Source organism: Streptomyces sp. NRRL B-1140 (assembly GCF_001280065.1).
GTDB lineage: Bacteria > Actinomycetota > Actinomycetes > Streptomycetales > Streptomycetaceae > Streptomyces.
Genome location: NZ_LGEA01000112.1, coordinates 1 through 47,549 on the forward strand (window position 1 = coordinate 1; position 47,549 = coordinate 47,549).

The window sequence follows — 47,549 nt, forward strand, 5'->3', positions numbered from 1 at the left end:
CCGGTGGGAGACGGGGCGGGGGAGTCCGTGGTGGAGGCGGCGGGAGACGTGGCGGCGGAGCCGGTGGTGGAGGCCGCCGCGACCGGGGTCACCGGCCGCACGAACCCGACCTTGATCCGGTCCGCGGTGCGCATCACGACGGGTGCCAGCAGCAGCCCGGCGCCCATGACGGCAGCGCCCGCGACCGCGTCGAGGAAGTAGTGGTTGGCGGTGCCCATGACCACGATCGTCGTGATCAGGGGATAGGCGACCGCGGCCGCCTTCGTCGCACGCGTGCCGCCGTAGCGCCACAGCATCACTCCGCACCACAGGGCCCAGCCCACGTGCAGACTCGGCATCGCCGCGTACTGGTTGGTCATGTTCCCCATGCCGCGCGGCGCGCTCGCCGCGCCTCCCCACCAGCCGTAGGAGCTGTACTGGGCCATGGTGTCCACGAAACCGTGGCTCGCGTCGAGGAGCCGGGGCGGGCAGGTCGGCAGGAGTGTGAAGCCGATCAGGCCGATGAGGGTGGACGTCATCAGCCAGGTGCGTGCGGCGCGATAGCGCACGGCCCGGGAGCGGAAGAGCCACACCAGCACCGCCGGGGTGACGAGATAGTGCAGCGACGCGTACCAGAAGTCGGCGGGTATGCCTATCCAGGCCTCGCGCGTGAAGAAGCGGTTGAGCGGGTGCTCGAAGTTGAGGTACAGCGCCTTCTCGAAGCGCAGGATCGTCAGTCCGTTGTCGACGGCGCCGGAGACGTCGCCGCGGGCGAGGAGCCGGCCGGCCGAGTAGCACGCGTACACCAGAAGGATCAGCGGCAGCTCGGTCCACCAGCGCAGCCTTGGCGCGGGGGCCGCCTCGGTGCCCGGTGTCTCGGTGTGCGGCATCCGATCGTCCTCCCCCTTCTTCGTCGTCACGCGTAACCCGTTCGGCCGTGCCACTGTACGGCGTGGGCGGACGCACCGGGGTGCGCCTCCGGCCTTCGAAGACGCAGAGATCGCCCCCCGGGTTGCCCCCTGCGGACGTGCGCCATGATGGAGGAGTTCCCCTTGCGTTGTTCTTCCGGAGAGGTTTCCCATGGCCGCGCGCATCCTGCTGGCCCGCCACGGACAGACCGAGTGGTCCCTGTCCGGCAAGCACACGGGCAGGACCGACGTGCCCCTTCTGGAGGAGGGCCGGCGCGGCGCCAAGCTGCTCGGCGAGCGCCTGCACCGGGCGCCGTACGAGGGCCTCGACGGCGTCGAGGTGCGTACCAGCCCGCTGGCACGCGCGCGTGAGACCTGCGAACTGGCCGGCTTCGGTGACCGCGCCCGGACCTGGGACACGCTGCTGGAGTGGGACTACGGGGCGTACGAGGGCATGACCCCGGCGGACATCCAGGCCGTCCGGCCCGGCTGGCTGATCTGGCGCGACGGCGTCCCGGGCGGCGAGTCGCTCACCGAGGTCACGGCACGCGCCGACGAGGTGGTCTCCTGGGCCCGCTCCGAGGACCGCGACGTCCTGGTCTTCGCCCACGGGCACATCCTGCGCTCCATCGGGGCGCGGTGGCTCGGCCTCCCGATCGACTTCGCGGCCCGGATACGACTGAACCCGACGTCCCTGTCGGTGCTGGGCTGGGCCTACGGAGAGCCGGCGATCGAGAGCTGGAACGACCTGGGGCACCTCGCGTAGGTCTCAGGCCGGACACGTCCGGTTCTCAAGCCATGCGCGGCGCCGAGGCGTGCCTCTCCAGGAACGCCGTCACCCCGGTGGCCCGGCGATGCGGCCGCAGCACCCGGGCCGTCGCCGCCAGCATTATCTGGACGCGCGACGACTGGACCTCCTCCAGCAGATCCAGCACCCGCATCCCCGCCACCGCCGCCTCGTCCGGCCGGCCGCCGCGCGCGAGGTCGTCGGCCAGCTCCGCCGTGTACAGGGCGATGTTCCGGGTGAAGTGCGGATCCTGCAGCTCGGCGGCCCGGCGCGCATGCCGGGCCGCCCGGGGCCAGTCGCCCAGCGTGGACCAGCACTGCGCCTCCAGGCCCTCCAGTTCGGCCTCTCCGTAGAAGCTCATCCACTCGGGGTCTGCGTCCGAGGGGCCCCGTTCGAAGAAGGCCTGCGCCCGGGCCAGTGCCTGTTCGCAGCCGACGCGGTCGGCGAGCCCGGCCCAGCCGCCCGCCTCGCGCAGCGCGAGCAGCGACATCAGCCGGGCCGAGCCCACGGGCCGGGCGACGCGCTGTGCGGCCTGGGCCGCCCGGACCGCCTCGCGCGGCCGGCCCGCGTCGCGCGCGAGGAACGCCGTGTTGCAGAAGGCGTGCGCCTCCAGGCCGGGATCCCCGGTCATCCGGGCGGTCGCCAGGGCCTCCGCGTAGTGCGAGCGGGCGTCGTCGAAGCGCCCCGAGTCGTGCGCCAGCCAGCCCACCGAGATGGCCAGTTCACCGGCGCCCGAGTAGAGCCGGTCGGCCGTCGTCTGGCGGGTCGCCCCGGCGTCCAGCAGGGCGTAGGCGGCACGCAGCGGGGCGGCGGCGCGGCGGTAGAGACCGTCGGCGCCGTGCCGGTCGTCGAGCAGCCGGATCCGGCGGACGGCTTCTTCCAGGGCGCCCGCGTCGCTCGCCCCGGCGCGGTGCACGGGGCGGCGCACCGGGTGCTGCGCCGCCGCGGCGTCGCGGGCGAGGCCGACAGGCCCCAGTGAGGCGGCGGCCACCGTGGCGCCTCCGCCGGTCATGAACGCGCGACGTAGCACGTCGCTCTCCTCGTAGGTGTCGTGCGGGTGGTACGGGTCGTACGGGTTCCGCGTTTCATACGGATCGCACTCCCTGCTGGTCTCACTCGTGGCGTTCGCCCGGTTCGCGGAGCGCGGCAGGGGCGCGCCCTCGGTCTCGCGCGCCTGGCGTCCGCGTACCGACGAGCGGGGCGCGAACCCCAGGTCGGTGAGTGTGCGTCCCGGGAACATGTGCAGAAACACCCGTTCGTAGGCGTAGTTGGGACAGCGGATCTCGCCCGCCTCGACCCGGCCGATGTACCGAGCGTCACAGCTGACCTGCTCGCCGATCTCGAGCCCGGCCCGGCGGATCGCCGCGGCGAACTCGGCCGGCGAGCGCTGTCCGCGCAGCCGCCGGAAGGCGAGATTCGGCCGTGGCGGCCGGTTGGGTCGAGACGAGGTCACTGTTGACGACGCCATGGCCGGGTCCTCCCGTGCGAACCGTCGAACCATGCCGGACGCGGGCCGACTTGCGGTGAGTTGTCCGCGTGGTCCGCTCGTGTCCGGCGAGCAAGAACGTACCTGCTGTGATGGAGTCACCACGCTGGGTTTGGCTACAAACCGGATATCTCATGCGTGATCTGCCATGAACTGCCATCCTTTGCGGCTGACTTCCGCCGTAGCCGTTGACACCTCGCCGCGTTGAACCTCGCGGACCGGGAGGCCCCCGCTCCCGACCGCTCGTCCAAGCAGGGGTTCTCGTGGTGGAGGCCGGATGGAGACCAGCCGGATCAGCGATCCTCGTACACCGCCGGGCGCACCGGCGGCCGGCTGCGATGTGGTGACGGTGCCGGCCCGGCAGGGGCTGGAGGCGGTCGACATCCTGCGCCGGGGACCGGTGGACGCGGTGGGCCCCGTACTGCACGACGGCGGCGGCGACACCCTGGGCTTCCTGGTGCCGCCGGGGACGGCCGCCGCGTGGGACGTGCCGGGGAGCACCTGCACCGAGACCGGCGGACGCGGACCGGCCCTGACGCCCGAGCCTCCCGTCGAGGGCTCGGACTGGCTGCTGCCACCCGGCGAGGCGGACCTCGCGACCGACCCCGCGGTGCTGCGCGAGGCCCTGGGGGAGGCCGCCCGGATGATCAGAGCGGCGGACAGCTGCCGCTGAGGCCACCTCGCCGCCGTCGGGCCCCTCGCCCCCTCGCTCCCTCGACCCCGGGCGGCCGGAGCGTACCTCCCGCTCGACGGCCCACCCCGATAATGGCCCCATGGGAAAGTCCAAGGGCGGCCGGCGCAGACAGGCCGGTGCCGAGGCCGTCGTCGTCAGCGTCGACGGCGGGCTCGCCGAGCTCATCCCCGACCGCGAGCGGGCCCGGGCCTGGACGCTGGTGATCGACGGGGCTCCGCAGTCGCACGTCGACCTGGACGACCCGGCGTACCTGTCCTTCGAGTACCAGCGCCGCCTCGGCCATGTGATCGACCTGGTCGCCCCGCCCGGACGGCCCCTGCACGCCGTGCACCTCGGCGGTGGCGCTCTCACCCTCGCGCGCTACGTCGCCGCCACCCGGCCCCGCTCCACCCAGCAGGTCGTCGAACGCGACGGCACTCTCGTCCAACTGGTCCGCCGCGAACTGCCCTTGGATCCCAACGCGCGCATACGGGTGCGCTCCACCGACGCCCGCGCGGGCCTCGCCAAGGTGCCGGACGGCTGGGCCGACCTCGTCATCACCGATGTGTTCGACGGGGCCCGGACCCCGGCCCACCTGACCTCGACCGAGTTCCTCGACGACGTGCGCAGGGCGCTCCGGCCCGGCGGTGTCTACGCCGCCAACCTCGCCGACGGGCCGCCGCTCGCCCACCTGCGCGGCCAGATCGCCACGGCCGCCGCCCGCTTCGAGCAGCTCGCGCTGATCGCGGATCCGGCGGTGCTGCGCGGCAAGCGCTTCGGAAACGCCGTGCTGGTCGCCTCCGACCACCCGCTGCCCGTGGCCGAGCTGACCCGCCTCGCCGCCTCCGATCCGCACCCCGCCCGTGTCGAACACGGCAGGACCCTCACCGACTTCACCGGCGGGGCCGCACCCGTCACGGACCTCGCGGCGGTGGCGTCACCGGCACCGCCGCCGTCGGTGTTCAGCTGACCGGCCACGGCGCTCAGCGCGTGCCGACGGCCGCCCACCGCGCTCAGTAGGTCCCGATCTCCACCCGCGGCGGCCCGTCGTGCCAGGTGCAGAACACCGACACCCGGTCCGCGCCCGAGGAGAACTCCACGCGGATCCACGACTCCGTCTTCCACACCTGCATCGACCAGCCCGCCCCGGGCGTCGCAGAGACCAGCGAGGCGGACGTCCTCCCGAGGTCGAAGACCGCCCGGCCGCCGTCGGTGTCGTAGCTCCTGACCCGGCCGGAGGCGGCGGGGGCGGCGGTGCCGGCCGACGGCGTGGGGGAGGGGCTCGGGCCGGCGGACGCCGGAGGCGTGCTCGGCTGCCGCCGCTTGGGCGCGGGGGTGCGTTCCGGCGGGGTCGGCGGCGCCTTCGGCTCCCGTGTGGACGACGTGTCGGCGGCCTTGATGGGCAGCGCGCGCGGCGGGTCGTAGGCCGTGCCCGCCATCACCGTGTGGACACCCCACCACGACAGCGTGACCGCCGCGCCCGTGGCGAGCAGCCAGGCCAGTACGTGTACGAGTCCTCTGCGCATCGCGGGCCATACTGCCTCACGCGCCCCACGCGTGGCCCGCAAACGGCGTCCCGCGGGGGCCCGTTGTCCCCAGCCGGACAGTTGTCCACAGCCCCCCACCCGGCTGTTCGAGATGGCGTACGGTGCGGCGCATGGCAAGTGTGCTCGTGGTCGAGGACGACCAGTTCGTACGCTCGGCGCTGATCCGCCACCTGACCGACGCCTCGCACACCGTGCGCAGCGTCGGGACGGCACTGGAGGCGCTGCGCGAGGTCGCCCACGTCTGCTTCGACGTGGTGATCCTGGACCTCGGACTGCCCGATCTCGACGGGTCCGAGGCCCTGAAGATGCTGCGCGGGATTACGGACGTACCGGTGATCGTCGCCACCGCCCGGGACGACGAGACGGAGATCGTCCGGCTGCTGAACGCCGGGGCGGACGACTACCTGACCAAGCCCTTCTCGGTGGAGCACCTCTCGGCCCGCATGGCGGCCGTGCTGCGCCGTGCCCGCTCCGGGGCCGCGGAAGCGGAGCCGTCCCCCGCGATCCGGGTCGGCGGCCTGACCGTCGACCCGCTGCGCCGTCAGGCCGAGCTGGACGGTGCGCGACTCGACCTCACCCGCCGCGAGTTCGACCTGCTCGCCTTCCTGGCCCGCCGGCCCGGCGTCGTCGTCCCCCGCAGGGAGCTGCTCGCCGAGGTGTGGCAGCAGTCCTACGGCGACGACCAGACCATCGACGTCCATCTGTCCTGGCTGCGGAGGAAGTTGGGCGAGACGGCGGCCAGCCCGCGCTATCTGCACACCCTTCGGGGCGTCGGTGTGAAGCTCGAACCACCGGGCGCGCCGCGATGAGGTGGGCCCTGGTCAAGGTGTCGCTGGCCGTGACCACCATGGTCGTGGTCGCCTTCGCGGTACCGCTCGGACTCGTCATCCGCGAGATGGCCCGCGACCGCGCCTTCTCGAACGCCGAGCGGGAGGCCGCCGCCGTCGCCCCGGCCCTGTCCATCACCACCGACCGCGACCAGCTCGAACGGGTCGTCGCCGCCGCCGGTTCCGACGCCGGGATGGCCGTGCATCTCCCCGCGGGGGGCGGCAAGGAAGCCCTCGAACTGGGGCGGCGGCGCGCCGCCGACCAGGACATCGCGGCCGTGCGCAGGCTGGGCCGCGCCTCCACCACGGGCGTCCCCGGTGGCTCGACGCTGCTCCAGCCGGTCGCGCTCAGCACCGGCAAGATCGCGGTCGTCGAGGTGTACGTGCCGGAGTCCGACGTCACCAACGGCGTGGGCACGGCCTGGGCCGTGCTCGCCGCGGTCGGGGTGGCGCTGATCCTCGGCTCGGTCGCGGTCGCCGACCGGCTGGGCGTGCGCATGGTCCGGCCCGCGCAGCGCCTGGTCGAGGGGGCGCACGACCTGGGAGAGGGCCGGCTCGGCGCCCGCGTGCCCGAGGAAGGCCCGAGCGAGCTGCGGCTCGCGGCGGTCGCGTTCAACTCGATGGCCGACCAGGTCGTCCAGCTCCTGGCGAACGAGCGGGAGCTGGCGGCCGACCTGTCCCACCGGCTGCGCACGCCCCTGACCGTGCTGCGGCTCAACACCGCCTCGCTCGGCGAGGGGCCGGCCGCCGACCAGACCCGGACCGCGGTCGAGCAGCTGGAGCGTGAGGTCGACACCATCATCCGTACGGCCCGGGAGGCCAAGCCGCAGACGGCCGCGGCCGGTCCGGGCGCCGGGTGCGACGCGGCCGAGGTGGTCCGGGAGCGGATGGCGTTCTGGTCGGCGCTAGCGGAGGACGAGGGCCGCAAGTGGCGGGTGGCCGGGGCCGACCGGCCGGTGCGCATACCCGTGGCCCGCGCCGACCTGGCAGCCGCGCTCGACGCGCTGCTCGGGAACGTCTTCCGGCACACCGCGGAGGGCACCGCCTTCGCGGTCGACGTGCACAACGGCGAGGACGCGGTGATCGTCCTCGTCTCCGACGCGGGTCCGGGCATACCCGACCCCGAGACGGCGATGGCGCGCGGCCGCGGCTCCGGGAGCGACGGCTCCACCGGACTCGGCCTGGACATCGTGCGCCGGCTCGCGGAGTCCACCGGCGGGGACGTACGGATCGGCTCCTCGGTGCTCGGCGGGGCCGAGGTGCGGATCTGGATCCAGCCGGCCGGCCGCGCCCCGGCCGGCGGCGGGCACCGGCAGATGCGGCGGCGCCGCCCCGGCAGGCTCGCTGCCGTGTACAACCGCTCCCGGTCCCGCTGAGCATTCCCGAAACCGCGTCTTCACGGGACGGTCACGTTTCGACAAATGAAGGCGACGGCTCTTGACGTGTGACCGGACATCCGGCTGTCATTGCGCCACCGTGTTCGGTCAAGTTGGTTTCTGGTCGATTGCGACTGGATTTCACGCCACACCCTCATGGCCGGACCCTGCCTTCAGGAGCAGTTCATGCACGACCTCTCTCCCTCCGGTCTTTCCCTCTCCGCTCCCAGCCGCCGCACCCTGCTGCGCGGCGTGGGCGGCGCGGCCCTGCTGGGCGCCGGGATACCCCTGCTGAGCGCCTGCGGCGGCAGCGGTTCGTCCGCCGACCCGAAGACGGTCAGCCTCGGCTCCAACTCGTCCGACGCCGTGCCGAAGAAGGCGTTCGCCGAGATCTACGCCGCCTTCACCAAGAAGTCCGGCATCAAGGTCGACGTGAACACCAAGGACCACAACACGTTCCAGGAGCAGATCAACTCCTACCTGCAGGGCACCCCCGACGACGTGTTCACCTGGTTCGCCGGCTACCGCATGCAGTTCTTCGCGTCGAAGAAGCTCGCCTCCCCGATCGACGACGTGTGGCAGAAGGTCAGCGGCAACTTCCCCCCGGCGATGCAGAAGCTCAGCAAGGGCGAGGACGGCAAGTACTACTTCGTGCCGCTGTACACGTACCCGTGGGCCGTCTTCTACCGCAAGAGCGTGTTCGCGCAGCACGGCTACCAGGTGCCCACGACCTGGGACGACTTCGTCGCCCTGTGCAAGCGGATGAAGAAGGACGGGCTGGTCCCGATCGCCTTCGGCGACAAGGACGCCTGGCCCGCCATGGGCACCTTCGACCAGATCAACTTCCGCACCAACGGCTACGACTTCCACGTCGAGCTGATGGCCGGCAAGGCCTCCTGGACGGATGCCAAGGTGCGCAAGGTCTTCGACCACTGGACGGAGATCCTGCCCTACCACCAGGAGGGCGCGGTCGGCCGCACCTGGCAGGACGCGGCACAGTCGCTGGTGGCCAAGAAGGCCGGCATGTACCTGCTGGGTACGTTCGTCGGCCAGCAGTTCACCAACAAGGCCGACCTCGACGACCTCGACTTCTTCGCCTTCCCGGAGATCGACCCGCAGTTCGGGCAGGACACCGTCGAGGCGCCCACCGACGGCTTCATGCTCTCCAAGGCCCCGAAGAACCGCGACGGCGCGATCAAGCTCCTGGAGTACCTGGGCACGCCCGAGGCCGAGCAGATCTACCTCAAGGCCGACTCCAGCGTGGTGGCCGCCTCCACCAAGGCCGACACCTCCAGCTACACCGCGCTGCAGAAGAAGAGCTTCGAGATGATCTCCGGCGCCAAGAGCCTCACCCAGTTCATGGACCGCGACTCCCGCCCGGACTTCACGTCCACGGTGATGCAGCCGGCGCTGCAGAACTTCATCCGCAACCCCAAGAACGTCGACAGCATCCTCTCGTCGATCGAACGCCAGAAGAAGACGATCTTCGCCTCCTCCTGATCGCCCCTCTCGGAACGGAGACTCGACGAGTCGGATCCCCACATGACCGCCACCCCCGCGAAGGCTCCGGAGCCGGCCACCCAGCCGGCCCCGGGGCCCGCCCCCACACCCCCGCCCGCCAAGGTGCCGCACGGCCACCGGCGTCTGCTCACCCGCCGCGACCGCCTCACGCTCGGCCTGATGGCCGGCGTGCCCACCATCCTGCACGTCGCCCTGGTGTGGCTGACGGCCCTCGCCTCGATCGCGCTGGCCTTCACCACCTGGGACGGCATCGGCTTCGGCTCCATCAAGTGGGTCGGACTGCAGAACTTCCGGGAACTGTTCACCAGCAACCCGCAGTTCTGGCCCGCCGTAGAGCACAACGTCATCTGGTTCGTGGTGCTCATCCTGCTGCCCACGCCCTTCGGCCTGTTCCTCGCCGTGCAGCTGGACAAGAAGATCCGCTTCAGCCGCGTCTACCAGACGGCGTTCTTCCTGCCGGTCGTGATGTCGCTGGCGGTCATCGGGTTCGTCTGGCAGCTGATCTACAACCCGGACACGGGCCTGATCAACAGCATCATCGGCGCCAACAAGCCCGGCCACTACATCGACTGGATCGGCGACCCGGACCTCAACCTGTGGGCCATCCTCGTCGCCGCCTCCTGGCGGCACGCCGGCTACATGATGATCCTCTACCTTGCCGGTCTGAAGAGCGTCGACCCCGCCCTGCGCGAGGCCTCCGCCCTGGACGGCGCCAGTGAGTGGCAGACGTTCAAGAACGTCATCTTCCCGACGCTGCGCCCGACCAACACCGTCGTCCTGGTCGTCACGATCATCGAGGCGCTGCGCGCCTTCGACCTGGTCTTCGTCTTCAACAAGGGCGCCCAGGGCACCGAGCTGCTGTCGATCCTGGTGACCAACAACATCATCGGCGAGTCCAGCCGCATCGGGTACGGCTCCGCGATCGCCGTCGTCCTGCTGGTGATCTCGCTCGCGGTGATCATTCCCTACCTGATCGCCACCTTCCGGAAGGAGCGGCGCGCATGAGCTCCCACCCGTCGCCCACCACCACCCTGAACGTGGCGCTTCGCGCCGCTCCTTCGGACTCTGGCGCACCGGTCAAGCAGCGCACCCCGGTCCGCCCCGCCCGGATCCTGCTGCACACCTTCCTCGTCGTCACGGCGCTGGCCTGGCTCGCGCCCCTGCTGTGGGCCCTGCTCGCGGCGATGCGGCCGTACGCGGAGACCAGCACCAAGGGCTACGTCTCCTGGCCCGACAAGCTCACGTTCGACAACTTCACCAACGCCTTCGAGCAGTCGGAGATGCTCCACTACTTCGGCAACACGCTGCTGATCGCGGTCCCGGCCGTGCTGCTGACGCTGCTGCTGTCGTCGATGGTCGCCTTCTACGTCAGCCGCTTCGACTTCCGGCTCAACCTGTTCCTGCTGCTGGTCTTCACGGCCGGCAACCTGCTGCCCCAGCAGGTCATCATCACCCCGCTGTACCGGCTCTACCTGCTCATCGACCTGCCCGGCATCACCATGAGCGGCAAGCTGTACGACTCCGCGCTCGGCCTGGTGCTGATCCACGTGGCGTTCCAGTCCGGGTTCTGCGCGTTCGTGCTGAGCAACTACATGCGCTCGCTGCCGCACGAGCTCACCGAGGCCGCCCTGGTCGACGGCGCCTCCGTCTGGCGGCTGTACTGGCAGATCGTGCTGCCGCTGTGCAAGCCGGCGATGGCCGCCCTCGCCACCCTGCTCTCCATCTGGATCTACAACGACTTCTTCTGGGCCATCGTCCTGATCTCCACCGGCGAGAACATGCCGATCACCTCGGCGCTGAACAACCTCTCCGGCCAGTACTTCACCGACCCCAACCTCGTCGCAGCCGGCGCCCTGCTCACCGCGATCCCGACCCTGATCGTGTACTTCGCGCTCCAGCGCCAGTTCGTCAGCGGTCTGACCCTGGGCGCCAACAAGGGCTGAGCCCGGCCTCCTCTGAAACCCGGCGGCCCCGAGGGGCGCGGCACTCCCCTAATCGTGCCGCGCCCCCCGTCCCCCGTCGGTCAGACCGCCTCGACCTCGGGCAGTGTGCCGGTGCGTGCCGCCCGGCCGTACCACAGGGCGCTCGTCTTCGGCGTGCGCTCCAGCGTCGCGTAGTCCACGTAGACCGCGCCGAAGCGCTTGCCGTAGCCGTACGCCCACTCGAAGTTGTCCATCAGGGACCATAGGTAGTAGCCCCGCACGTCCGCGCCGTCGGCGATCGCGCGGCGGACCGCCGAGAGGTGGCCGTGCAGGTAGGCGACCCGCTCCGGGTCGTGCACCCGTCCGTCGGAATCGATCTTGTCGTCGTAGGCCGCGCCGTTCTCGGTGATGTACAGCGGCAGGCCCGGCGCCTCACGCGTGTAGCGCATGATCAGCTCGTGCAGGCCGGTCGGATCGATCGTCCAGCCCATCTCCGTGCGCTCTCCCGGCGTCTGGTGGAACGCGACGTCGTCGGCGGCCGGCCACGGCGAGTGGTCGCTCGCCCCGTGGCCGTCGGCACGCGGCGCCTTCGCCGACACGTCCCCCGCCGAGACCAGCGCCGGCGTGTAGTAGTTCAGACCCAGCGCGTCCAGCGGCTGGTTGATCAGCTCCAGGTCGCCGTCGAGGACGTAACTCCAGTCCGTCAGTCCCGCGGTCGCCACGTACAGCGACTCCGGGTAGGCCCCGTGCAGCATCGGCCCGTGGAACACACCGTTGGCCAGGTCGTCGATCCTGCGGACCGCGTTCAGATCCGCCGGGTCCTGTGACAGCGGCCTGACCACCGAGGAGTTGAGGCTCACCGCCACCGTGTTGCGGGCCGGCATCACCGAGCGCAGCGCGGACGCGCCCAGCCCGTGCGCCAGATTCAGATGGTGCGCGGCACGCAGCGAGGCCGCCGGGTCCGTACGGCCCGGGGCGTGCACCCCGGAGGCGTACCCCAGGAACGCGCTGCACCACGGCTCGTTGAGCGTGATCCACTGCTCCACCCGGTCGCCCAGCGCCTCGCCGGCGATCTGCGCGTACTCGGCGAACCGGTACGCCGTGTCGCGCTCCGGCCAGCCGCCCGCGTCCTCCAGGTCCTGCGGCAGGTCCCAGTGGTACAGCGTGATGGCCGGCTTGATGTTCTTGGCCAGCAGCTCGTCCACCAGCCGCCGGTAGAAGTCCAGACCCTTCTGCACGGCCGGACCCCGGCCGGTCGGCTGCACGCGCGACCACGACATGGAGAAGCGGTAGGCGCCCAGGCCCAGCTCCGCCATCAGCGCCACGTCGTCGCGGTAGCGGTGGTAGTGGTCGACAGCGATGTCACCGTGGTCGCCGCCGACGGTCTTGCCCGGCGTGTGGCTGAAGGTGTCCCAGATCGACGGCGTCCGGCCGTCCTCCCGCACCGCACCCTCGATCTGGTACGCGGACGTCGCCGCGCCCCACAGAAAGGCGGGCGGGAAGGTCACCGGAGTGGCCGGGTTCTCGGAGTCAGGCATGGAAGCGCTCCCAAAAGGGGGTCGTGGGGACCGAGTGGAGAGAAGTGGAGGGGGAGGGGGAAAGGGGCCGAGGCGGCTGTGGCTCGGCCCCTGGGAAACGGCGATCAGCCCTTGACCGCGCCCTGCATGATGCCGCCGACGATCTGCTTGCCGAAGATCGCGAAGACGATCAGCAGCGGCAGGGTGCCCAGCAGGGCGCCCGCCATGATCAGGGACTGGTCGGGGGTGTAGCCGCGGCCCAGACCCGCGACCGCGACCTGCACGGTCGGGTTGCCGGTCTGCGTCAGCACCAGGAACGGCCACAGGAAGTCGTTCCAGGTCTGCACGAACATCAGCATTCCCAGCACGGCCATCGCGGGCCGCGCGGTGGGGAACACCACATGCCACACCACACGCCAGCTGCTCGCCCCGTCGACGCGGGCCGCCTCGATGATCTCGTCGGGCAGCGCCTGGATGAGGTACTGCCGCATGAAGAACACACCGAACGCGCTCACCAGCGACGGGAAGATCACGGCCTGGAGCTGGTCCGTCCAGTCGAGCTTGGCGACCATCATGTACAGCGGGATGATGCTGAGCTGCGGGGGCACCATCATCGTGCCGATCACCACCAGCATCGCCGCGCCGCGGCCCTTGAAGCGCAGCTTGGCGAAGGCGAACCCGGCGATCGTCGACAGGAACACGATGGTGAACGACGAAATGCCCGCCACCAGAGTGGTGTTGAAGAACGCCTCGCCCAGGTTGGCGTCCGTCCAGGCCACTTCGAGTTTGTCGAAGAGGCCGGAGCCGAACCAGAAGGGCGGCGGGGTCTGCGCCAGGCGCTGGTTGTCGCGCGAGGCGGCGATCGCCGTCCACACCAGCGGGAACAGCGAGATGACGGTGAACAGGGCGAGGATGACGTACGCCACCGGGCCGGCGTGCATCTGCCCGCCCGCGCGTGCCGCCTTCATGCCGCGTGACCGCTTCGGCGGCTCGGGGACCGCGTCGGCCGGGGGTTTCGTCAGGGTCGTCGTCACGGCCGGTTCTCCTTAGCTACTGGCGCGCAGCCGGCGCGAGATGACGTAGTTGACGATCCCGATCACGATGAGGATCAGGAACATCGTCCAGGCGATGGCGGAGGCCCGGCCCAGGTGCTGGTTGACCCACCCCTGCTCGTACAGGTAAAGACCGAGCGTCTGGAACTGGTGCTGGGACCCGCCGGAGGCGCCCTTGTTCGCGTCGAACAGCAGCGGCTCACCGAACACCTGCGAGGCGCCGATGGTCGACACCACGACCGTGAACAGGATCGTCGGACGCAGCGAGGGCAGCGTGACGTGGAGGAACTGCCGCCAGCGGCTGGCTCCGTCCAGTGCCGCCGACTCGTACAGGTCCTGGGGGATCGCCTGCATCGCGGCCAGGTAGATCAGGGCGTTGTAGCCCGTCCAGCGCCAGATGATGATGCTGGACACGGCGATCTGCGACGGCCACTTGTCGTTCTGCCAGTCGATGTGATCGATGCCGACGGCGTTCAGCGCCCAGTTGATCATCCCGTAGTCACGCCCGAAGAGCAGCACGAAGACCAGGGAGGCGGCGGCGATCGACGTGGCGTAAGGGGCCAGCATCACCACGCGGTAGAAGGTTGAGCCGCGCAGTTTGTAGTTGAGGATGTGCGCCAGACCCATGGCCATCAGCAGCTGCGGAACCGTGGAGATGATGCCGATGGTCAGCGTGTTCTTCGCCGCGTTCCAGAAGAAGTCGTCGTCGAAGATGCGGGTGTAGTTGCGCAGGCCCACCCAGGACATGTCCGTGGGCGCCGTCAGCTCCACCTGGTGCAGCGAGGCCCAGCCGGTGTACAGCAGCGGGAACAGGCCGAACGCGAGGAAGAGCAGGAAGAACGGCGAGACGAACGCGTACGGGCTCCACCGCATGTCGCGCTGCCAGCGACGGGAGAGCCGGGCGCGCCTCTTGCTCGCCGCCTCTGCGTCGGCCGGCGGGCGGCCCGGGGCCGCGCCCCCCTCCTTCACGGGGGGCGCGGCGGTGTCGTGCCTGGTCGCCATTCCGGTCACTGGTCCAGGTTGTTGTCGATGGTCTTGACGGCCGTGTTCCAGGCCTCCTTGGGCGACTTGCCCTGGGTGACGAGGATGACGCCGTTGTCCGTCAGGCCCTGCTGGATGATCTGGTCCTTCGGGCCGATCGTCTGCACCGGGCTGCTCTTGGCGGCCGCGGCGAAGATGGTGCCGATCGGTGCGTCACCGGTCATCTCGTTCTTGGCGTTCTTCACCGCTTCCGACTCGTAGGCGGCCGGAGTGCTCGGGAAGCTGCCCTGCACGGCGAACAGCTTGGCCTGCTGCTCGGGCGCGGTCAGCCAGGCGGCCAGCTTCGCGGCCTCCTCGGCGTTCTTGCCCGACTTGGGAACCGCCAGGAAGGAACCGCCCCAGTTGCCGGACTTCGGCGACGCGGCCACGTCCCACTTGCCCTTGGCCTCCGGCTTCGACTTGCCCTTGATGTAACCGAGCATCCACGGCGGGCAGGACATCGCCGCGAACTTGCTGTTGGCGATCGTGGTGTCCCAGGCGGGCTGGAACTGTGTCTGGTTTCCGATCAGTCCGTCCTTGGCCGCCTTGGCGGTGAGGTCGAAGGCGGCCTTCACCGCCGGGTTCGACTTGTAGATGACCTTGCCGGAGGAGTCGTAGAAGCGGTCCTTCTCGCTGCTGAGGATCGCCTGGAGCAGACCGCCGGGGGAGTCGAGGAACGTGGTGCCCTTCGGTGCCTTCTTCTTGTAGTCCTCCCCGACCTGGACGAGCTTGTTCCAGTCACCGGCCCACAGCTTGGCGACCTCTTCGCGGTCGGTGGGCAGACCGGCCTTCGCGAAGAGGTCCTTGCGGTAGCAGATGGCCATCGGGCCGACGTCCGTGCCCAGGCCGACGGTCTGGCCGTCCTCGGTGGTGGCCTGCTGCCACTTCCACTCCAGGTAGTCGCTCTTCTTGCCGTACTTGGAGAGGTCCAGCAGCTTCGCGGACTGGGTCTTGACGATCTCGGCGATGTTGCCGACCTCGACGCCCTGGATGTCCTGCAGGCCGCTGTTGGTGGTCAGGTGGTTGACCAGCGTGGGGTAGTAGTTCTCGTTCCGCTCGACGACCGTCTGCTGGATGTCGACGTCCGGGTGGAGCTTCTCGTACTCCTTGTAGAGGCCGGCCTCCTCGAACCCGAAGGTGCCGAAGAGCCCCAGGGTGATCTTGGTCTTGCCGCCGCTGCCGCCGCTGCCGCCGCCCGACGAGGAGCCGTCGTTTCCGCCGTCGTCGGCACAGCCGGCCAGCAGCCCGGCGCCCAGCGATGCGACGGCTGCCACGACCATCGCCTTGCGGGCGGTTCGGATGCGTGCTCGCATGTCGTCCTCCTGTTGCCCTGACGTGCCGACCCCCCGGCCAACTGCTGTGTCGGACCGTTCTACGCGCTTAAGGCTCGGGCGGGGAACGTGCGGGTTGTGTATGTGTCAGGTAGTGTGGGAGCGCTCCCACGAGTGATGTGTTGAAGAGTCCCCGGTCGCGGCGGGGGTGTCAAGGGACCGGACAAGGAGAGATGCGTTCAGTTATCGGGCTGTTAACTGGACCCGGGAAGGACCCGGTTGGCTCCCGGGCCGGTTGAATCGAGCCAGTCGGACCGCCGGTGGCACGGCTCGTCCGGCGGAAGCGGAAGGCCGGGGCGGCAAGCACCCGGCTTCGGCCGTCACGGCTGACGGGCCTGTTAAATTCCAGGCCAGTCGCAGAGTGCGGGTGTGAACGGGAAGGCGGAGCCCATGGCAACCCACGGAGCGCGGGGCCGAAGTGGTGGCCGGCCCACCCTCGAAGAGGTGGCGGCGCGCGCCGGTGTCGGCCGCGGCACCGTCTCGCGGGTGATCAACGGTTCGCCCCGGGTCAGCGACGCGACCCGCGCCGCCGTCGAGGCGGCGGTCGCGGAGCTCGGTTACGTCCCCAACACCGCTGCCCGCGCCCTGGCCGCCAACCGTACGGACGCGATCGCACTGGTCGTGCCCGAGCCGGAGACCCGGTTCTTCGCGGAGCCGTACTTCTCGGACATGCTGAAGGGTGTCGGGGCGGCGCTGTCCGACACGGAGATGCAGCTGCTGCTGATCTTCGCGGGCAGTGACCGGGAACGCGCCCGGCTCGCCCAGTACCTGGCGGCCCACCGCGTGGACGGCGTCCTGCTGGTCTCGGTGCACGCCGACGACCCCCTGCCCGACCTGCTCGCGCAGCTGGAGATCCCGGCGGTGATCAGTGGTCCGCGCTCGGCGGCGGAGACCCTGCCGTCGGTCGACTCGGATAACTTCGGCGGTGCCCGCCAGGCCGTCGAACACCTGCTGTCCCGGGGCCGCAGCCGGATCGCCCACATCACCGGCCGCCTCGACGTCTACGGCGCCCAGCGCCGTGTCGACGGTTACCGCGAGGCCATGCGCGACGCCGGCCTCGGGGTCGACGAGGGGCTGATCGAGGCGGGGGACTTCACCGAGGAGGGCGGGCACCGCGCCATGGCGGCCCTGCTGGAGCGCCACCCCGACATCGACGCGGTCTTCGCCGCCTCCGACGTCACCGCGTCCGGCGCCCGCCGGGCACTGCGCGACGCGGGCCGCCGTATCCCGGAGGACGTGGCGCTCGTCGGCTACGACGACTCCGCCATCGCCCGCCACATGGAGCCACCCCTGACCAGCGTCCGCCAGCCGATCGAGGAGATGGGCCGCCGGATGACAGACCTCCTGCTCACCGAGGTCGCCGACCGCCGACCGCCGGCGTCCCGGGGCCTGGAGCGCCGGCAGATGGTCCTGGCCACGGAGCTGGTGTCCCGGTCGTCGTCGTGAGGGGCCATCCGCTCCTGGATGTCACCGAGTGACGACAACGCGGCAGATGTGCGGGCCAGGCCCCGCGTCTGCGGCGTGATTTGAACGACAGGCCCTGGCCGTACCTGCGGACGGTGGGGGAGGTGTTCCGCGGCGGAGTGGGGGCGCGGCTCTCGCGTCGGCACCCGCACGACGGTCCACGCCCTGGGCCGCGCCCTCCGTCTCCTGCTGGACGCGGGCGACGAGGAGCGCGCGTGGCGCGGCACGGCGGAACAACTGGCGGTCGGCGAACGGGCCGTGTGGGCCGATCCGCCTGAACGGTTCAGCAGTGTGGCGGAGTTGGCGGCCGCGTGGCGGTCGGTGAGCAGAGTCCGGGGTGACGGCGCAGGGCATCCAGACCGTCGGGCACGAACAGCCGTTCCCGGATCGCCTCCCGGAACTCCGCCTCGCTGAACCAGCCGTGCCAGGCGATCTCGGACGGGTCGGGGGCGAGGCGCTCCGGCACGACGGCCTCGTGCACCCCGAGCCAGTACGGGCTGATCGCCCCACGGCACAGGAACGAGAACACGAACCGCACCCGCGCCCGGACGCCCAGCTCCTCCGCCAGCTCGCGGGCCGCCGCCTCCTCGTACGACTCGCCGACCGCGACGCCCCCGCCGATCAGCCAGTCGTGGTGGCCGGGGAAGCGGGACAGGTGCTCCGACCGGCGGTGCACCAGCACCCGCCCCCGCGCGTCCCGGCAGGCCGTCGTCGCGACCCGGTGCGGCCAGCCGTTGCGGATCGCCTCGTCCCGGTCGACCACCCCGACGACCCGGTCCCGCTCGTCCACCCGTTCCACCAGCTCACCCATGGGCCTCACGATCGCACGCGCTCACACCCGGGTTGCTGCCGCCCGGCGCACCAGGTACACCGCCGCCGTCACCACCAGCACCGCCATGCACGCGATGAACACCAGCCCCGCTCCCTCCAGGCCGACCGGACCGGTCAGCAGGCCGACGCCGATCACCGGCACGGAGATGCCCGCGTAGGCCACCACGAACAGGGTCGAGATCACCGCCGCGCGCTGGTGTGCGGGAGAGGCCTCGGCCACGTCGGACAGGGCACCGCGGAACGCCAGGCCCTGGCCGGTCCCGCCCACGAGCGCGCTCGCGATCAGCAGGGCCATCTGGTCCCACCGCAGCGCACCGGCGAGCAGCGCGAGACCGGCGAGCAGACCGGCGCACCCCAGCGGCAGGGAACGCCGGGCACCGACCCGGCCGACCGCCAGTTGCCCGGCCGTCGACGAGAAGAAGGCCAGCGCGACGATCAGCCCGCTCACGGCGTGGTCGTCCACGTCCAGGGACCCCGCGAGGAAGGCCGGGCTGACGGAGGTGAACACCCCGAACAGGGCGAATCCGGCGAAGGAGGCGGTGGCGGCGGGCCCGAACACCGCCCGCACCTGCTGGGGCAGCGCGGGGCGCTGCGGGCGTACGGCGCGCAGCGGCTGCCGTTCGCGGACCGTCTCAACGAGCCACAGCAGGACGGCGGCCGAGGCTGCCACCAGGGCGAGGTGGGTGACGAACGGCAGATACAGCGGCCAGGGTGCGTACTCGGCGAGAAGTCCCGAAAGCAAGGGACCGCAGCCCAGCCCGCCCATGTTGGCCGCGGTCGCCACGAACGTGGCCCGCGAGGCGCCGCCCTCCGGCGCCAGCTCCATCACGTACGCCGTGGCGGCCCCGGTGAACAGCCCGGCGGACAGCCCCGACAGCAGCCGCCCCGCGTAGAGCCAGCCGAGACCGCCGGCGCTCAGGAAGCAGACGGCGCTCAACGCCGCGAAGGCCAGGCCGCACAGCAGCACCGGGCGCCTGCCCACGGCGTCCGAGGCGTTGCCGACCAGCAGCAGTACACCGATCACGGCGAAGGCGTACAGGGCGTACACCACGGTCACCGTCAGCTCGGAGAAGCCGAACTTGTCCTGGTAGAGGGGATAGAGGGGGGTCGGCAGCGTGGTGCCGGCCATGCAGACGGCGAACACCGCCCCGCTGAGCACACACGCGCGCCACCCCGGGCGTCGACCGTCCATGCCGCTGACCGTAGCCAGCCCGCCGCGCCGCCCCGGAGAGGCGCGCAAAAAGCTTCAGCCGGTGGCTTCTTCACGAAGCCACCGGCTGATTACTCAGGGTGAGTGACGGGACTTGAACCCGCGGCATCCTGGACCACAACCAGGTGCTCTACCAGCTGAGCTACACCCACCATGACCGGCTTGGAGGTCAGTGACTTCCCTGACCGGCCGAGAAAAAGTGTACAGGGTCCGAAGGGGTGCTCGCGCACGGCTTTCTCCGCGCCGCCCCCGACGGGCCCCGCCCCGCCTACTGAGCGGGCAGAACGTGCTTCGCCGCGATCGTCTTCGCGGTGTCCGAGTCGGGCCCGGGCTGCGGGACGAACACGGCCTCGCGGTAGTACCGCAGCTCCGCGATCGACTCGCGGATGTCGGCAAGCGCCCGGTGGTTGCCGTTCTTCTGCGGGCTGTTGAAGTACGCCCGCGGATACCAGCGGCGCGCCAGCTCCTTGACCGAGGACACGTCGACGATCCGGTAGTGGAGGTAGTTCTCCAGCGTCGGCATGTCGCGCAGCAGGAAGCCGCGGTCCGTGCCGACGGAGTTCCCGCACAGCGGCGCCTTGCCCGGCTCCTTGACGAACTCCCTCACGTACGTCAGGACCTGGTCCTCGGCGTCCTTCAGGGTGGTCCCCGCGGCGAGCTCCTCGAGCAGCCCGGAGGCGGTGTGCATCTGGCGCACCACGTCCGGCATCGTCTCCAGCGCCTGGTCCGGCGGCCGGATGACGATGTCCACGCCGTCCCCGAGCACGTTCAGCTCGGAGTCGGTCACGAGGGCGGCCACCTCGATGAGCGCGTCGTCCGACAGCGAGAGGCCGGTCATCTCGCAGTCGATCCACACCATGCGATCGTTCATGTGTCTAACCTTACGGCCCGCCGCCTCCGGCCGGGCCGCCCGTACCGCGAAAGCCGCAGGGCCCGCGGGAGGCGTGCTCCCCGCGGGCCCCGCGGCTGCGGCTACCGGTTCACGGCGCGCTGCGCTGCCCGGGCAGACTCGCCGACAGGGCCGGGGACTGGCCGACCGCGCTCGCCGCCGCCGTACGGCGGGACTGCAGCGGCACCGGGTGCTCCGGGTGCAGTGCGGCCGGTGCCTGGCCGGACTGGCCCGGGTGCCCGGCGTGGCCCGGATGGCCCGGCATGCCGGAACCGGGGCCGCCCGGTGCGCTCTCGGTCTCCTGGGGACGCTCGCCCTGCGGACGCCGGGCACGGTACGCAGCCCGGTACGCGGCCGGGGACGAACCCAGCTGGCGGCGGAAGTGCCCGCGCAGGGCGACCGGCGACCGGAAGCCGCAGCGCCCCGCCACCTCGTCGACCGAATAGTCCGACGTCTCCAGCAGACGCTGCGCCTGCAGGACCCGCTGGGTGATCAGCCACTGCAGCGGAGCGCTCCCGGTCAGTGAGCGGAAGCGGCGGTCGAACGTACGCCGGCTCATGTACGCGCGTGCCGCCAGTGTCTCCACGTCGAACTGTTCGTGGAGGTGCTCCAGTGCCCAGGCGACGACCTCGGCGAGCGGGTCGGCGCCGATCTCCTCGGGTAAAGACCTGTCGAGGTAGCGCTCCTGCCCGCCGCTGCGGCGCGGCGGCACGACGAGCCGCCTGGCCAGGGCCCCGGCCGCCTCGTTCCCGTGGTCCGTGCGCACGATGTGCAGGCACAGGTCGATGCCCGCCGCGGTGCCCGCCGACGTCAGCACGTCGCCGTCGTCGACGAACAGCTCACGCGGATCCACGTGCACCGACGGGTAGCGCTTGGCCAGCGTCGGTGCGTACATCCAGTGCGTCGTCGCGGGACGGCCGTCCAGCAGGCCGGCCGCCGCGAGCACGAAGGCGCCGGTGCACAGTCCGACGATGCGGGCGCCCTCCTCGTGGGCGCGGCGCAGTGCGTCGAGCGCCTCCTCCGGTGGCGGAGAAGTGATCGAGCGCCAGGCCGGTACGACGACCGTGCCCGCGCGCGAGATCGCTTCCAGGCCATGTGGTGCGGTGAGTTCGAGTCCCCCGGTGGTCCGTAGCGGACCTTCCTCGCCACCGCACACCAAGAGGCGGTAGCGCGGTACGCCGGCGTCCTGGCGGTCAACCCCGAACACCGACAGCGGTATGGAACTCTCGAAGATGGGGCCGCCGCTGAACAGCAGCACCGCGACGATCTCCTTGCGGCGTCGCCCGGACAGCTTCCGGGCCGCGGCTTCCGGCGCGGCAGTGGAGTCGTGGCTCATACTGCTAAGCCCCCCTCGTTGGTCGCGGCTCCTCGGTTGTGTCGCTCCTGCACGTTTCCCCTCGGTCCTGCACGAGTCCCCCGCCGTAGACAGTCAAGATCGAATCTACTGTGTGCCGTTGTGCCGAAGTGGCCGGTTCACCACTCGGCGCATTGTCGACTTGGCAACTTGGCGTGAAGCATTCGATCACGAAGCGTTGCACTCGTGGGCCGTGCAGGGAAGTGCGCCTCGTCGCGGTGGCTAATCCACGTAGGGTGCGCAGACCCCCCGAGGCCCTTTCCGTGCAGGTCGAACGGGGGCCGGGGGGTGGTCGGACGGGGTGATGCACAGGTACGAGAAGTTGGCTGAAAAGCGCTGTGTGTGTGCGCGGAAACCGGTCAGCCGACCGGTGTATCTCCCCCGGTGTGCCGTCCGCCACGGTGCGACCCCGTTCCGGTGCGGTGCCGCCGGCCCCGGTGGGGTGCCCGGTCCTCGGCCGCGAGCCGGGCCGCGCCGCGCTCGGACTGGCGCAGCAGGACCCGGCAGGCGCCCGTGACGGCGGCGAGCCCGAGGGCCGTGCCGACGGCACCGGCGAGCGAGGCGCCGTAACCGAGGAGTACCACCGGGACGAGCAGGCAGCTGAAGGCGGCCCAGCGAACCACATCCGTCGCGGTGTCCCGCGACGGCGGGGCCGCGTGGTCCACCTCGGCGGCGGGGCGTGGTGCGGACATGCGTGCTCCCTGGGGCGTGACTCACGGGGTTCAACGCGCGGCAGGGGCGTCGGTCACTGGCTGACCGGGTCGCCCCGCAGGTCATTGAATCCCGTGCAAACCGCCTGTACAGCGCAGCAACCATTGCGTTACGGGCGGTGCCTCGTGCATGCTCCCTGGAACCCGCACGCACCGTGAGCGGGATCTGGGCTAAGGAGGCGTGGCGCCGTACCCTTGAGGGTATGGGGTTGGGAAGACCATTCCCGGACACAGCTCCGCCGCACACTGTCGTCCCTCCCGTATAAGGATCACAACGCCGAGACAGCCATGGCCGGTCACGAATTCTCCGAACCCGCGGACCGCAAGCGGCCCGTCGCCGATCCCACGGCGGCCGAGCCCCTGGCGGCGAAAGAGCCACGCCACTCCTGCGATCCCGCCTTCAAGCACGGGGTCGTCGTCGGCTTCGACGGCTCCACGTCCAGCGAGCGCGCCCTGGCCTACGCCATCGGCATGGCCCACCGTTCCGGGTCGGGCCTGATCATCGTCCATGTCGCCAACCGGCTGCCGACCACCGTGTGGGCCGGCTGCGAGCCGCCGGTGTTCGTGGACGTGCCGGACCACCGCACCGAGGTGCTCGGACTCGAGCTGGCTTGTGCGGACTATCTCGCCGAGGTGCCCTGGATCCTGGTCGAGCGCGGCGGTGACATCTGCCACGAACTCGAAGAGGTCGGCCGGGAGTACGAGGCCGACGCGATCGTCGTCGGATCCACCCACGGTCTCGTGGGGCGCATCTTCGGCTCCGTCGCCGGGCGGCTCGCCAAGCGGGCGCAGCGGCCCGTCATCGTCATCCCCTGAGCTTCGACTCCCTTGGTGTCACGCGCGAATCCACTCGCGCGCAGAGGTGTTTGTGCCTTTGTGAAGGGCATATACGGAACACCGCACCACTGCACCTGCACGAAGGGAGCCCGCCGTGGACAAAGACGTCTCCGCGGGAAGCGGAATCACGACCGTGGCCGGTCGACTCGCCCTGGCCATCACCCTGTTGGCCTTCGGGCTGGGACATGCCGCCGTGATCGACGGCGTGTCAGCCGCTGACGCGGCATCAATCGCCCAGTACGTGGGGGGCATTGCGCTCTTCGCCGCCGGGCTCATGGCCCTGCGGGAGGGCGACGCCGCCGGTGGTACGGCGTTCTCGGTGCTCGGGGCACTGTGGTTCACCTGGGCCGTGTCCGAGACCGCCTCCGGCAACGGGGCAGGGCTGTTCCTGCTGTTGTTCGCCCTGGTGGCGCTGTCTCTGACCCTCGCGGGCGGGGATCAGCTGGGGCAGGGCGTGTACGGGCTGTTCTTCGTCGCGCTGTTGCTCATGTCGGTCGCCGAGTTCGCCGGGAGCGACGGGCTCACGAAGGCGGGCGGGTGGTTCGCCGTGGCCGCGGGGGCGGTGGCCTGGTACGCGGCCACTGCCACGCTTGCGCACTGGCCGACTGTTCTTCCGCGACGCGCTGCGGGCCGGGGAGTGACGGCCACCGGTTAGCTGCGCGGGCCGGGGAGTTGGGCGGCTTCCCGGCGATGAAACGGACCCCCCGTGCATGGTGGCAGCACGTGGGGGTCCGTCTTCTTGAGTGGCCTGTGCGGGTGCGTGGGGGTCCTTCGCGCAGTTCCCCGCGCCCCTAACAGGGGGTCACTTACTCCACCGTCACCGACTTGGCCAGGTTCCGCGGCTTGTCGATGTCCCTGCCCAGGACCAGAGCCACGTGGTACGCCAGGAGCTGGAGCGGGATGCCCATGAGGATCGGGTCCAGCTCGTCCTCGTTCTTGGGGACGACGATCGTCTCGTCGGCCTTCTCCTGGGGCTGGTGGGCCACGGCGAGGATCTTGCCGCTGCGGGCCTTGATCTCCTCCATGGCGGCGCGGTTCTTCTCCAGCAGGTCGTCGTCGGGGACGATCGCGACCGTCGGCAGGGCCGGCTCGATCAGGGCCAGCGGGCCGTGCTTGAGCTCCGAGGCGGGGTAGGCCTCGGCGTGGATGTAGGAGATCTCCTTGAGCTTCAGGGAGGCCTCGCGGGCCACGGGGTAGCCCCGGACACGGCCGATGAAGAGCATCGAGCGGGCGTCGGCGAACTGCTGGGCCAGCTTCTTGACCTCCTCCTCCAGCTCCATGATCTCGGCGATCTGCGCGGGCAGCTTGCGCAGACCCTCGATGATCCGCTTGCCGTCGCGGACCGACAGGTCGCGGGTGCGGCCGAGGTGGAGGGCGAGGAGGGCGAAGGCCACCGTGGTGTTGGTGAAGCACTTGGTGGAGACGACGCAGACCTCGGGGCCGGCGTGCACGTAGATGCCGCCGTCCGCCTCGCGGGCGATGGCCGAGCCGACCACGTTCACCACGCCCAGGACGCGCGCGCCCTTGCGCTTGAGCTCCTGCACGGCGGCCAGCACGTCGTAGGTCTCGCCGGACTGGGAGACGGCGACGTAGAGGGTGTCGGGGTCGACGACCGCGTTGCGGTAACGGAACTCCGAGGCCGGCTCCGCGTCGGCGGGGATGCGGGCCAGCTGCTCGATCATCTGGGCGCCGATCATGCCCGCGTGGTACGAGGTGCCGCAGCCGAGGATCTTCACGCGGCGGATCCGCCGGGCCTCGCGGGCGTCCAGGTTCAGGCCGCCCAGGTGCACGGTGGAGAAGCGGTCGTCGATGCGGCCGCGCAGCACGCGGTCCACGGCCTCGGCCTGCTCGTGGATCTCCTTGTGCATGTACGTGTCGTGGCCGCCCATGTCGTAGGAGGCGGCCTCCCACTCCACGGTGGTGGGCTCGGCGGTGGTGCGGGTGCCCTCGGTGGTGTAGGTGCGGAAGTCGTCGGCCTTGAGGGTGGCCATCTCGCCGTCGTCGAGGGTGACGATCTGCCGCGTGTGGGAGACCAGCGCGGCGATGTCGGAGGCGACGAACATCTCCTTCTCGCCGATGCCGAGGACGACCGGGGAGCCGTTGCGGGCGACGACGATCCGGTCGGGGAAGTCGGCGTGCATGACGGCGATGCCGTACGTGCCCTCGATCACCCGGAGGGTGTCGCGGACCTTGTCCTCCAGCTTGGTCGCCTGCGAGCGGGCGATGAGGTGGACGAGGACCTCGGTGTCGGTCTCGGACAGGAACTCGACGCCGTCCGCCTCCAGCTTGCGGCGCAGGTCGGAGGCGTTGTCGATGATGCCGTTGTGGACGACGGCGACCTTGCCCTCGGCGTCCAGGTGCGGGTGCGCGTTCACGTCGGACGGAGCGCCGTGGGTGGCCCAGCGGGTGTGGGCGATGCCGGTCGTGCCCTTGAAGCGGGCCGGGACCTTCGCCTCCAGGTCGCGGACGCGGCCCTTGGCCTTGACCATCTTCAGGCGGCCGCTCGAAGGGGTGGTGACGACGATGCCCGCGGAGTCGTAGCCGCGGTACTCCAGGCGCTGGAGGCCCTCCAGGAGGAGGGGCGCGACGTCACGCTTGCCGATGTAACCGACGATTCCGCACATGTATACGTATTCCTAGCCGTAGACGATGCGCCGCAGCTGCCGGAGCGAGAGCTCCGGCGGGGCCACCGCGCGGTATTTGAGGTCCGCCCCGATCCGTTCGAAGATCTCCGCGTTGACCAGGCCCTGGGCCTGGAGCTCGCGGTGGCGGCGACGGACGTATTCCTCGGTCGTCTCGTCGAAGTAGGCGAGCACGTCCTGGATCACACGCAGCGCCTCGCCCCGGCCGAGGGCGGTGGACCGGTTCAGATGATCAACGAGTTCGTCGTGCACTCGCTAGATCTTGGGCCACCGGCGGCTCTTTCGCAAGAATTCTGCCCGATTTCGGGCAGACCCTTGTGGTGAGCTTTTGGGGGAACGTTGAACCTGTCATGAGTGGCTGTTCGTGATCCGTCCACCGGACGTCCGGGATCCCGTTGCCCGAGGCGTCGACTTTTGGACGCCATGGACACTCCTCGTATGGGCGTACCCGAGCGGCTCGCCGAGCGCATGAGCATGGCCGAGCAGCACGAGTACCTGCGCGTGAAATTCTCCCGGCGCACGATGATCAGAGGCGGGGCCGTCACGCTCGGCGCCGTCGCGGGTGGCGCGTTCGTGCCCGGCGCCACCGCCCAGGCCGCCGTGCCGACGGCCCGCACCGCCCCGGCGACCGCATCCGTCGACGGCGCTCTCGTCGCCCCCTTCGGCCGCCACCTCGCCTACGGCACCGACCCGCGCACGGAGATGACCGTCTCCTGGCAGGTCCCCGTCGCCGTCAAGAAGCCGTTCATCCGCATCGGCGCCCACCCCTGGGACCTCTCCCGCAAGATCGACGCCGAGGTCCGCACCCTCTTCACGCCCGCCGGAGTCGGCGCGAGCGGCAACCACACCCAGTACTACGTCCACGCCAGGCTGAGCCGTCTGAAGCCGGGCCGGACGTACTACTACGGCGTCGGCCACCAGGGCTTCGACCCGGCCGCACCGCACCTCCTGGGCACCCTCGGCACCTTCACCACCGCCCCCGCGCACAAGGCGCCGTTCACCTTCACGGCCTTCGGCGACGAGGGCGTCAGCTACCACGCGCTCGCCAGCAACAGCCTGCTCCTCGGCCAGAACCCGGCCTTCCACCTGCATGCCGGTGACATCGCCTACGGCGACCCGACCGGCCAGGGCAGGACCGACGACACCGGCTTCGACTCCCGCGTCTGGGACCAGTTCCTCGCCCAGACCGAGTCCGTCGCCAAGTCCGTCCCCTGGATGCCCGCCTACGGCAACCACGACATGGAGGCCTGGTACTCGCCCAACGGCTACGGCGGCGAAGAAGCCCGCTGGACCCTGCCCGACAACGGGCCCGACAAGAAGAACCTGCCGGGCGTCTACTCCTTCGTCCACGGCAACACGGCGATCATCTCGCTCGACGCCAACGACATCTCCTTCGAGATCCCGGCCAACCTCGGCATCTCCGGCGGCACCCAGACCAAGTGGCTCGAGGCGCAGCTCAAGAAGTACCGCGCCTCCCACGACATCGACTTCATCGTCGTCTTCTTCCACCACTGCGCCTACTGCACCTCCACCTCCCACGCCTCCGAGGGCGGGGTCCGGCAGGAGTGGGTGCCGCTGTTCGAGAAGTACACCGTGGACCTGGTCATCAACGGCCACAACCACCAGTACGAGCGCACCGACGTGATCAAGGGGAACAAGGTCGCCAAGAAGCTCCCGATCGGCGGCACGGCCTACCCCGAGACCGACGGCGTGGTCTACGTGACCGCCGGTGCGGCCGGACGCAGCCTCTACGCGTTCAGCGCCCCGCTGTCCTACGAGGGCAACGAACACGACGTGGACTCCGTCGCCTCGTTCGTCAACGTCGAGGGCGGCAAGCAGAACGAGACCGTCGCCTGGTCCCGGGTGCGCTACCTCGACTACTCCTTCCTGCGCGTGGACGTCACCCCCGCGCCGAAGGGACGCCTGGCCACACTGACGGTGCGCGGCATCGCGGAGAGCGGTGACCAGGTCGACCACTTCACGGTGGCGCGGCGGGCCAAGTAGCCGCGAGCGGGCTCGGCGGACGCGACCGGAGCGGAAGGCGGCTCCGGCGGCGGCCTGCCGCGCAGACGGATGACGGGCACCCCGGAGGACCGTACTCCGGGGTGCCCGTCCGTCTCCGGGTCAGAAGCCCGCGATCGGGTTCTTCAGGTTGCCGACCAGCTGGAGGGCGCCCGACGGGTCGGACAGGTCCACCATCTGCTCGTTGTTGCGGAGCTGGAGGCGATTGAGGCAGGAGAGGGCGAACTCGGGGGCGAACATGTCGTACTGCTCGAACCGGTGGGCGAGTTCGGGCCTCGACTCCTGGTAGGCGCGGGTGACCTCCGCGACCGTGCGCCAGAAGTCGTCCTCCGCCAGGACCCCCTCCGAGGCGAGGTTCGCCGCGAGGAAGCGGAAGAAGCAGTCGAAGACGTCCGTGAAGATCGACAGGAGTTTCTTGTCCTCCGGGACCTCCACCCGCAGCCGCTCCACCGCCGGCGGCAGCACCGCGTCCGGGTCCATGACCGCGATCTCCTCGGCGATGTCCTTGTAGATCGCGCGCTGCACCACCCCGTCCTTCAGCACCAGGATGACGTTCTCGCCGTGCGGCATGAACACCAGGTCGTAGGCGTAGAAGCTGTGCAGGAGGGGCGTGAAGTAGGCCTGGAGGTAGCGGCGCAGCCACTCCTTCGGGGCGAGGCCCGACTGCTCGATCAGCGCGCCCGCGACGGACGCGCCGTCGTGGTCGACGTGGACCAGGGACGCCATGGTGGCCAGGGACTCGCCCTCGGCCAGCGACGGCACCGGGCTCTCCCGCCACAGCGCGGCGAGCATCTTGCGGTACGGCGAGTAGCGGTCCGTGGCCTGCTCGTACTCCAGGTGCCGGTAGCCGACGGCCGCGCGCTCCCGGATGATCGACAGGCCGGTGGACCGGAGCACCGGGTCCCCCTCGATGAGCTGGGCCAGCCAGTCGTTGATCGCCGGGGTAGCCTCCATGTAGGCCGCCGACAGGCCGCGCATGAAGCCCATGTTGATGACCGAGAGCGCCGTTTTGACGTAGTGCTTCTCGGGGCTGGTCCTGTTGAAGAACGTCCGGATGGACTGCTGGGCCAGGTACTCGTCGTCGCCCTCGCCCAGGCACACCAGGTGCCGGCGGGCCACCTCGGCCGCGAAGGTGACGCTGAGCTTGTTCCACCACTGCCAGGGGTGGACCGGGATGAGGAGGTAGTCGGCCGGGTCCAGGTCCTGCTCGCGCAGGACGCCGTGGAAGCGCTCGACGGTCTCCGCGCCCAGCTCCTCGCGCAGGAACGACTCGTACTCGATGCCGACACCGGCCGTGAACGCGGCACGCGACCGGTGCGCGGCCAGCCACACCAGGCGGACGGGGCTCGCCGTCTCCGGCGCGTAGCACAGGTACTCGTGAATGCCGAAGCCGAGCCGGCCGTTGTTGGCGACGAAGCAGGGGTGGCCCTCGGTCATGCCGGTCTCGATGGCCTGGAAGTCACCGCGGGCCAGTTCGGCCGCCGTGGTCTTCGGCTTGGTGAGCTTGTAGCAGGTGCCGGAGAGGGTGGAGGAGATCTCCTCCAGGTAGACCGGCAGGATCTCGTCGCTCAGACCGAGGGACTTCTGCAGCTCGATGAAGAAGTCCAGCGCGGTAAGCGGGACCTCGGTGCCGTCCCGGTGGCGGGTGATCGACTCGGCGTCGACCTGCCAGTGGTCCAGGGCGCGACGGGTCGCGGAGAAGCGGTAGCTCGTCAGGCCGTCGTCGCTGCGGACGACATAACCCTCCCCGTCCTGCTCGGGGGTGATCAGCCGCTCGTGCGCGAACTCGGCGAGCGCTTTGCGGATCAGGAGGCGGTTGGCCCGCGCCCAGCGGTGGGGGGACAGATGCGCTACGGCGTCGGACAGGGTCATACGGCTACTCCTCGGGCGGCCAGGAACTGTGCACGCGTGCAGAAGCTCAGCAGGGCGCGCTTCTCCGGCTTGTTGATCTCGCGCTCGGCCACGAAGCCGACGGCCTCGTTGAGCGCGTGGACGGCCTTGTTGCTCACGTCGGGCTCCACCACGACCCGGCGGGTGCGCGGGTCGGCGAACAACTCGTCCATCACGGTGGTGATGACGGCCTTGGTGAAGCCGTGGATCGGCCGGTCGGTCGGCGCGACCAGGAAGTGCATGCCGACGTCGCCGGGCTCCGGGTCGTACAGGCCGACCAACTCCACGTACCGGGGGTCGTACTTCTCCATCAGGAACGCCGGGCGGCCCTCGTGCAGACCGAGGTAGGCGTCGTGGTGCTCGTGCGCGGCGATCCGCATGTACTCGCGCTCGACGTCCTGGAGTCCGGCGTCCTGCATCATCCAGTAGGCCGCCTTGGGGTGGGTGACCCAGGAGTGCAGCAGCCCGGCGTCCTTCAGTGGGTCGAGGGGACGGACGGTGAGCGTTCCGATACCGGTGGCGGCGCTCATACGGCGAACTCCTGGAACGCGATCGTCTTCTCCACCGGGTAGTACTCGCTGCCGAGCAGCTCACGGATGATGTACGCGTTCCGGTAGGGGCCCATGCCGAGGTCGGGGCTGGTGATGCTGTGGGTGTGGACCCCGGCGTTCTGCAGGAAGATCCCGCGGCCGGTGACGTCGATCGCGTAGTTGCGGGCGACGTCGAAGTTGCCGTGGGAGTCGTAGACCAGGCGGTCCTTGACCGGCGCGAGGAACTCGGGTTCGGCGTACTTGTAGCCCGTGGCCAGGACCAGGCCCTGCGACTGGAGCTCGAAGTCCTTGCCCTGCTCCTCCTGGCGGAAGCCGAGGGTGTACGTGCCGTTCTCGTAGCGCGCGCTGTTCAGCGAGGAGTTGGTGAGCAGCCGGGTGGGGACGGGGCCGCCGATGTTCTTCTGGTAGAGCAGGTCGAAGATCTCGTTGACGAGGTCGCCGTCGATGCCCTTGAACAGGCCCTTCTGCTCGGCCGTGAGGCGGTAGCGGGTCGCCTCGGGCAGCTCGCGGAAGTAGTCGACGTACTCCGGGGACGTCATCTCCAGCGTGAGCTTGGTGTACTCCAGCGGGAAGAAGCGCGGGGAGCGGGTCACCCAGTTCAGCCGGTAGCCGTGGACGTCGATCTCGCTGAGCAGGTCGTAGTAGATCTCGGCCGCCGACTGGCCGGAGCCGACCAGGGTGATCGAGTCCTTCCTCTGCAGCTCCGCCTTGCCGGACAGGTAGCGGGAGTTGTGGAGGAAGTCGCCGCCCAGGCCCTGGCAGGCCTCGGGTATGTAGGGCGGGGTGCCGGTGCCGAGGACCAGGTGACGGGCCCGGTAGGTGTCTTTGGCGGTGGTCCGCACGACGTAGAGCTCGTCCTCGTACGTCACCTCGGCGACCGTCGTGCCGAAGCGGATGCTGCTCAGCTTGCCCGCGGCCCAGCGGCAGTAGTCGTCGTACTCGACGCGCAGCGGGTAGAAGTTCTCACGGATGTAGAACGAGTAGAGCCGGCCCTTCTCCTTCAGGTAGTTCAGGAAGGAGTACGGGGACGTCGGGTCGGCGAGGGTGACCAGGTCCGACATGAACGGCGTCTGGAGGTGGGCACCGTCCAGGAACATGCCCGCGTGCCACTCGAAGTCGGGCTTCGACTCCAGGAAGACGCCGTCGAGCTCGTCGATCGGCTCGGTCAGGCAGGCCAGGCCGAGGTTGAAGGGGCCGAGCCCGATGCCCACGAAGTCATGGATTCTGGTCGGGTTGTCAGGACGCGCGGTCAAGGGACTCTCCCAGGTACTGCTCGGCGTGGCCGGCGATCAGGTCGAGGACGGCGGCGATGTCGGACGCCTGCGTCTCGGGATTGAGCAGGGTGAACTTCAGGTAGTGGCGGCCGCCGACCTTGGTGCCCGCGACGATGGCGTCACCGGAGGCGAACAGGGCCTTGCGGGCGTGGAGGTTGGCACGGTCGATCTCGGCGGGGTCGGTGACGGCCGCCGGGATGTAGCGGAAGACCAGCGTGGACAGGCTCGGCTCGACGACGACGTCGAAGCGCGGGTCGGCGGCGATCAGCTTCCAGCCCTCCCGGGCCAGCTCGCACACCTCGTCGAAGAGCCGGCCGATGCCGTCGGCGCCCATGGTCCGCAGCGTCATCCACAGCTTCAGGGCGTCGAAACGGCGGGTGGTCTGCAGGGACTTGTCGACCTGGTTGGGGATGCGCTCCTCGACCATGCGACGCGGGTTGAGGTACTCGGCGTGGTAGGTGGCGTGGCGGAGCGTGGCGGCGTCCCGCACCAGCACGGCCGAGGAACTCACCGGCTGGAAGAAGGACTTGTGGTAGTCGACGGTGACCGAGTCGGCCCGCTCGATGCCGCTGATGCGGTCCCGGTGCTTCAGTGAGGCGAGCAGGCCGCAGCCGTAGGCGGCGTCTACGTGCATCCAGGTGCCGAACTGCGCGCACAGCTCCGCGATCTCGGGCAGCGGGTCGATGGAGCCGAAGTCGGTGGTGCCGGCGGTGGCGACGACGGCCATGGGGACGAGGCCGTCCTTCGTGCAGCGCTCCAGCTCGCGGGCGAGGGCGACGGTCTGCATGCGCTTGTCGTGGTCGACGGGTATGGAGACCACGGCGTCCGGCCCGAGCCCGAGCAGCTTCGCGGACTTCTTCACGCTGAAGTGGCTGACCTCGGAGGCGAAGATGCGCAGGTCGCCGAGGTCGTTGCTCTTGGCCTCCTCGCGGGCCAGCAGCAGCGCCTGGAGGTTGGACTGGGTGCCGCCGGAGGTGAACACGCCGTCGGCGGCCGGGCCGAGGCCGATCCGATCGGTCGTCCAGTCGATCAGTTTCCGCTCGATGAGCGTGCCGCCGGCCGACTGGTCCCAGGTGTCCAGGGAGGAGTTCACGGCGGACAGGACGGCCTCACCGAGCACGGCCGGGATGACGACCGGGCAGTTCAGGTGGGCCAGGTAGCGGGGGTGGTGGAAGTAGATCGCGTCCCGGAGGTAGACGTCCTCCAGTTCGTCGAGCACCGCGGTGGTGTCGTGCAGCGGCTGGTCGAGGTCGATCTCGTCGATGCGGGGGGAGAGGGCGTCGACGCTGATGCCGGTGAACGGCCGGTCGGTGGCGGCGAGTTTGGCGGCCACCCGCTCGACTCCTTCGGTCACGGAGCGGCGGTACTGCTCCGCGGTGGTGTCGTTGAGCAGGTGCGAGCGCATGTGCGGGTCCTCCGGTGGGGACAGTCCGGTGCGGGACAAGGTGGGCTGGTCTCCGGCGTCCAACTTAGGTAAGCCTAACCTAAGTCGATCAGTCTCGTCGCGTGCCCTGCCGTGACTGTGGTCACGTGTGGCACGTCGGGCGGACGGGGCCACGGTCACGCCTCGGCGCGCAGCTGCTCCTCGCTCACGCCGCGGCGCCAGTAGCCGACGAACGTCACCCGGCGCCGGTCGATCCCGAGTTCGCGCACGAAGTGCCGGCGCAGCTCCTTCACGCACCCGGACTCCCCGGCGATCCAGACGTACGGCCGCTCTGCCGACGGCAGCGGGGTGTCGCGGAGTGCGCGGAGGGCCAGGGGGGACCCCTCGGCGGTCCCCTCCTCCTTGACCAGCCAGGTGATGTCGGCGTCGGCCTCGGTCACCAGGTCCTGGATGTCGCCGGCGTGCGGGACCTCCAGCCAGACCCGGGCGCGGGTGCCGGCCGGGAGCGACTCGAGGATGGCGGAGGCGGCCGGGACGGCGGTCTCGTCGCCCCAGACGACGACCAGATCGGTGTCCCCGGGCGGCCGGAAGCGGATCGCCCGGTTGTCGGCGACGGCCGGGCCGAGCAGCAGGACCCGGTCCCCGGCGGTGGCACGGGCGGCCCAGCGGGAGGCCGGGCCGGCCTGGACGGAGACGTCCGGTCCGATGCCGTGCAGGGCGAAGTCGATGTCGATCTCGTCCGGGTCCCGCCGCAGGCCGCGCAGGGTGTACGAGCGCATCACGGCCCGTACGTCGTCCGGGAGTTCACGCCAGCCCTGCCACCAGCCGTCCCCGAGCTCGAGCGGGACGACCGGCTCGGGCTGACCCGGGTGCGGCAGGAACAGGGACAGGGACTGGTCCTGGCCGTCGGAGTGGAAGGCGTGCAGATCCGGCCCCCCGAAGGTGACGCGGACCAGGGACGGACCGAGCCGCCTCGTCCGCAGGACCTGGAGGGAGAAGAAACGGAACGGGGCGGCTACGGCGGTGGTCATGTCGACTCCTGAGTCGGGGTCGGGCAGTGGGGGTGCCGGCCTTCCCGGGGGCGCGGAGGACGGGGCGAGGGCCCGGGAGGCCGCGACGGGCCGCACGCGCGCCCGGAGGCTCGGTGCGCGCGGGAGGCCGGGTCATGTACCTCACGGCACGGGCCGGTACGCGCTCCCGGAGGCTCGGCGTGCCCTGGCGGAGGTGTCAGGCGACCTTCTTGGCGCTCTCGATCGCCTTGGCGAGGTTCTCGACCAGAGGGGTGCACTTGTCGTACGACAGGATCGGCTCGGGCGAACGCGCGATGACTTGCCCGGCCTTGACCGCCGGGAGCTTCTTCCAGGTGGCCTCGGTGATGTCGGCCGGCTGGATGGTCGAGGCGCGGTCGTCCATCATGATGATGTCGGCCGGGTACTTGTCGACGTTCTCCCAGCTGAGGTTCTCGAACCAGCCGCCGTTGGCCTCCATGGCCTTCTTCGGGGGCTCGACGAAGTTCACGCCGAGGGCCTTGAAGTACTCCAGGTCGATGGAGAAGTTGGAGCCGGAGACGTAGAAGATGGCGTCCGAGGCGGACCCGGCCATCACCTTGATCTCGGGGCGGGACTTGGCGGCCTTGCGCAGACGCTCGGAGGCGGCCTCGAAACGCTTCTTCGCCTCGACGACCTTCGCGTCGTTCAGGTCGGCGCCGAGCGACTCGGCGAGCTCGGCCATGCGCTGCAGCGGCTTCGGCATCTGACGGTCGAAGACCGAGACGGCCACGCTCGGGGCGAGCTTGGCGATCTTGTCCTTGGACGCCTCCGGGACGTACCAGAGCGTGCCGGCGGCGTCGAAGGTGGTGGTGATGAGCACCTCGGGCTGGAAGGCCGCGTACTGCTCGACGTTGAACTGGTCGAAACGGTTGCCGAAGACGGTCAGCTTGCTGACGTCCATGTCGCCGGCCTGGACGTCGGCCTTGCCGTCCTTGGTCTTCGTCGGGCCGAAGACGCCCTTGACCTCGATGCCGTAGTCGTACAGGGCGGCGGCGACACCGGTGAACGCGACGATCTTCGTGGGGACCTGGTCCAGCTTCACGGTCTTGCCGCGGTCGTCCTTGAAGGACCAGGGGCCGGACTTGGCGGCACCCTTCGCGTCCGAGCCGCCGTCCTTGGAGTCCTCACTGCCACAAGCGGTCACGAGGGCGCCGAGCCCGAGAGCGCCACCGGCGGCGAGCAGGCCGCGGCGGGAGAGACGGGCGGTTCTGGCGTTCGACATGACTGGGTCTGCTTTCGTGCGTACGGAGCCACTGCAGGCATGGCCGACAGCCCCGTGGCTGAGATCAACCTTAGGTTAGCCTAACCTGCTTTTTTGTCCAGGGCCCCCATATTCGTGCCCGGGGGCGTGTGGGGCCATGCCCGGCGGGGCGGTGACTCCGGTCACGCGGCGTAAGAGTGCGGGGACTTTGCCCGGGGGAGCGCGAAGTCCCGCCAGATCATGTGCAGTTGCACAGGGGTGATGTGCGTCGCTCCAAACGGCGGCCTACGGGCGGCTGTTGAGGTGCTCGGGATGCGTGGCCTGTGTCACATGTGATTCTGCTGTGAACATTGTGAGTGACACCCAGCGTGGCGGACTGCTACGGTCCCGGTGACCACTGAACCGAACATCGGTTCCCCGAAGCGCGCTTTTCACGGGGGAATGCTGCGCTATGTCTCGCTACGCCTTACGTGTCGTCCTGCCGCCATCGCACTCTTGTGCCCGGCGCGGCCGCGTCCTGACCACCGCGGCCGGTGACCACGTGCTCGCTCGTCCTGCGTGACAGCACCTCCTCCTTCGATACGGCGCCGTGCGTTCCGTCGCAGTCGGAAAGCACATCCGTAGAAAGAGACCCACTTGAGACGCAACGCCATGCTGAGGCGTGCGCGGATACCGCTGACGGCAGCCCTCACCCTGGCTCTGTCCGCCGGTGTCGCCACGACACAGGCATACGCTGCGGCCGACCCGCAGGGGGAAGCCAAGGGCTGGTCGGCACCGGCCGCCCACGATCCGGGGACCAAACCCGGCGACCAACCCGCCGCCGTCCCAACCGAGCGACGCCAGGAGATCCTCGGCGGGGACTACAAGAAGTCGTCCGACCGCGCCTACACCACCTCCGGTGACGGCACCGGCTTCCACGTCCTCGTCGCGGACGAGAAGCAGGGGTACGCCTGGAAGACGGCGGCCACCCTGTCCGAGCCCGGCTTCGACACCGACTCCTGGATCGGCAACGCCTGCCTGACCGAGTCCGGGAAGTACGCGGCCGTCGCCTACGCGCCCCGCACCTTCACCAACAAGCCCGAACTGATGACGCGCGGAGCGTTCACCGCCGTCGTCGACCTGACCGACGGTCATGTCACCAAGCTGCCGTTCCAGGCCACGCTGGGCTACTTCTCGCCGGGCTGCGGCCAGGGCGAGGAGGCGGTGTTCACGGCGCTGACCGACGACCGGTCGTCGAAGAACCAGACCCGTCTGGTCACGGTCGACGCCGGCACGGGCAAGGTCGGCACCAAGCAGACGGTCACCGGGCAGGTCACCTCGGCCGTGCCCACCGACCAGGGCGTTGTCGCCGCCGCCGGAAACCACATCGTCAAGGTCGAGGGTGGCAAGACCCGCGACGTCGCCACGACGAAGGCCTGGCCGTTCCAGCTCAAGGCCGACGCCGACGGCGGTGTGACCTTCATCGACCCGGCTCCCAAGCCGTCGCACGCGCGCAGCGCCGCGGCCGCCCAGAACACCGCCACGGTCTCCCGGGTCAGCGCCGCGCAGATCAGGACGGCCGACGGCCGGAGCAGGGCCGCCGGGCTCGCGCAGGGCAAGCTCGACGAGTTCGACCTCACCGCCACCCCCTCGGGCCGGGTGTACGTGACCGGCAAGGCCGCCTCCACCGCGCGCGCCGCGGCCGGCGCGCTGAACAACCCCGGCGGCCTCGACAAGGACGCCCGTGTCTCCAGCCGGGGCCAGGCCGCCGTCACGGCCCGCTGGGCGGACGGCAAGGACTCCCGGATCCGCCCGCAGGAGGCCCTGGAAGCCCGCACCGTCCGCACCACGGTGGAGACCCTGGACACCCGTAAGACCGTCGTCCTGGACGCTCCTCCCGGTTCCGAGCCCGTCGGTGGGCAGCGCGAGATCGCGCAGGGAACCCAGACCAGTCCGGTCCTGCGCGCGCAGGGCGCGAAGGGCCCGGGCGAGAAGACCTCGTTCGGCGCACGCGCCGCGAGCAACGACACGGTGGAAGCCGACCGTTACTGCTCGGTCCCGCGCAACGACCCCAAGAAGCAGGCCTTCCAGCCCACCCCTCGCCAGGTCGAGTGGGCCGTTGACCAGACCGTCGTCGGCAAGCTCAACAAGGGCGCCACCCGCCCGGCGAACTGGAAGAACACCGGCATGGCGGCCTACGCGCCGCAGACGCTCTTCCCGCTGACGCCGCTGGCCGGCGGCTCCGGTGAGGACTGGCACGTGCCCGCGCAGGTGATGCTCGGCATCACGGCGCAGGAGTCGAACATGTGGCAGGCCACTCGCCTGGCGGTGCCCGGTGTCACGGCCAACTCGCTGATCGGCAACTTCTACGGCGTCAAGTACGCGGCCAGCGGTCAGCAGCAGGACCCCTGGGCCATCGACTTCGCCGAGGCCGACTGCGGTTACGGCATCACGCAGGTCACCGACGGCATGCGGATGCACGGCAAGGAGAAGAAGGACGAGACGCCCAAGACGACGGCGCAGCAGGAAGCCATCGCGCTGGACTACGCGGCGAACATCGCGTCGGGTGTCAACATCCTCATCGAGAAGTGGAACACCACGCGCAAGGACGGCCTGGAGATCAACGACGGCCATCCGAAGTACATCGAGAACTGGTTCTACGCGCTGTGGGCCTACAACTCCGGGTACTACCCGAAGTCCAAGCCGGAGAACGGCAAGTGGGGCGTGGGCTGGACGAACAACCCGGCCAACCCGCTGTGGAAGGAGAACCGGACCCCCTTCCTGGAGAACTCCGCGGGCAAGGACGACTACAGCCACGCCTCGCATCCGCAGGACTGGCCGTACGAGGAGAAGGTGATCGGCTGGGCCGCCCGTCCGATCGCCGCGATGTTCAAGCCGGGTGACATGCAGGCGGGCTACCGTGCCGCCTGGTGGAACTCCAACGACGCCCGGACCTCGGCCAAGCCGCCCATCTTCACCTTCTGCGGCACGCAGAACCAGTGCGTGCCCACGAAGATCACCGAGGGTGCCTCCAACGACGACGGCAAGGGCCCGTGCGCGCTGCCCGGTGACCCGTACGACGACAACCCGATGTACCTGAAGTGCTGGTGGAACGAGCGGGTCGCCTGGAAGAGCTGCACGACCGAGGCCCGGTGCGGCAACCCGGTCCACCGGTTCGACGACACCTATCCCGAGCAGCCCGACGAGAACTCCTACCCGCCCCGCTGCAACACCGGCCTGCCGGCCGGGGCGCTGATCGTGGACGACCTGCCCAGCGGCAGCATCCCGGCGGGCTCCTCGGGACGCACCTGCACCGTGGCATCGAGGGGCACGTTCCAGTTCACCTTCGCCGGCGAGGGCGGCAAGTACCCGTCGAAGATGGACCTGCACCAGATCGGCGCGGGCAACAACAACCACTTCTGGATGGGACACACCCGCTGGCTCGCGACCGCGGACGGAAAGCGGCTGAAGGTCTCCGGCAAGTGGACGCTGGGCGGCACCCAGCGCGGCTGGATGCGCGTCTTCGTGCACATGCCGGACCACGGCGCCCACACCCGGCAGGCCGCCTACCGGGTCGGCGGCACCGACTCCACGTCGCCGGTCCGGGTGCACCCGCAGCGGATCGGCTCCAACAAGTGGGTCGACCTGGGCGTGTTCAACTTCACCGGCACACCGACCGTGACCCTGGACTCCGACACCGAGGACGGCACCGGCGACGAGGACATCGCCTGGGACTCGGTGGCCTTCCAGCCGCTGTCGGCCAAGCCGAAGGACTTCGTCGTCGGCATGGGCGACTCGTACTCCTCCGGTGAGGGCGCGTCCGAGGGCAACCGGGACTACTACCCGGAGACCAACTACCTCGACGAGCAGAACAAGAAGACCCGCAACGCCTGCCACCGCTCCACCCAGGCGTGGTCGCGTCAGGCGAAGATCCCGGGCCGCTCGCAGTCCGTCGGCGCCCTGGCCGACGGCTACGGCACCGCCATGGACTACCACCTGATCGCCTGCTCGGGCGCCCGCACCTACAACGTGGTGCACAACGGGATCGTGCAGTCCAACGGTGGTGAGGTGACCCAGATCGACAAGGGCTACCTGGACCAGAACACCACCCTGGTCACCATCTCCATCGGCGGCAACGACGCGCGCTTCTCCCACATCATCCAGAAGTGCCTGGTCGCCTTCAACGGCGGCAACTGCAAGGACAAGACCTTCGAGGACGGTGACGTCGACCAGTCCGTCGGCGGTCGCGACCGCAAGTTCATCGGGCAGCCGCTGGAGAAGGCCGCGGTCGGCGTGATCAACGAAATCGTCCGGCCGGACATCACCAAGGTCCTGACGGAGATCAGCCAGAAGGCCCCCAACGCCAAGATCGTGCTGATGGGCTACCCGCCGCTGATCGAGGACAGGGGCGCGTGCCTGAGCATCACGGTCCCGGGCCTCGGCCAGATCGGTCTGTCCGCCTCGTCCACGGACTGGCTCAACAGCGTGGCCGACTCGCTCGCAGCCTCGATGCAGGGGGCTGTGGACGATGCGAAGGCCAAGGGCATCAAGGCCTGGTTCTCCAACCCGAAGCAGAACTTCGCGGGCAAGGCCGTCTGCGGCAATCCCGAGACCGTCCACGGCATTGTGAAGACGCTGGTGGACTCCGACCAGCCGGCCCTGGACTACCCGATCATCAGCGGCTACGGCCTGTCGGCCCAGTCGTTCCACCCGAAGATCGGCGGCGCTCGACTGTACGCCGACTCCCTGGAGCGCACCCTCGGCGGCATGGGCCTGTAAGCCCACCGCCGACCCCGGGGCCCCGCGCGGGCGGGGCCCCACCCGATCTCACCCCGAAGGGACACCAGCATGAGGAAGCACCTGCCGACTGCCGTGGCGGGCGGCGCCGCCGCCCTCGCCCTCGTCGCCCTGGCCGCGGCACCGGCCTCGGCCGGCACGGCAGACTCGCAGTTCGACGTGGTCTTCCCCGGCGCCAAGCCGCAGACCTCGTACTACGTCGAGAACACCGCGACCCTGTCCGGCAGCCTGACCGGCAAGTCGGTCATGAGCTGGCAGATCATCGACGACCAGGTCGTCGACAACTCCAAGCGGTTCACCAGCTTCAAGATCACGACGCGGATCGAGGAGCGTCTGACCAAGACCAGTGAGGACCACGTCTACACGTCGAAGACGTGCGACCTGACCAAGCTCGTCAACGACAACTACTCGTGGTTCCAGGTGGAGCCCGCGAACACCTGCGTCGCGCCGTCCGCCGTGTACGACGGCGAGCTGTGGTGGTCGACCGACGCCACGGTCGTCTACGACATCGAGGGCGACGGCAAGGGTGCCATCACCCAGGAACTCCTCGGTTCGCCTCTGATCCACGGCTGACCACCGCACGTCGCCGGGCCTTGAGTACCTGCACTCAGGGCCCGGCCTTCGAGAGAGACTCGTCTCCATGACCGACCCCGCCTCTCCGAGACCTCCCGGCCTGCCGCAGTTCCGTGGTGACAACGTGCCGCCCCCGGGCGGCGGACGCCGGTGGCTGCCCCTCGCCGGTGACATCGCCCTTGCCGTAGGGCTGCTCGTCCTGGACGGCATCGGGGTCGTGGCGGCTTTCCTGCTCGGCATCGACTACAGCGGCTGGAAGCCGTTCGATCCCGGCGCGGACAACTCCGACATCGTCCTCGCCCCCAACTGGCTGTACGTGGGCATCGCCGGCGGCGTCATGCTGCTGACCGCGGCCCCGCTGTACCGGCTCCGCGCCATCGTCAGCACCTGCCTTCAGGTGCTCGTCGGCATCGCGGTACTGGTCGCCGCGGTGGGCGGCGCGCAGATCGACGAACACCGCGGTACCAGGGCGGAGGCGAGTGGGCCCGGCCAGTCCGCCCACGGGGAGACGGTCTCGACGACGGCGAGGTGACCGGGGCGGGCCCGCCGGTCTCCCGCGTCCGGCCGAAAGGCCTGCACCGTGGCGGGCGCAGGCCCTTCGGCGTCGCTCAGCCCACCAGCCCCAACTCCCGCGCGATCAGCATGCGCTGGACCTCGCTCGTGCCCTCGCCGATTTCGAGGATCTTGGAGTCTCGCCACATGCGGGCGACCGGGTACTCGTTCATGAAGCCGTAGCCGCCGTGGATCTGGGTGGCCTCGCGGGCGTTGTCCACCGCGACCGTGGAGGAGTGCAGTTTCGCCAGGGCCGCTTCCTTCTTGAAGGCGGCGCCGGAGACCAGGCGGGCCGCCGCGTCGCGCCAGGCCAGGCGGGCCGTGTGGGCCTTCATCTCCATGTCCGCGATCTTGAACTGGATGGCCTGGTTGGCGGCGATCGGCTTGCCGAAGGCCTGCCGTTCCTTCGCGTACTTGACCGACTCGTCCACGCAGCCCTGCGCCAGGCCCGTCGCCAGGGCAGCGATCGCGATGCGGCCCTCGTCGAGGATGCGCAGGAACTGGGCGTAGCCGCGGCCCTCCTCGCCCAGGAGGTTCTCCGCCGGGACCCGGACATCCGTGAAGGACAGTTCGCGGGTGTCCGAGGCGTTCCAGCCGACCTTGGAGTAGGGGGCGGCGACCGTGAAGCCCGGTGTGCCGGACGGGACGATGATCGAGGAGATCTGCGGCCTGCCGTCGGGCTTGCGGCCGGTGACCGCCGTGACCGTCACCAGGCCCGTGATGTCCGTGCCCGAGTTGGTGATGAAGCACTTCGTGCCGTTGATGACCCACTCGTTCGTGGCGGAGTCCAGGCGTGCCGTCGTGCGGGTCGCGCCCGCGTCGCTGCCGCCGTCCGGCTCCGTCAGGCCGAACGCGCCCAGCATCTCGCCCGTGCAGAGGCGGGGGAGCCACTCCTGCTTCTGCGCCTCGGTGCCGTACAGGTGGATCGGCATCGCGCCCAGCGAGACGCCGGCCTCCAGGGTGATGGCGATCGAGGAGTCGACCCGCGCCAGTTCCTCCAGGGCCACGCCGAGCGCCAGGTAGTCGCCGCCCATGCCGCCGTACTCCTCGGGGAACGGCAGGCCGAACAGGCCCATGCGGCCCATCTCGCGGACGATCTCGTACGGGAACTCGTGCCGCTCGTAGAAGTCGCCGATCTTCGGCGCCACCACCTCGTGTGCGAACTCCTCGACCGTACGGCGGAGGTCCTCCAGCTCGGGGGAGAGACGGTAGTCCATGGTGATCAGTGCTCCTCGGTGTCCTCGTGGGACAGGGCTCGTACGGTGCGGGACGGGCTGGGTCGGCCCAGGTGGGCGGCCATCCACGCGCTTGTGGCGACGAGGCGGCCGAGGTCGATTCCGGTGTCGATGCCGAGGCCCCGCAGCATCCACACGAGGTCTTCGGTGGCGAGGTTGCCCGTCGCCGACTTCGCGTACGGGCAGCCGCCGAGGCCGCCCGCCGAGGCGTCGATCGTCGTGACGCCCTGCTGGAGCGCCGCCAGGGTGTTGGCGAGGGCCTGGCCGTAGGTGTCGTGGAAGTGGACGCCGAGGGCGGACACCGGGACGCCCGCCTCATCCAGGGCGGCCAGGAGGGCGACCACATGGCCCGGGGTCGCCACGCCGATCGTGTCGCCCAGGCTCAGCTCGTCGCAGCCCATGTCCAGCAGGGCGCGGCAGACCCGCACCACCCGGTCGATCGGGACCTCGCCCTCCCAGGGGTCGCCGAAGCACATCGAGAGGTAGCCGCGGACGTGGGCCGAGTCGGCCTTCGCCCGGGTCACCACCGGCTCGAACATCGCCAGCGCCTCGTCCACCGTGCGGTTGAGGTTGGCCTTGGCGAAGGACTCCGTGGCGCTGGCGAAGACGGCCACCCGGCGGGCGCCGAGTGCCAGGGCCCTGTCCAGGCCGCGCTCGTTCGGGACGAGGACCGGGAGCGCGACGGGCAGGTCGGCGACCATCGGGAACAGCGCTTCCGCGTCCGCCAGTTGGGGGACCCACTTGGGGTGGACGAAGCTCGTCGCCTCGATCGTCGTCAGGCCGGCCTCGGCCAGGCGGTGGATGAACCGCGCCTTGACCTCCGTGGGGACCGTCGCCTTCTCGTTCTGCAGGCCGTCCCGGGCGCCGACCTCGTGGATGCGGACCCGGGTGGGCAGGTCCCGGCTCGGGACGGCCATCGGAAGTCCGGGGACTGTCATTGCGCCGCCTCCTCGTGCGGTGCGATGACCGCCAGCACCTGGTCCATGGCGACCGTGGTGCCGGGGGCCACGTCCAGTTCGGTGACCTTTCCGGCGTGCGGCGCGGAGATGACGTGCTCCATCTTCATCGCCTCCACCACCAGCAGGCTCTGACCGGCGCTCACCTCGTCGCCGACCGCGACCTTCACCACCGTCACCGTGCCGGGCATCGGGGCGGTCAGCGAGTCGGCGCCCGCGTGGGCGGCCCGGGTGAGGGACGCGGCGACCGGGTCGTGGTCGCGTACGTGCCAGGCGTCGCCGTCGCGGCCCAGCCAGTCGGCGGCGCGGTGGAAGGTGTGGCGGACACCGTCCAGCGTGACGCAGACCCGGTCGGCGGTGACCGTGGCCGTGCCGCGCGGGGTGTACTCCAGGGGCTCCTGCACTCGCAGGGGGAAGGCCGGTGGCTTCGGCTCGCCACCCAGGCGCCAGCCGCTCGGGACCGAGAAGGGGTCCGTCCAGCCTCCCGGCCCGGGCTTCAGGGCCTCCAGGCGTACGGCCGCCGCCGCCTCGTACACCTCCTCCGGCACGTCCGCCGGGACCAGGTCCTCCACCTCGCGCTCGACCAGGCCGGTGTCCATGTCGCCGGAGACCACCGCCGGGTGGGCGAGCAGGCGGCGCAGGAACCCGGCGTTCGTCTGCACGCCGAGCGTGACGGTCTCCGCCAGGGCCGCGCGGAGCTTGCGCAGGGCCGTCGCACGGTCGGGGCCGTACGCGATGACCTTGGAGAGCATCGGGTCGTAGAGGCTGCCGACCTCCGTGCCCTCAGTGAGGCCCGAGTCGGTGCGCACGCCGTCGCCCTGCGGCTCGCGCAGCCGCAGGATCGTGCCGCCGGAGGGGAGGAAACCGCGGGCCGGGTCCTCGGCGCAGATGCGGGCCTCCACCGCGTGACCGGTCAGCCGTACGTCCGTCTGGGTGAAGCCGAGGGGCTCCCCGGCCGCCACGCGCAGCTGCCACTCGACCAGGTCCAGGCCGGTGATCAGCTCCGTGACCGGGTGTTCCACCTGGAGGCGGGTGTTCATCTCCATGAAGTAGTACGACGAGGGGTCGTTGCCGGGGACGATGAACTCCACCGTGCCCGCGCCCCGGTAGCCGCAGGAACGGGCCGCCTGGACCGCCGCCTCGCCCATCGCGGCACGCGTCTCCTCGTCGAGGAGGACGCTCGGCGCCTCCTCGATGATCTTCTGGTGGCGGCGCTGGAGGGAGCACTCGCGCTCGCCGAGGTGGACCACGTTCCCGTGGCCGTCGGCCAGGACCTGGATCTCGATGTGGCGGGGGCGGTCGATCCACCGCTCCACCAGGAGGGTGTCGTCGCCGAAGGAGGCGTGGGCCTCGCGGCGGGCCGAGGCGATCTCCTCCTCCAGCCGGGTGAGGTCCCGCACCAGGCGCATGCCCTTGCCGCCGCCGCCCGCGCTGGGCTTGAGCAGCACGGGCGCGCCCAGCGCGCGGGCCGCCTCCGCCAGATCCGGGTCGCGCCCGCCGGGCACCACCGGCACCCCGGCCTCCTGGACCGTCTCCTTGGCGCGGATCTTGTCGCCCATCAGGGCGATCGCGTCCGCCGGAGGGCCGATGAAGACCAGGCCGGCCTCGGCGCAGGCGCGCGCGAAGGCGGCGTTCTCCGCGAGGAAGCCGTAGCCCGGGTGGACGGCCTGCGCACCTGTGCGGGCCGCGGCCTCCAGCAGGCGCTCCACCGACAGGTAGCTCTCGGAGGCCGGAGGCGGGCCGATCCGGACCGCCGTGTCCGCCTCGCGGACGTGCCGGGCGTCGGCGTCCGCGTCGGAGAAGACGGCCACCGAGCGCACGCCCATCGACCGCAGCGTCCGGATGACGCGTACGGCGATCTCGCCCCGGTTGGCCACCAGTACTGTCTCGAACATCGTCGTCCGTCCCCTCACATCCGGAAGACGCCGAACTGGGGGTCACCCAGAGGCGCGTTGGCGCACGCGGTCAGGGCCAGGCCCAGGACCTGACGGGTGTCCAGCGGGTCGATCACACCGTCGTCCCAGAGGCGGGCCGAGGCGTAGTAGGCGTTGCCCTGGCGCTCGTACTGGGCGCGGATCGGGGCCTTGAAGGCGTCCTCGTCCTCCGCCGGCCAGGACTCGCCGCGTCCCTCCAGCTGGTCCCGCTTGACGGTCGCGAGGACCGAGGCGGCCTGCTCGCCGCCCATGACCGAGATCTTGGCGTTCGGCCACATCCACAGGAAGCGGGGGGAGTACGCCCTGCCGCACATGGAGTAGTTGCCCGCGCCGTACGAGCCGCCCACCACGACCGTCAGCTTCGGCACGCGCGTGCAGGCCACCGCCGTGACCATCTTGGCGCCGTGCTTGGCGATGCCGCCCGCCTCGTAGTCCTTGCCGACCATGAAGCCGGAGATGTTCTGGAGGAAGACGAGGGGGATGCCGCGCTGGTCGCACAGCTCGATGAAGTGCGCGCCCTTCTGGGCGGACTCGGAGAAGAGGATGCCGTTGTTGGCGACGATGCCCACCGGGTGGCCGTGGATCCGGGCGAAGCCGGTGACCAGGGTCTGGCCGAACTCGGACTTGAACTCGGCGAAGCGGGAGCCGTCGACGACCCGGGCGATGATCTCGCGCACGTCGTAGGGGGTGCGGGAGTCGACCGGGACCGCGCCGTAGAGGCTGTGCGGGTCGACCTTCGGCTCCGTCGCCTCCGTGACCTCCCAGGGGAGTGCTCCTCGGGAGGGGAGCGTGGAGACGATGGTGCGGACGATGCGGAGTGCGTGTGCGTCGTTCTCCGCGAGGTGGTCCGTGACGCCCGAGACGCGGGAGTGGACCTCGCCACCGCCGAGCTCCTCCGCCGTGACGACCTCGCCGGTGGCCGCCCTCACCAGGGGCGGGCCGCCCAGGAAGATCGTGCCCTGGTTGCGGACGATCACCGCCTCGTCGCTCATCGCCGGGACGTACGCCCCGCCGGCCGTGCACGAGCCGAGGACGGCGGCGATCTGGGGGATGCCGGCGCCGGACATGCGGGCCTGGTTGTAGAAGATCCGGCCGAAGTGGTCCCGGTCGGGGAAGACCTCGTCCTGCATGGGGAGGAAGGCACCGCCGGAGTCCACCAGGTAGACGCAGGGGAGGCGGTTGTCGAGGGCGACCTCCTGGGCGCGGAGGTGCTTCTTCACGGTCATCGGGTAGTAGGTGCCGCCCTTGACCGTGGCGTCGTTGGCGATGACCACCGTCTCGCGGCCGCTGACCCGGCCGATGCCGGCGATGACGCCGGCGGCCGGGGCCTGCCCGTCGTACATCCCGTCGGCCGCGAGCGGGGCCAGCTCCAGGAACGGCGAGCCCGGGTCGAGGAGGGTGTCGACGCGGTCGCGGGGGAGCAGCTTGCCGCGCGCGGTGTGGCGCGCGCGGGCCTTCTCGCCGCCGCCCTGTGCGGCGGTGGCGAGCTTGGTGCGCAGCTCCTCGACGAGGGCGTGGTGCGCCTCCTCGTTGGCCCGAAAGGCCTCCGACGCGGGGTCTGCCGCGCTCGTGAGCTCCGGTGCCTCGTGCATCCTGCGGGTCCCCTCACCTTGTTAATGAGCGTTAACGCATTTCCTTCAGGTTAACGACCGCTAACCTCTCTGTCTAGAATTGTTTTCATGGCCACCAGAACCGACGCCCCCACCCGCCGTGAGCAGATCCTCAAGGAGGCCGCGCGGCTGTTCGCCGAGCGGGGCTTCCACGGGGTCGGAGTGGACGAGATAGGTGCCGCGGTCGGGATCAGCGGGCCCGGGCTGTACCGGCACTTCGCGGGCAAGGACGCGATGCTCGCGGAGCTGCTGGTGGGGATCAGTGGGCAGTTGCTGACGGGGGCGAAGCGGAGGGTCGCGGAGGCGGACGGGGGTGGGGCGGAGCAGGTGCTGGACTCGCTGATCGAGGGGCATATCGACTTCGCGCTCGACGACCGGCCTCTGATCACCCTGCACGACCGGGAGCTGGATCGCCTCCGGGACAGTGACCGGAAGATGGTGCGGCAGCTGCAGCGGCAGTACGTGGAGCTGTGGGTGGGGGTGGTGAGGGAGGTGTACCCGGGCCTGGGGGAGCCGGCGGCTCGGTCGGCCGTGCACTCGGTGTTCGGGTTGCTGAACTCGACTCCGCATCTGGGGAGGGGTGGGTCCTTGCCCGGGCGGGGGGCTACGGCGGAGTTGCTGCACCGGATGGCTCGGGGGGCGTTCGCTGCGGCGGGGGG

Annotated in this window: 40 protein-coding genes and 1 tRNA gene; 16 read left to right on the forward strand and 25 right to left on the reverse strand. The window is 70.4% G+C overall.

The genetic code is table 11. From position 1 onward, the window contains the following. On the reverse strand, positions 1-869 hold an 869-nt coding region (locus tag ADK65_RS25705), incomplete at its 3' end, for a phosphatase PAP2 family protein (protein WP_053673071.1). A gap of 190 nt (positions 870-1,059) precedes the next feature. Between ADK65_RS25705 and ADK65_RS25710 the strand changes: the two genes are divergently transcribed. Next, positions 1,060-1,653, forward strand: coding sequence for a histidine phosphatase family protein (locus tag ADK65_RS25710; protein ID WP_053673073.1), 594 nt, complete (start codon positions 1,060-1,062; stop codon positions 1,651-1,653). 25 nt (positions 1,654-1,678) lie between these two features. Here the strand turns inward: ADK65_RS25710 and ADK65_RS25715 are convergent, their stop codons facing one another. Then, positions 1,679-3,142, reverse strand: a complete 1,464-nt coding sequence (locus ADK65_RS25715) for a hypothetical protein (protein WP_053673075.1) — start codon at positions 3,140-3,142, stop codon at positions 1,679-1,681. Positions 3,143-3,437: 295 nt separating this feature from the next. Between ADK65_RS25715 and ADK65_RS25720 the strand changes: the two genes are divergently transcribed. Next, on the forward strand, positions 3,438-3,833 hold the full coding sequence (locus tag ADK65_RS25720) for a hypothetical protein (RefSeq protein ID WP_053673077.1): 396 nt from the start codon (positions 3,438-3,440) through the stop codon (positions 3,831-3,833). A gap of 100 nt (positions 3,834-3,933) precedes the next feature. After that, positions 3,934-4,803, forward strand: a complete 870-nt coding sequence (locus ADK65_RS25725) for a spermidine synthase (protein WP_053673079.1) — start codon at positions 3,934-3,936, stop codon at positions 4,801-4,803. Positions 4,804-4,846: 43 nt separating this feature from the next. Here the strand turns inward: ADK65_RS25725 and ADK65_RS25730 are convergent, their stop codons facing one another. Next, positions 4,847-5,359 carry a hypothetical protein gene (locus ADK65_RS25730; protein ID WP_053673082.1) on the reverse strand — a complete coding sequence of 171 codons (513 nt, stop codon included), beginning with the start codon at positions 5,357-5,359 and terminating at the stop codon, positions 4,847-4,849. Between the two features lie 131 nt (positions 5,360-5,490). Between ADK65_RS25730 and ADK65_RS25735 the strand changes: the two genes are divergently transcribed. The 5 genes from ADK65_RS25735 (at position 5,491) to ADK65_RS25755 (ending at position 11,047) form a co-directional block, all read left to right on the forward strand. Beyond that, positions 5,491-6,189 carry a response regulator transcription factor gene (locus ADK65_RS25735; protein WP_053673084.1) on the forward strand — a complete coding sequence of 233 codons (699 nt, stop codon included), beginning with the start codon at positions 5,491-5,493 and terminating at the stop codon, positions 6,187-6,189. After that, the gene (locus tag ADK65_RS25740; RefSeq protein ID WP_053673086.1) at positions 6,186-7,583 is read left to right on the forward strand and encodes a sensor histidine kinase; all 1,398 of its coding nucleotides are present in this window, start codon (positions 6,186-6,188) and stop codon (positions 7,581-7,583) included. Before ADK65_RS25735 ends, ADK65_RS25740 begins: the two co-directional genes overlap by 4 nt. A gap of 186 nt (positions 7,584-7,769) precedes the next feature. Next, positions 7,770-9,083 (forward strand): ABC transporter substrate-binding protein, encoded by a 1,314-nt coding sequence (locus ADK65_RS25745; RefSeq protein WP_053673087.1) that lies wholly within the window; start codon positions 7,770-7,772, stop codon positions 9,081-9,083. A 42-nt stretch (positions 9,084-9,125) separates the two neighbouring features. Next, the gene (locus tag ADK65_RS25750; protein ID WP_053673089.1) at positions 9,126-10,109 is read left to right on the forward strand and encodes a carbohydrate ABC transporter permease; all 984 of its coding nucleotides are present in this window, start codon (positions 9,126-9,128) and stop codon (positions 10,107-10,109) included. Beyond that, on the forward strand, positions 10,106-11,047 hold the full coding sequence (locus tag ADK65_RS25755) for a carbohydrate ABC transporter permease (protein WP_053673091.1): 942 nt from the start codon (positions 10,106-10,108) through the stop codon (positions 11,045-11,047). The genes ADK65_RS25750 and ADK65_RS25755 overlap by 4 nt, the downstream gene beginning before the upstream one ends. Before the next feature lie 80 nt (positions 11,048-11,127). Here the strand turns inward: ADK65_RS25755 and ADK65_RS25760 are convergent, their stop codons facing one another. From ADK65_RS25760 to ADK65_RS25775, 4 genes are all read right to left on the reverse strand, one after another. After that, positions 11,128-12,564 carry a GH1 family beta-glucosidase gene (locus ADK65_RS25760; protein ID WP_053673093.1) on the reverse strand — a complete coding sequence of 479 codons (1,437 nt, stop codon included), beginning with the start codon at positions 12,562-12,564 and terminating at the stop codon, positions 11,128-11,130. Between the two features lie 104 nt (positions 12,565-12,668). Then, positions 12,669-13,577, reverse strand: coding sequence for a carbohydrate ABC transporter permease (locus ADK65_RS25765; RefSeq protein ID WP_053673095.1), 909 nt, complete (start codon positions 13,575-13,577; stop codon positions 12,669-12,671). 12 nt (positions 13,578-13,589) lie between these two features. Then, positions 13,590-14,597: a carbohydrate ABC transporter permease gene (locus ADK65_RS25770; protein WP_053673097.1), complete on the reverse strand. Its 1,008-nt coding sequence runs from the start codon at positions 14,595-14,597 to the stop codon at positions 13,590-13,592. A gap of 5 nt (positions 14,598-14,602) precedes the next feature. Then, positions 14,603-15,928 carry an ABC transporter substrate-binding protein gene (locus ADK65_RS25775; protein ID WP_053673099.1) on the reverse strand — a complete coding sequence of 442 codons (1,326 nt, stop codon included), beginning with the start codon at positions 15,926-15,928 and terminating at the stop codon, positions 14,603-14,605. Positions 15,929-16,336: 408 nt separating this feature from the next. On the opposite strand from ADK65_RS25775, the gene ADK65_RS25780 reads away from it, so the two are divergent. Next, complete coding sequence (locus tag ADK65_RS25780; protein ID WP_053673101.1) at positions 16,337-17,392, forward strand: LacI family DNA-binding transcriptional regulator; 1,056 nt, start codon at positions 16,337-16,339, stop codon at positions 17,390-17,392. A 301-nt stretch (positions 17,393-17,693) separates the two neighbouring features. Here the strand turns inward: ADK65_RS25780 and ADK65_RS25785 are convergent, their stop codons facing one another. From ADK65_RS25785 to ADK65_RS25810, 6 genes are all read right to left on the reverse strand, one after another. Beyond that, a complete protein-coding gene (locus tag ADK65_RS25785) occupies positions 17,694-18,221 on the reverse strand; it encodes an NUDIX hydrolase (protein ID WP_053673102.1) in 528 nt (175 codons plus the stop codon). Positions 18,222-18,242: 21 nt separating this feature from the next. Beyond that, positions 18,243-19,433, reverse strand: coding sequence for an MFS transporter (locus tag ADK65_RS25790; RefSeq protein ID WP_053673104.1), 1,191 nt, complete (start codon positions 19,431-19,433; stop codon positions 18,243-18,245). 97 nt (positions 19,434-19,530) lie between these two features. Continuing rightward, a tRNA-His gene (locus tag ADK65_RS25795) sits at positions 19,531-19,603 on the reverse strand. Positions 19,604-19,719: 116 nt separating this feature from the next. Next, positions 19,720-20,322, reverse strand: a complete 603-nt coding sequence (orn, locus tag ADK65_RS25800; protein ID WP_053673106.1) for an oligoribonuclease — start codon at positions 20,320-20,322, stop codon at positions 19,720-19,722. 109 nt (positions 20,323-20,431) lie between these two features. Continuing rightward, a complete protein-coding gene (locus ADK65_RS25805) occupies positions 20,432-21,676 on the reverse strand; it encodes a helix-turn-helix domain-containing protein (RefSeq protein ID WP_053673108.1) in 1,245 nt (414 codons plus the stop codon). Positions 21,677-22,053: 377 nt separating this feature from the next. Beyond that, positions 22,054-22,386, reverse strand: a complete 333-nt coding sequence (locus tag ADK65_RS25810; RefSeq protein WP_053673110.1) for a hypothetical protein — start codon at positions 22,384-22,386, stop codon at positions 22,054-22,056. Positions 22,387-22,692: 306 nt separating this feature from the next. On the opposite strand from ADK65_RS25810, the gene ADK65_RS25815 reads away from it, so the two are divergent. Further along, entirely contained in the window at positions 22,693-23,220 is a 528-nt protein-coding gene (locus ADK65_RS25815; RefSeq protein ID WP_053673112.1) for a universal stress protein, read from the forward strand. Positions 23,221-23,335: 115 nt separating this feature from the next. After that, complete coding sequence (locus ADK65_RS25820; RefSeq protein ID WP_053673115.1) at positions 23,336-23,896, forward strand: GPR1/FUN34/YaaH family transporter; 561 nt, start codon at positions 23,336-23,338, stop codon at positions 23,894-23,896. A 151-nt stretch (positions 23,897-24,047) separates the two neighbouring features. Here the strand turns inward: ADK65_RS25820 and glmS are convergent, their stop codons facing one another. Continuing rightward, complete coding sequence (gene glmS, locus ADK65_RS25825) at positions 24,048-25,865, reverse strand: glutamine--fructose-6-phosphate transaminase (isomerizing) (RefSeq protein ID WP_053673117.1); 1,818 nt, start codon at positions 25,863-25,865, stop codon at positions 24,048-24,050. Between the two features lie 12 nt (positions 25,866-25,877). Continuing rightward, positions 25,878-26,135 carry a hypothetical protein gene (locus tag ADK65_RS25830; protein WP_053673119.1) on the reverse strand — a complete coding sequence of 86 codons (258 nt, stop codon included), beginning with the start codon at positions 26,133-26,135 and terminating at the stop codon, positions 25,878-25,880. A gap of 186 nt (positions 26,136-26,321) precedes the next feature. On the opposite strand from ADK65_RS25830, the gene ADK65_RS25835 reads away from it, so the two are divergent. Then, the gene (locus tag ADK65_RS25835; protein ID WP_053673121.1) at positions 26,322-27,887 is read left to right on the forward strand and encodes a purple acid phosphatase family protein; all 1,566 of its coding nucleotides are present in this window, start codon (positions 26,322-26,324) and stop codon (positions 27,885-27,887) included. A gap of 120 nt (positions 27,888-28,007) precedes the next feature. Here ADK65_RS25835 and ADK65_RS25840 read toward each other — a convergent pair whose 3' ends face one another. The 6 genes from ADK65_RS25840 to ADK65_RS25865 all read right to left on the reverse strand — a co-directional run bounded on the left by ADK65_RS25840 (position 28,008) and on the right by ADK65_RS25865 (position 35,275). Continuing rightward, positions 28,008-29,777 (reverse strand): IucA/IucC family protein, encoded by a 1,770-nt coding sequence (locus tag ADK65_RS25840; RefSeq protein WP_053673123.1) that lies wholly within the window; start codon positions 29,775-29,777, stop codon positions 28,008-28,010. Continuing rightward, positions 29,774-30,325 (reverse strand): GNAT family N-acetyltransferase, encoded by a 552-nt coding sequence (locus tag ADK65_RS25845; RefSeq protein ID WP_053673126.1) that lies wholly within the window; start codon positions 30,323-30,325, stop codon positions 29,774-29,776. Before ADK65_RS25845 ends, ADK65_RS25840 begins: the two co-directional genes overlap by 4 nt. Next, the gene (locus tag ADK65_RS25850; RefSeq protein ID WP_053673128.1) at positions 30,322-31,599 is read right to left on the reverse strand and encodes a lysine N(6)-hydroxylase/L-ornithine N(5)-oxygenase family protein; all 1,278 of its coding nucleotides are present in this window, start codon (positions 31,597-31,599) and stop codon (positions 30,322-30,324) included. Before ADK65_RS25850 ends, ADK65_RS25845 begins: the two co-directional genes overlap by 4 nt. Beyond that, a complete protein-coding gene (gene desA, locus ADK65_RS25855; protein ID WP_053673130.1) occupies positions 31,583-33,025 on the reverse strand; it encodes a lysine decarboxylase DesA in 1,443 nt (480 codons plus the stop codon). Before desA ends, ADK65_RS25850 begins: the two co-directional genes overlap by 17 nt. A gap of 155 nt (positions 33,026-33,180) precedes the next feature. Continuing rightward, positions 33,181-34,035 (reverse strand): siderophore-interacting protein, encoded by an 855-nt coding sequence (locus ADK65_RS25860; RefSeq protein WP_053673132.1) that lies wholly within the window; start codon positions 34,033-34,035, stop codon positions 33,181-33,183. Positions 34,036-34,231: 196 nt separating this feature from the next. Beyond that, positions 34,232-35,275: an ABC transporter substrate-binding protein gene (locus tag ADK65_RS25865; protein ID WP_053673134.1), complete on the reverse strand. Its 1,044-nt coding sequence runs from the start codon at positions 35,273-35,275 to the stop codon at positions 34,232-34,234. 615 nt (positions 35,276-35,890) lie between these two features. Here ADK65_RS25865 and ADK65_RS25870 point away from each other — a divergent pair. The 3 genes from ADK65_RS25870 to ADK65_RS25880 all read left to right on the forward strand — a co-directional run bounded on the left by ADK65_RS25870 (position 35,891) and on the right by ADK65_RS25880 (position 41,135). Further along, positions 35,891-40,012, forward strand: a complete 4,122-nt coding sequence (locus ADK65_RS25870) for an SGNH/GDSL hydrolase family protein (RefSeq protein WP_234352957.1) — start codon at positions 35,891-35,893, stop codon at positions 40,010-40,012. Positions 40,013-40,081: 69 nt separating this feature from the next. Further along, a complete protein-coding gene (locus ADK65_RS25875) occupies positions 40,082-40,603 on the forward strand; it encodes a hypothetical protein (RefSeq protein WP_063788055.1) in 522 nt (173 codons plus the stop codon). A 67-nt stretch (positions 40,604-40,670) separates the two neighbouring features. Next, a complete protein-coding gene (locus ADK65_RS25880) occupies positions 40,671-41,135 on the forward strand; it encodes a DUF6234 family protein (RefSeq protein ID WP_053673139.1) in 465 nt (154 codons plus the stop codon). Between the two features lie 76 nt (positions 41,136-41,211). On the opposite strand, the gene ADK65_RS25885 is transcribed toward ADK65_RS25880, so the two are convergent. From ADK65_RS25885 to ADK65_RS25900, 4 genes are read right to left on the reverse strand one after another with little or no spacing between them, the layout of a single operon-like run. After that, a complete protein-coding gene (locus ADK65_RS25885) occupies positions 41,212-42,372 on the reverse strand; it encodes an acyl-CoA dehydrogenase family protein (protein ID WP_053673141.1) in 1,161 nt (386 codons plus the stop codon). Positions 42,373-42,377: 5 nt separating this feature from the next. Further along, positions 42,378-43,328, reverse strand: coding sequence for a hydroxymethylglutaryl-CoA lyase (locus tag ADK65_RS25890; RefSeq protein WP_053673144.1), 951 nt, complete (start codon positions 43,326-43,328; stop codon positions 42,378-42,380). Then, positions 43,325-45,241: an acetyl-CoA carboxylase biotin carboxylase subunit gene (locus ADK65_RS25895; RefSeq protein WP_053673145.1), complete on the reverse strand. Its 1,917-nt coding sequence runs from the start codon at positions 45,239-45,241 to the stop codon at positions 43,325-43,327. Before ADK65_RS25895 ends, ADK65_RS25890 begins: the two co-directional genes overlap by 4 nt. Positions 45,242-45,255: 14 nt before the next feature. Beyond that, the gene (locus ADK65_RS25900) at positions 45,256-46,872 is read right to left on the reverse strand and encodes a carboxyl transferase domain-containing protein (protein WP_053673147.1); all 1,617 of its coding nucleotides are present in this window, start codon (positions 46,870-46,872) and stop codon (positions 45,256-45,258) included. Positions 46,873-46,959: 87 nt separating this feature from the next. On the opposite strand from ADK65_RS25900, the gene ADK65_RS25905 reads away from it, so the two are divergent. Then, positions 46,960-47,549, forward strand: a 590-nt coding sequence (locus ADK65_RS25905) for a TetR/AcrR family transcriptional regulator (protein WP_053673149.1), incomplete at its 3' end; no start/stop codon positions are given.

Coding starts and splice junctions, on each gene's coding strand:
- ADK65_RS25710 (WP_053673073.1), top strand. CDS start 1,060: ATGGCCGCGCGCATCCTGCTGGCCCGCCACGGACAGACCGAGTGGTCC.
- ADK65_RS25715 (WP_053673075.1), bottom strand. CDS start 3,142: ATGGCGTCGTCAACAGTGACCTCGTCTCGACCCAACCGGCCGCCACGG.
- ADK65_RS25720 (WP_053673077.1), top strand. CDS start 3,438: ATGGAGACCAGCCGGATCAGCGATCCTCGTACACCGCCGGGCGCACCG.
- ADK65_RS25725 (WP_053673079.1), top strand. CDS start 3,934: ATGGGAAAGTCCAAGGGCGGCCGGCGCAGACAGGCCGGTGCCGAGGCC.
- ADK65_RS25730 (WP_053673082.1), bottom strand. CDS start 5,359: ATGCGCAGAGGACTCGTACACGTACTGGCCTGGCTGCTCGCCACGGGC.
- ADK65_RS25735 (WP_053673084.1), top strand. CDS start 5,491: ATGGCAAGTGTGCTCGTGGTCGAGGACGACCAGTTCGTACGCTCGGCG.
- ADK65_RS25740 (WP_053673086.1), top strand. CDS start 6,186: ATGAGGTGGGCCCTGGTCAAGGTGTCGCTGGCCGTGACCACCATGGTC.
- ADK65_RS25745 (WP_053673087.1), top strand. CDS start 7,770: ATGCACGACCTCTCTCCCTCCGGTCTTTCCCTCTCCGCTCCCAGCCGC.
- ADK65_RS25750 (WP_053673089.1), top strand. CDS start 9,126: ATGACCGCCACCCCCGCGAAGGCTCCGGAGCCGGCCACCCAGCCGGCC.
- ADK65_RS25755 (WP_053673091.1), top strand. CDS start 10,106: ATGAGCTCCCACCCGTCGCCCACCACCACCCTGAACGTGGCGCTTCGC.
- ADK65_RS25760 (WP_053673093.1), bottom strand. CDS start 12,564: ATGCCTGACTCCGAGAACCCGGCCACTCCGGTGACCTTCCCGCCCGCC.
- ADK65_RS25770 (WP_053673097.1), bottom strand. CDS start 14,597: ATGGCGACCAGGCACGACACCGCCGCGCCCCCCGTGAAGGAGGGGGGC.
- ADK65_RS25775 (WP_053673099.1), bottom strand. CDS start 15,928: ATGCGAGCACGCATCCGAACCGCCCGCAAGGCGATGGTCGTGGCAGCC.
- ADK65_RS25780 (WP_053673101.1), top strand. CDS start 16,337: ATGGCAACCCACGGAGCGCGGGGCCGAAGTGGTGGCCGGCCCACCCTC.
- ADK65_RS25785 (WP_053673102.1), bottom strand. CDS start 18,221: ATGGGTGAGCTGGTGGAACGGGTGGACGAGCGGGACCGGGTCGTCGGG.
- ADK65_RS25790 (WP_053673104.1), bottom strand. CDS start 19,433: ATGGACGGTCGACGCCCGGGGTGGCGCGCGTGTGTGCTCAGCGGGGCG.
- orn (WP_053673106.1), bottom strand. CDS start 20,322: ATGAACGATCGCATGGTGTGGATCGACTGCGAGATGACCGGCCTCTCG.
- ADK65_RS25805 (WP_053673108.1), bottom strand. CDS start 21,676: ATGAGCCACGACTCCACTGCCGCGCCGGAAGCCGCGGCCCGGAAGCTG.
- ADK65_RS25810 (WP_053673110.1), bottom strand. CDS start 22,386: ATGTCCGCACCACGCCCCGCCGCCGAGGTGGACCACGCGGCCCCGCCG.
- ADK65_RS25815 (WP_053673112.1), top strand. CDS start 22,693: ATGGCCGGTCACGAATTCTCCGAACCCGCGGACCGCAAGCGGCCCGTC.
- glmS (WP_053673117.1), bottom strand. CDS start 25,865: ATGTGCGGAATCGTCGGTTACATCGGCAAGCGTGACGTCGCGCCCCTC.
- ADK65_RS25835 (WP_053673121.1), top strand. CDS start 26,322: ATGGGCGTACCCGAGCGGCTCGCCGAGCGCATGAGCATGGCCGAGCAG.
- ADK65_RS25840 (WP_053673123.1), bottom strand. CDS start 29,777: ATGACCCTGTCCGACGCCGTAGCGCATCTGTCCCCCCACCGCTGGGCG.
- ADK65_RS25845 (WP_053673126.1), bottom strand. CDS start 30,325: ATGAGCGCCGCCACCGGTATCGGAACGCTCACCGTCCGTCCCCTCGAC.
- desA (WP_053673130.1), bottom strand. CDS start 33,025: ATGCGCTCGCACCTGCTCAACGACACCACCGCGGAGCAGTACCGCCGC.
- ADK65_RS25860 (WP_053673132.1), bottom strand. CDS start 34,035: ATGACCACCGCCGTAGCCGCCCCGTTCCGTTTCTTCTCCCTCCAGGTC.
- ADK65_RS25865 (WP_053673134.1), bottom strand. CDS start 35,275: ATGTCGAACGCCAGAACCGCCCGTCTCTCCCGCCGCGGCCTGCTCGCC.
- ADK65_RS25875 (WP_063788055.1), top strand. CDS start 40,082: ATGAGGAAGCACCTGCCGACTGCCGTGGCGGGCGGCGCCGCCGCCCTC.
- ADK65_RS25880 (WP_053673139.1), top strand. CDS start 40,671: ATGACCGACCCCGCCTCTCCGAGACCTCCCGGCCTGCCGCAGTTCCGT.
- ADK65_RS25885 (WP_053673141.1), bottom strand. CDS start 42,372: ATGGACTACCGTCTCTCCCCCGAGCTGGAGGACCTCCGCCGTACGGTC.
- ADK65_RS25890 (WP_053673144.1), bottom strand. CDS start 43,328: ATGACAGTCCCCGGACTTCCGATGGCCGTCCCGAGCCGGGACCTGCCC.
- ADK65_RS25895 (WP_053673145.1), bottom strand. CDS start 45,241: ATGTTCGAGACAGTACTGGTGGCCAACCGGGGCGAGATCGCCGTACGC.
- ADK65_RS25900 (WP_053673147.1), bottom strand. CDS start 46,872: ATGCACGAGGCACCGGAGCTCACGAGCGCGGCAGACCCCGCGTCGGAG.